General features: G+C 40.8%; 38 protein-coding genes (1 of these 38 running past the window's edge). 34 read left to right on the top strand and 4 right to left on the bottom strand.

Going from position 1 to position 57671, the window contains the following annotated elements:
• Positions 1-401 precede the first annotated feature (401 nt).
• Entirely contained in the window at positions 402-1619 is a 1218-nt protein-coding gene (locus I2I13_RS19930; RefSeq protein WP_195650306.1) for a site-specific integrase, read from the top strand.
• A 222-nt stretch (positions 1620-1841) separates the two neighbouring features.
• Here I2I13_RS19930 and I2I13_RS19935 read toward each other — a convergent pair whose 3' ends face one another.
• A complete protein-coding gene (locus tag I2I13_RS19935; protein ID WP_148366763.1) occupies positions 1842-2726 on the bottom strand; it encodes an AraC family transcriptional regulator in 885 nt (294 codons plus the stop codon).
• A 266-nt stretch (positions 2727-2992) separates the two neighbouring features.
• On the opposite strand from I2I13_RS19935, the gene I2I13_RS19940 reads away from it, so the two are divergent.
• From I2I13_RS19940 to I2I13_RS19990, 11 genes are all read left to right on the top strand, one after another.
• A complete protein-coding gene (locus I2I13_RS19940; RefSeq protein ID WP_148366762.1) occupies positions 2993-3562 on the top strand; it encodes a DUF3575 domain-containing protein in 570 nt (189 codons plus the stop codon).
• Between the two features lie 7 nt (positions 3563-3569).
• Positions 3570-4853, top strand: coding sequence for a DUF3868 domain-containing protein (locus tag I2I13_RS19945; protein WP_148366761.1), 1284 nt, complete (start codon positions 3570-3572; stop codon positions 4851-4853).
• A 43-nt stretch (positions 4854-4896) separates the two neighbouring features.
• Entirely contained in the window at positions 4897-6462 is a 1566-nt protein-coding gene (locus tag I2I13_RS19950) for an Mfa1 family fimbria major subunit (RefSeq protein WP_195650307.1), read from the top strand.
• A gap of 262 nt (positions 6463-6724) precedes the next feature.
• Positions 6725-7699 (top strand): FimB/Mfa2 family fimbrial subunit, encoded by a 975-nt coding sequence (locus I2I13_RS19955; RefSeq protein ID WP_148366759.1) that lies wholly within the window; start codon positions 6725-6727, stop codon positions 7697-7699.
• A gap of 26 nt (positions 7700-7725) precedes the next feature.
• Complete coding sequence (locus I2I13_RS19960) at positions 7726-9795, top strand: hypothetical protein (RefSeq protein WP_148366758.1); 2070 nt, start codon at positions 7726-7728, stop codon at positions 9793-9795.
• A gap of 19 nt (positions 9796-9814) precedes the next feature.
• Complete coding sequence (locus I2I13_RS19965) at positions 9815-12328, top strand: hypothetical protein (protein ID WP_148366757.1); 2514 nt, start codon at positions 9815-9817, stop codon at positions 12326-12328.
• Between the two features lie 31 nt (positions 12329-12359).
• Positions 12360-15197, top strand: a complete 2838-nt coding sequence (locus I2I13_RS19970) for a hypothetical protein (RefSeq protein WP_148366756.1) — start codon at positions 12360-12362, stop codon at positions 15195-15197.
• A gap of 31 nt (positions 15198-15228) precedes the next feature.
• Positions 15229-15495, top strand: coding sequence for an HU family DNA-binding protein (locus I2I13_RS19975; protein WP_148366755.1), 267 nt, complete (start codon positions 15229-15231; stop codon positions 15493-15495).
• A 29-nt stretch (positions 15496-15524) separates the two neighbouring features.
• Positions 15525-16694 carry an OmpA family protein gene (locus I2I13_RS19980; RefSeq protein ID WP_148366754.1) on the top strand — a complete coding sequence of 390 codons (1170 nt, stop codon included), beginning with the start codon at positions 15525-15527 and terminating at the stop codon, positions 16692-16694.
• Positions 16695-16851: 157 nt separating this feature from the next.
• Positions 16852-17253 (top strand): hypothetical protein, encoded by a 402-nt coding sequence (locus I2I13_RS19985; protein WP_148366753.1) that lies wholly within the window; start codon positions 16852-16854, stop codon positions 17251-17253.
• A 52-nt stretch (positions 17254-17305) separates the two neighbouring features.
• The gene (locus I2I13_RS19990) at positions 17306-17965 is read left to right on the top strand and encodes an MIP family channel protein (RefSeq protein WP_148366752.1); all 660 of its coding nucleotides are present in this window, start codon (positions 17306-17308) and stop codon (positions 17963-17965) included.
• A 282-nt stretch (positions 17966-18247) separates the two neighbouring features.
• Here the strand turns inward: I2I13_RS19990 and I2I13_RS19995 are convergent, their stop codons facing one another.
• Positions 18248-18958 carry an RloB family protein gene (locus I2I13_RS19995; RefSeq protein WP_148366751.1) on the bottom strand — a complete coding sequence of 237 codons (711 nt, stop codon included), beginning with the start codon at positions 18956-18958 and terminating at the stop codon, positions 18248-18250.
• A 14-nt stretch (positions 18959-18972) separates the two neighbouring features.
• The gene (locus tag I2I13_RS20000) at positions 18973-20148 is read right to left on the bottom strand and encodes an ATP-binding protein (protein ID WP_308167078.1); all 1176 of its coding nucleotides are present in this window, start codon (positions 20146-20148) and stop codon (positions 18973-18975) included.
• 480 nt (positions 20149-20628) lie between these two features.
• On the opposite strand from I2I13_RS20000, the gene I2I13_RS20005 reads away from it, so the two are divergent.
• The 20 genes from I2I13_RS20005 to I2I13_RS20100 all read left to right on the top strand — a co-directional run bounded on the left by I2I13_RS20005 (position 20629) and on the right by I2I13_RS20100 (position 48880).
• A complete protein-coding gene (locus tag I2I13_RS20005) occupies positions 20629-21147 on the top strand; it encodes an HU family DNA-binding protein (RefSeq protein ID WP_195650308.1) in 519 nt (172 codons plus the stop codon).
• 83 nt (positions 21148-21230) lie between these two features.
• The gene (locus I2I13_RS20010) at positions 21231-21581 is read left to right on the top strand and encodes a hypothetical protein (protein WP_195650309.1); all 351 of its coding nucleotides are present in this window, start codon (positions 21231-21233) and stop codon (positions 21579-21581) included.
• 28 nt (positions 21582-21609) lie between these two features.
• Positions 21610-22548, top strand: a complete 939-nt coding sequence (locus tag I2I13_RS20015; RefSeq protein ID WP_195650310.1) for an N-acetylmuramoyl-L-alanine amidase — start codon at positions 21610-21612, stop codon at positions 22546-22548.
• A gap of 727 nt (positions 22549-23275) precedes the next feature.
• A complete protein-coding gene (locus tag I2I13_RS20020) occupies positions 23276-24025 on the top strand; it encodes a DUF5131 family protein (RefSeq protein ID WP_148366746.1) in 750 nt (249 codons plus the stop codon).
• Positions 24026-24152: 127 nt separating this feature from the next.
• Positions 24153-26249: a glycoside hydrolase family 127 protein gene (locus I2I13_RS20025; RefSeq protein ID WP_195650311.1), complete on the top strand. Its 2097-nt coding sequence runs from the start codon at positions 24153-24155 to the stop codon at positions 26247-26249.
• Positions 26250-26277: 28 nt separating this feature from the next.
• A complete protein-coding gene (locus I2I13_RS20030) occupies positions 26278-28137 on the top strand; it encodes a right-handed parallel beta-helix repeat-containing protein (RefSeq protein ID WP_195650312.1) in 1860 nt (619 codons plus the stop codon).
• Between the two features lie 118 nt (positions 28138-28255).
• Positions 28256-30460, top strand: coding sequence for an alpha-L-rhamnosidase C-terminal domain-containing protein (locus I2I13_RS20035; protein WP_195650313.1), 2205 nt, complete (start codon positions 28256-28258; stop codon positions 30458-30460).
• A gap of 193 nt (positions 30461-30653) precedes the next feature.
• Positions 30654-31274, top strand: a complete 621-nt coding sequence (locus tag I2I13_RS20040; protein WP_195650314.1) for an RNA polymerase sigma factor — start codon at positions 30654-30656, stop codon at positions 31272-31274.
• A gap of 5 nt (positions 31275-31279) precedes the next feature.
• Entirely contained in the window at positions 31280-32272 is a 993-nt protein-coding gene (locus tag I2I13_RS20045; RefSeq protein WP_195650315.1) for a FecR family protein, read from the top strand.
• Positions 32273-32299: 27 nt separating this feature from the next.
• The gene (locus I2I13_RS20050; RefSeq protein ID WP_195650316.1) at positions 32300-33055 is read left to right on the top strand and encodes a creatininase family protein; all 756 of its coding nucleotides are present in this window, start codon (positions 32300-32302) and stop codon (positions 33053-33055) included.
• Positions 33056-33411: 356 nt separating this feature from the next.
• Positions 33412-36660, top strand: a complete 3249-nt coding sequence (locus tag I2I13_RS20055) for a TonB-dependent receptor (protein WP_195650317.1) — start codon at positions 33412-33414, stop codon at positions 36658-36660.
• Between the two features lie 20 nt (positions 36661-36680).
• Positions 36681-38429 (top strand): RagB/SusD family nutrient uptake outer membrane protein, encoded by a 1749-nt coding sequence (locus I2I13_RS20060; RefSeq protein ID WP_195650318.1) that lies wholly within the window; start codon positions 36681-36683, stop codon positions 38427-38429.
• A gap of 16 nt (positions 38430-38445) precedes the next feature.
• On the top strand, positions 38446-40128 hold the full coding sequence (locus I2I13_RS20065; protein ID WP_195650319.1) for a hypothetical protein: 1683 nt from the start codon (positions 38446-38448) through the stop codon (positions 40126-40128).
• Between the two features lie 13 nt (positions 40129-40141).
• Complete coding sequence (locus I2I13_RS20070) at positions 40142-41854, top strand: hypothetical protein (protein ID WP_195650320.1); 1713 nt, start codon at positions 40142-40144, stop codon at positions 41852-41854.
• A 12-nt stretch (positions 41855-41866) separates the two neighbouring features.
• The gene (locus tag I2I13_RS20075) at positions 41867-43429 is read left to right on the top strand and encodes a PQQ-binding-like beta-propeller repeat protein (RefSeq protein WP_195650321.1); all 1563 of its coding nucleotides are present in this window, start codon (positions 41867-41869) and stop codon (positions 43427-43429) included.
• A 22-nt stretch (positions 43430-43451) separates the two neighbouring features.
• Positions 43452-44990, top strand: a complete 1539-nt coding sequence (locus I2I13_RS20080) for a hypothetical protein (RefSeq protein WP_195650322.1) — start codon at positions 43452-43454, stop codon at positions 44988-44990.
• Positions 44991-45032: 42 nt separating this feature from the next.
• The gene (locus tag I2I13_RS20085) at positions 45033-45950 is read left to right on the top strand and encodes a dihydrodipicolinate synthase family protein (protein ID WP_195650323.1); all 918 of its coding nucleotides are present in this window, start codon (positions 45033-45035) and stop codon (positions 45948-45950) included.
• A 12-nt stretch (positions 45951-45962) separates the two neighbouring features.
• Positions 45963-47165 (top strand): AGE family epimerase/isomerase, encoded by a 1203-nt coding sequence (locus tag I2I13_RS20090; protein WP_195650324.1) that lies wholly within the window; start codon positions 45963-45965, stop codon positions 47163-47165.
• The gene (locus I2I13_RS20095; protein ID WP_007760210.1) at positions 47162-47608 is read left to right on the top strand and encodes a YhcH/YjgK/YiaL family protein; all 447 of its coding nucleotides are present in this window, start codon (positions 47162-47164) and stop codon (positions 47606-47608) included. The genes I2I13_RS20090 and I2I13_RS20095 overlap by 4 nt, the downstream gene beginning before the upstream one ends.
• Positions 47609-47644: 36 nt before the next feature.
• Positions 47645-48880, top strand: a complete 1236-nt coding sequence (locus tag I2I13_RS20100) for an MFS transporter (RefSeq protein ID WP_195650325.1) — start codon at positions 47645-47647, stop codon at positions 48878-48880.
• A gap of 400 nt (positions 48881-49280) precedes the next feature.
• On the opposite strand, the gene I2I13_RS20105 is transcribed toward I2I13_RS20100, so the two are convergent.
• Positions 49281-51713 carry an ATP-binding protein gene (locus I2I13_RS20105; protein ID WP_195650326.1) on the bottom strand — a complete coding sequence of 811 codons (2433 nt, stop codon included), beginning with the start codon at positions 51711-51713 and terminating at the stop codon, positions 49281-49283.
• Positions 51714-51933: 220 nt separating this feature from the next.
• Between I2I13_RS20105 and I2I13_RS20110 the strand changes: the two genes are divergently transcribed.
• Both I2I13_RS20110 and I2I13_RS20115 read left to right on the top strand, forming a co-directional pair.
• Positions 51934-54633: a hypothetical protein gene (locus I2I13_RS20110; RefSeq protein WP_195650327.1), complete on the top strand. Its 2700-nt coding sequence runs from the start codon at positions 51934-51936 to the stop codon at positions 54631-54633.
• Between the two features lie 174 nt (positions 54634-54807).
• Positions 54808-57671: the 5' portion of a malectin domain-containing carbohydrate-binding protein gene (locus tag I2I13_RS20115; protein ID WP_195650328.1), read on the top strand. Its footprint extends 1336 nt past the window's final position; the window shows 2864 of its 4200 coding nt (coding positions 1-2864); its start codon is at positions 54808-54810; the stop codon falls past the right edge of the window.

The raw sequence follows: 57671 nt of genomic DNA on the forward strand, positions 1-57671 counted from the left end.
GTAACCCCCATAAAAAATAGAAAACGTACAACAAAGGCTCCATATGCCCTAAGGGGCACACGAAGCCCTATTTCGTTGCACACCGAGGAACGACCTGTTCCTTTTAAAGAAACTGGCAGCTCCTTAAAATCCATGAGACAAAGCTATGCCTAATATTCTGATTTTTCAAAATTATATATTCCCTCATTCATGTATATATGTAATAATATATGACTGATAGCGTACATCTTAATTTTATGCGTATACACATAAATTATATGTAATGAATATGGAGTATATTTTAGAGAATATAATTTAACTATATTTATTACATAACGATTCTTAATGCAGCAAAACATTTCACTATACGAGTTGTTTTGCGTGTGAACTCTGTAATTTTACCATAACAAAAAAATAAGAATATGATAACATCGGTTAGACTTATGCTAAATAAGAGCAGGAGATTGAATAATGGCAGTTACCCTTTAGTGTTCCAAGTGATACATGAGAGGAGGAAGAAGTTGATGTATACGGGTTTCCGGATCAAAGAAGAATCATTTGATGAATCGGAAGAGAAGATTATTGATGGCGTAGATTCTACATTTACCACTGCAGACGTTGCCAGGATGAATCGTGAACTACGGAAAATAAAGAATAGGATCCGCACACAAATACGCTACCTTGAGCGATCAACTGAATCTTTTACAGTGGAAGATGTATTGGCGCAGTACATTCGTAAAAAAGTCAGACAACAATTTTATCTGCTGCGATATATTGATACACAAATTGACCGGAAAAAGACATTGAAAAAGGAGGGGACGGCTGCGGCATATAGAAGCACACGCTTATCCTTGGCCAAATTTCTGAATGGGTCAGATGTTCGTATGTCAGCAATTGACTTACGTTTTATCCGGCAATATGAAGATTTTCTGTATAACAGCGGGGTTACAGGAAATACTGTGAGCTATTACTTGCGCAATTTGCGGACACTTTATAATCAGGCTGTTACAGATGGCTATCATCCTCATGGAGAATATCCTTTTGCAAAAGCACAAACCCGTTCCGCCAAAACGGTGAAACGTGCTTTGACTCGGAAAGATCTTCAAGCTCTGGCAAACCTGGGATTAGAAGAGATGCCGGAGCTGAAGTTTGCCCGTGATTTGTATTTGTTTAGCTTCTATGCCCAAGGAATGGCTTTTGTCGATATTGTACTATTGAAGAAATCAGATATTTGCAATGGAGTGCTGACCTATTCTCGTCACAAGTCAAAGCAATTAATTCGTATTACCGTGACACCTCAAATGCAGGAATTAATGGACAAATATGAAACTGAGGGAGAATATGTGTTTCCGATTATTAGCGAAAAATCTCTTTCAGAATATAAGCAGTATCGCCTATCCTTGGGGCGTATTAATCGATATCTGAAGAAAATTGCTGTCATGATTGACATCGCAGTGCCTTTGACCACATATACCGCCCGCCATACTTGGGCCACTCTTGCGCGTGACTATGGTGCACCGGTTTCTGTGATTAGTGCTGGTCTGGGGCATACTTCAGAAGAAATGACACGTATTTATTTGAAGGAATTCGATGTGTCACAGCTTGATAAAGTAAATAGTCTGGTGACTAATTTGTCTTGATGGAGTAAATTTTTGTATTATAATTCATTGAAAAAAATAGCAGGTATTAATAATTTATATATATTTGCAGTATTGTAATCTATTCCGCAATAGAGATTATAAATAATAACTTCCTATTATTCTAATGAATTTCACGCTGCAAAGTAAACTTATTTTTTTATAATATGATTTATCATAAAGTCCAATAAATTGTCCATTTTGTACAAACTGGAATAATACTTGTCAATCAGTGCTATAATCAGTTTGACAGCGCTTTATTAATTGACTTGGAGTGCAACCGAAATGCTGTTTGCAATAACGGCTAAAATAAACTTGTGAGTCAAATCCAAGTTCTTCAATGATATCTTTTATACAGATACCCGGTTTGGTCATCTTTTCCAAAATAAGTTGGTTCTTTTGTTTCAGCATCCATTGTTTGGCTGTCATTCCAAATACTTCATTGAATCTTGCAAAAAAACAGCTTCTTCCCAAATTGGATAATGAAATAAGTTGTTCGATGTTACTCACTTTGGTATAGTTGTGCATGACAAAATCTTTAAAATCAATTCTTTTTCCAATAATGGGATAAAACAGCATTGCGATTTCTTCTTTCTCATAAAATCCGCGTAGCAGGAAAAATAATTCCCGTTGCATCAGGTCATGCAGGTGCGAGCAGTTCATGCTATTTCGGATGCAGTAGGTAAGTATTTCCAAAAAGGGAGTTAACGGATAACGTATCTTAATAGGTTCGAATTTGTACTCTTTCTCTTTGCAAATTTCTGATAATGATTGCAATACTAGTTTGTCACAACTGCTTTCAGGTACATCGAAAAACATGGAAAGTAAATTTCCTCCTTTTTTGGCAACTCCCTTAAATGATGAAGAACGCGGAATCAGTATCATGTCTCCTGCCTGAAAAGTCCTGTTGTGAAATTGGTTGTAGCTTACTGTAAAATCACCTTTGAGAAAGAATAACAGATAGTTCTTACTTGTATCATCCTCTCCCAGCTCTGTGTCTTCAGTAAACTCAATAAACTTGAATCCGGTTTCGATAGTAGTCATATAGTTCTGACATGACATGTGTTCTTCGATGTATAGCAACTTGTTTTCCATAAGCTTCGTTTTTATATATAGAATTATTTTAGTTGTTTGTTTTATTACAAGTTTCTTTGTTTCATAATTGTTTCAGTATGTCTTTTCTTAATAACTTGTTCATCAGATTTTTATTTTGCAATATTCTAATTTTATTCATAATCTAATAATACTGAAACAAATATTTGTTCTATTTTATATTTAACATATTGATAATAAATTATTTATATGAATAAATTTTGTTTTAATCTCTATTGCGGAATAGAGATTAAAAAACGAACAATAATAAATAATGAGATAGTATGAAGAAATATGTATGTTTTATCGGGCTATTAGGAGCATTACTTTGCAACACCGCTACCTCTTATGCTCAAAAGATTGCTGTAAAGAGCAATTTACTTTACGACGCTACCACTACAATGAATCTAGGTCTTGAAATCGGTTTGGCAAAGAAATGGTCACTTGACTTGTCAGGCAATTATAATCCGTGGAAGTTTAATGATGAGATACGTATGCGTCATTGGGGTGTACAGCCGGAATTACGCTATTGGCTCTGTGAAAGGTTCAACGGTCATTTCATTGGGTTGCATGGACATTATGCCAAATATAACGTAGGGGGAATTTCCTTTTTAAGCGACAATATGAAGCAAAGTCGTTACCAAGGTCATCTATGGGGTGGTGGAATTTCCTATGGATACCAGTTGTTGTTAGGCAACCGCTGGAGCATGGAAGCTGTAATAGGAGTGGGGTACGCACGGTTAGAACACTCTAAATATCCTTGTACCACCTGTGGGACAGTACAGAAAAGTGAGAAGAAAAACTATCTCGGCCCTACAAAGGCAGCGATTAATATAATATACATTATAAAATAGGCGAACGATGAAAAGAATCTGTTTATATATGACTGTAGGACTACTGGGAATGACGTCCGGTCATGCCCAAGAGATAAGTATCAAAAATACTACTGCTCGGAAAATAAGTGATGACAAAGTGGAAGTAGCTTTCAATATCGACTGTAATACGTTGAAATTTTCTTCGAGACAACAGTTAACAATTACTCCCGTAATCATAAGTAAATCGGAGAATGACAGCCTTTTTCTTCCGTCCGTTAGCATTGCAGGTAGAAATCGCTACCGTATAAATAAACGACAGGAGAAACTTTATGGCAAGACTAAAGGACAGAAAACAACCTGCTATAAAAAGAAGTATGACACTGTGGTTGAATATAATGAAACAGCTCCTGCACAGGAGTGGATGTCAGGTGCGCGTGTTGAGATACTTCGTGAATTGCAGGGATGTGCCGAATGTGGTGAAGTCTTGGGCAACAGCCCTATTGCTGGTATTCCTTTATTTAAAGAAATTGTAGAACGCCCAGACTTAGAAATCAGAATACCAGAAGCAGCGGAAAAACGTCGTTCTTTTACCCGCACTGCCACCCTGAATTTTAAAGTGAACCAGTTTGTACTGTTGGCGGACTATATGAATAACCCGGTAGAATTGTCTAAAATATATTCATCCATTGACTCTATCCGGGAGGATGTAAACTACCGTATTGACAAGATCGGAATTGTTGGCTATTCCTCTCCGGAAGGTAACTATGCGGCTAATGCCCGCCTTTCAGAACAACGTGCGAAAGCACTGGAAAGAAATCTGGAACAGGCTTATAAACTAGATAAAGGTATAATCGTATCCAGTTCAGTACCTGAAAACTGGGAAGGATTAAGCACCTGGCTGCGGAAATATCGTCCTTCTTATATGCAGAAAGTCCTTGATATCATAGAGCAAACTCCTGTACCGGATGAACGTGATGCAAAAATAAAGACTATTGACGGTGGGAAAATTTACAATGCCTTGTTGAAGGAAGTATACCCTCAATTACGATTGGTGGAATATACGGTCAGTTATACAGTTGTGCCCTTTTCGGTAGAGCAAGGGCGAGAGATTATCCATACATGTCCCGATAAAATGAATCACTATGAAATGTTTCAGGTGGCAGACAGCTATGGCAAAGGCTCGGATGAATACAATAAAATCATTCGGATGATTGCAGACCGTTTCCCTGACGACAGGATAGCCAATAATAATGCCGCCATTGTAGCATGGGAAATGGAAAATTATGACGCAATGAATGTATACCTGAAAAGATTGAATGAGGAAAGATAAATTCATTTTAGTATAAACATGAGTATTAATTAAATTTTAGTTTATGAAATTGGACAAAATTTTCGTAACGCTGTTTGTCGGACTGGCGATGACAGCATGTAGTAATGATGAAGAAATGATAACAGGTGGCAATCAGCTTCCTGTTGATGGAAAGGCGGCTTATATGTCTTTGTCTCTGGCAATGCCTAAAAGTTCGGGAACACGTGCTCCGGGAGAGAATCATGGAACAGCAAACGAACAAAAGGTGAATGAGTTATATCTTGTATTGTTTGATGCATCGGATATATGCTTGGAAACAAAAATTTTGAGTGCAACTGATTATATTTTGAATGTGGGTGGTGCTGATGTTACAGGATATAATGGTAAGGCTTTCAAAGTACCTTCTGCTACAGCCAAAGTACTGGCTGTTGTCAATCCGAGTGACAAGTTTAAGGCTGCTTGTGCAGTTTCTGCCTCTTGGTCAGTAATCAATAGTGTTGTAGAACAGACTGTTAAGGAGGTGATTGGAGCGGCTAAAGACAACTTCATGATGATTAATGCCGGTAATAATGTAAGTCCGGCAGATGGTGCCCTGGTCGCAGCTAATGTGAAAGTGGTTGATGGAACGACCTATGTTGACGCTACTGCCGCAATAGCAGCTGCCGAAGGAGACCGTTCGGTGATTCACGTAGACCGTGTAGTTGCCAAAGTTTCTTTGGGAGTGAACGCAAGCGGTGTTACAGTTCCCGCAGGAGTGACCTGTACGTTCGGCAACTGGGCATTGAATGTCACAAACAAGAGCATGTTCCCTTATTCAGAAATCATTATGCCTGCCGGTGGTTCTTCCGGAGCAGATTACAGAATAGACCTGAACTATGCGTTGGCGGGATTCAATGTATTACAATTCAATTATTTGGAAATTGCCGCAGACGGCAGTTTGCCAACCGATTTTTCTGCTATGACAGACAGTAAATATTGTCTTGAAAACACAATGGAGGCCAATGCGCAGACTCAAGCTCAAACTACTGCTGCCGTAGTGAGTGCAGTATATACTCCAAACTCTTTTACTATTGGTGAAAGCTGGTTCCGCCTTTTGGGTGTCACTTATAAAACTTTGGCTGATTTACAGACCGTATATACTGCTGCAAAAAGCGCAACAACACCGGATGCTGCACAACAACAGGTTCTTGATCTTTGCGATCAGTTCTACGCCCGTATGTCAGCTGCCGCTACTGCACAAAGCAAGACTATTGGAGCTGATTTTGCAGCTATCACTATTGCTGAACTGGATGCTATCACCAATGGAGGTGAATATTCGAAACCGGCTGCAGGTGAAACTGTGGGAGTTGAATATTTCCAAAAAGGAGTTTGCTATTATAATATCCTGATTCGCCACGATGATGCAATCACTGCAACAATGGCACATGGCAAATATGGTGTTGTACGTAACAACTGGTACACTTTGACTATCAACAGCGTGAAACAGCCGGGTACCGCTTGGGTTCCTGATAAGACCGATCCTACTGATCCTGAAAATCCGGGCGAAGATAACGATGACGAAGAAGCATATCTTTCTGTGAATATTACTATTAATCCATGGACAACATGGAGTCAGGGAGTAGACCTTTGATATATAACAGTGGGCTAGCATAATATTAAAACTAAACCTTTGTGAGGAAGGCGCCGCTGGGCGTAAGTTTCCGGTAGTGTGCCTTCCTAACTTTTTTCTTATTTCCATTCAAATTGAAGCTGGCGGAAGCTTATTCCGTGAATCCTGAAAGGATATGCTGACAAGCTTCGACTTGTCCACCAAAACAGATTATTCAGAGAAAAACACCCGTTGTTTTTCCATACTATATATAAAATTAGAAAAAGAAATAGAATCATTTATTATGGGACAGAACATTAAAACTAAGAGTATCATCCGGCGGATGAGCTTAGGGAGTTGCCTACTATTATTATTAGTACATTTCTCCTGTGAATCTATCCATGAAACGCTTCCCGAATGTCGGTTGTATATTGACTTCAGGTATGACTACAACATGGATTTCACCGATGCTTTTGCTGCACAAGTGAATCGTGTCGATGTATTTATTTTTGATAAGGAAGGCACATTTATCATGAAAAAAAGTGAACAGGGGGAAAGACTGGGTACGGGTACTTACAAGATGCCGATTGAACTTCCCGTCGGAGAATATCAGGTCGCAGCATGGGCGGGTATAAGTGATGCTTTTGAAATGCCGGAATTATATGCCGGACAATCAAAGCTAAATGACTTGACTGTGAAAATGAAGCGAGAAGGGACATTGATACATAACACTGAATTGGAGCCGCTTTGGTATGGTGAAGTAAAGACAGTACACTTTACAGGAGAGCAAGAACAGACAGAAACTATCCGATTGGTTAAGGATACAAATAAGTTCCGTTTTATCCTGCAAAAGTCAGGTCCGGGTGAGGAGTTGGATATAAACGACTGCCTGTTTGAAATCCGTGCGGACAATAGTAGACTTTCCTGGAACAATAGCCTGCTGGAAGATGATATAATCAGTTTTCAACCCTATCATTTGGAGAAAGTGGAAAATGTAGGGATCGTTGTTGAAATGAACACGATGCGTCTGCTCGAAAATAAGAAAGTCTATCTGATGCTTACACGCAGATCGGATGGAAAAGAACTGATGAAAGTCGATCTGATTCCTTATTTGCTGCTGACCAAGATGGAAGGCCATCATATCCCTGCACAGGAATATTTAGATCGCCAAAGTGAATATGCTATTGTTTTTTTCTATAATCCTGAATTACTGAATTTTCTGGCTGATAAAATTGTGATAAATGGCTGGACTATTTGGTTAAAAGGTGAAGACCTTTAAATAATATAATAACGATGATAAAAGGGATGAAAAATAGATGTAATAATTGGTGGATATGCCTTTTACTGCTTTGCATTTCCTGTACGGAAAACGAAGTAGGGCAGGATGTATCGGTAAATCCCGGAGAAGTACGGATGACAATGAATATCAGTACACGTGCGACAAATGACCCTGAAGTGTTGAATGTGAATGAGACACGTATCAGCCGCATACGTGTGTATGTCTTTGATGGCACGACACTGGATAAGATGTATTACTGGACGCTGACGGCAACCAATGGAACTTACACAACTCCTGTTTTCACAGTAAAAGCCGCTATCGGAAAAAGCTTATATGCAGTAGTAAATGAACCGACTGATATGAATACTCGTGCCATACTGGAGTCTGTGGACCATCCGAATGATTTGATAGATGTGCAGTATCAGATGGCAGACTACCTGACTACCAAGACTAATGTGCCGGAATACACAAAAGATTATTGCCTGCCGATGTATGGAGAACTGAATGGTATAGATGCGGCGGAAGGAACGACGCAGACGATAAATATGAAAGTAGACCGTGCCGTAGCGCGAGTAGATGTGTACATGCGGAAAGAAGCGGGAAATAGCGGAGAAATTCTCACTCCAAATGTGCTGGTAGTGACAGGAGTGTCTAAAACCGGATATATTGCTCCTGCAAAAGTGGGTAATTATGCGTCTTCTACCATCAATATAATAACTCGGAAAACGGTTAAAAATATCCCGGAAGAAACTTCGGCTGAAGATAAGGGAATGTTGGTATATTCGTTCTATCTCCCTGAAATGGAATGTAAAGATCGGAAACTGAATCTGGGATTTGATGATTATGAAACGATTGATTTGGGAGGGGATTCGGATAATTCTGGTGGAGCGATATTGGAAAAATTGGAACGTAATCATGTATATCAATTATTGTGTCGCTTTACAGCGAAAACGTCGACTTTGGATGTGAATTTAACAGTATGTCCATGGATAGCATTAGAACCTAATATTGATGAAATATATGGGAATATACATATTACTAATTGCTTTATTGTACCTCCTGGTGGGAGAGTTCATATTCCTACGGATGGAGTTTATAAAGCATGGGCACAACTTGATGAATTCGAACATACACCTATACCGGACGGAGAAGTAATGGCAGAGGTTCTTTGGCAAGATGAAATAGGAGTGATGACTGATCATAGTATAAAAGTGATGAATGCATCGTTGCGTGATAAGGCTTCTGTCATAGTCGAAACAGGTGAGAAAGCGGGTAATGCAGTGATAGTAATGAAGGTAAATGGAGAAATTTATTGGAGTTGGCATATTTGGTGTACTGATTATAATCCGAATCTAAAGAATGGTCAACAAGAGCTTAACGGTTATGTATGGATGGATCGTAATATAGGTGCGACATATAATTCTTATAATGAAGAGGGAGGAATCAGGTCTAAAGGTTTTCTTTATCAGTGGGGACGGAAAGATTTGTTTCCTCCTGCTAAAGGATGGGAAAAAACAGAAGCCGATGAGGAATTATATGGGATTACTGGTGAACTAAAATTATTTAGTAGAACTCCGGTAACAGTGCTTAATAATATTTCAAATTCAGTGCATAATCCTATGACTTTTTATACATCATCTGACCCATGGTATACAGTAAATGAAAAACTGGCAGATTATGCACTGCGTTATTTATGGAATACAAAGTTAGGAAAGAAAACATTATTTGATCCATGTCCTGCAGGATGGAGGGTACCTGCGCCTAAAGATGTGGAGGATTCTCCTTGGCCTCCTACTGATTGTGTCGTCTTTTATAAAGAAATTAAAGGGTCTGGATTCAATGCAAGTGATGTTTATTATCCTGCTGCAGGATATAGATTAAACTCTACAGGCGACATGATGATGGATATAAATTCAGATATGCCGTATAGCTATTGGGGAAGATATTGGTCTGGAAATCTTAGACGATCATTTACTATGACTTTAACTTTTGCAGTTGGATGGGGAGAAGGACCAGGGTATGTAGGAGAATTGCATGGGGTATATGCTAAATTGGAGAGAGCATCTGCTGTCTCTGTACGTTGCGTGAAAGAATAACGACTTAGAGATTATAATTATGATAAGTAATATGATGAATGTGCTTACAGCTCTTTTTGTAACATTCTTACTATTCTCGTGTGTTGAGGAAAAGAATAGTTGTGATGATGGTAGGACAAATAACGTACCTGATGGGAAAGAACGACTGGAAATTCGCTTAATCGTGCCTGTTGGCAATATAATGACAACTCGTGGAGTAGAAAATGCATTATTGGAAGAAAACAGAATTGATAAACTGTTCATGGACATAATGGATGGGGAGAACGTTGTGACATCTTGCTCTACAGAAGATGGAAGGTTAATACTATCATCTGTATCTGATAGCATTTATATAGCCTCTGCAATGTTTGATATCGGAATTCTAAAAACAGGATATACTGTATGTATACGTGCTAATGATGATTTCCCTAAAGTCATATCGGAACAACCCGTTACTCCACTTTATATGTCCGGATTTGGATTTATAGAAAAAAATACAGAACGGAATTTTAGCACTTCTCTACACCTGCTTCGGGGAGTAGCTAAATTACGAACTGCGGTTCGGAAAACTGCATTAAGTGTACCACAGCAGGAATTAAAGATAGGTGATGTGAAAGTGCAGGTAATTCATGCAGTTGATAAAATTCGCAAGTATGCTCCATTCAATTCACATGATTCGGATGAATATATTTATGAAAGTAGCCCTAGCTCTTATTTTAGTTATTTTGATTATCCAGAAATAAGTCTTACTGATATCCTCTTAAAAGATAGAGTAGAACTTGACGGTGAAATGGTTACATTCTATTCCCAATATATTTATGAAAATTATTTGGAAGTCAGTAGAGACTATGAACTGGATAAAAATGTGACACTTCTAAAACTCACAATCCCTGTAACAGATGGAGTGACCAGTCGCATCTTTGAGCGTGCAATACGTGTTGATAATGGTGATTATCGAATAAAACGTAATCATATTTATTCGATAGATGTGCAGGTACTAAGTATTGATGAAGTGAAAATCTACACAGATATGCTTGATTGGACTGATGTTGACGTCACAGGAGATATTGTAGGTACTGATTTTGATGTGAACAGAAAAGAAATATCTTTAGTGCACGGTATTGCGGATCCTATTAAATTGATTCAGGTTTATTGTAATACTCCTGGACGTTTTCAAATAAAAGTACTTCAATCGAATCAGATAGATTTAATATCTACAAATGATTTACAACTTTATTGTGATGGAATATCTGCTGACCATAGAGTAATGGAAAATAATGGAATATATGATGTATCTACCGCCCAAACGATAAATTTCTATTGTACGACAGGTAATGTTCCAGCAAATATTAATGGAGGATTTATAGAAATAACAGCCGATAATGTGCGGAAAGAACTTATTCCTGTCAGTTCATTAATCAATTTTACGGCGTTGGATACAGAGGGAACGGCCAATTGCTATATAGGCGATAAAGGAGCCGGTTCTTATTCATTTATAGCTACAGTGATGGGAAATGGAGTGAATGGTATAATAGATGAGGGAGAGTTTGAAGATGCACAAGGCAATAAACTCACAAAATCGATTGGTGCCGGTATTCATCCTTTGTCAGCCAAACTATTGTGGCAGGATACAGATGAATTGGTAGAACAAGTCGGATTGGATACTTCTTCAAACAGGGTTTTGATAAAGATGGGGAGAAGTCGCGGAAATGCATTGATTGCTGTTTATGATAATATAGATCCTAATGCAGAAAGTGCGAAAGTGCTTTGGAGCTGGCATCTCTGGTGTACTTCTGCACCGAAAGTAATAGAGTATTCGGCTTCCCGATGTACTGGCAACGAATATAAAGTAATGGATCGTAATATTGGAGCTACGACTTCCACTCCCAATTTAGGAACTACACAAGGACTTACTTATCAATGGGGACGTAAAGATCCGTACTCCGGTTCTTTATCTTATGATGGCAAACGAACGGTATTATATGATATAAGAAGTGTGACCTCTGACATGAAATATTCACTAAATGAACCCGTCACAGTCGGACAAGCGATCAATACTCCACATATTTGTCATATGAGCAGCTACGATGGACGTTCCTGGTGCAAAGGAAATAATATTAAGTATTTATGGGGGAATCCGGAAGGATCGAGAGATCTTTTTCCACAATTAACATCTAAAACGATTTATGATCCTTGTCCCATAGGGTATAAAGTTGCTCCGGGAGATGTCTTTCAGGTTTTAGCTAAGAAAGATTTTGCGTGGGAATCAACAGATATAGAGTCTCATTTCTATATTAAGGACAGGAGTTCTTGTGGTACCACCTTTTATTGTGATGGTATAGGAAAAGATGAGACAAAGGTGATTTTTCTGCCCGAAGCTTATATTCCTAGTTGGGCAGCTGGAGATTTACGTTCATCGGGAAGATATTGGTCTTCTTCGCTTTTTGGTACAGATTTGGCTTTTGCATTCACTTTTTATTGGCAAGGCAGTTATATGGTACCCAATAGTTTTGGCGTTGCAAATGTAGGGTCTATACGTTGTGTTAAGGAATAAATACATTAATAATTTTCAAAATTTTAATGACATGAAAAAGTGGCAAATATCACTATTCTCTCCTATAAGAGGCTCGATAATCTTCGGCATTTTAGGCATTTTAATGTTGGGTAGTTGTAGTGATGATAATAAAATAGAAACACTGAATACCTTCCGGGCAAATGAGATTCAATTAGCCATACCGGATGCAGAGTTGGTGCAAGTGCGTAGTGTGGCTTCGGAAAAGGAATGTATGATAAACAGTTTACAGGTTTTTATCTACAATGACACTTATATATCTGCTCCGATATATTACCAAGAAGGAAAAAGTGGACAGCTATCTTTTCTGTTCGGAAATGGTACAGCATCTCCGACTATAACATTGAAGGACTATATTCCCCAAAATGGAGATCGTGTCTATGTACTTTGTAATATGACCGACCGTAATTTAATTTCCGATAAGGGGGATTATCTTCTGAATGAAACAACAAGTGAAGAACAACTCAAAAATTACAGTAGCCAAGAACTGATGAAAGGATTTTCTAGCTCACAAAAGGAAGAACAATCAATCCCAATGTATGGTTGGATAGAATGGAACGAGACGGCTACTTCAAATGTATGTTTGTTAACTCGTTGTTTAGCGAAAATTACTGTAAATGCAAATTGGGAGCAATTGTTTCCTGATAAAAAGGTTTATTGGGAATGGAAAAATCTAAATTATTCAGATTTTGTATTGGATAGCGACTATCAAGGAGATATTTATAAAGGGAACATCAACGAGAATGGCATATCAGAAAAGCATGACTTGTTATCAGCTACAACACCCTTGGATGAGTCTAAAGGATTGGTGACTAGTTATTATCCTTTGGAATACAAGCATTCTACGTATGCTTTAGGAAAGGAAGTGGATAAGAATAGATTCTATAGAGATCGGGCAATGCTACTGTTGACAGTACAGAATCTAGATGAATCGGGTAAGGAATATTATCGTTTGGACTTTTGGGATAAGAACACGGGAGCATATTGGGATATATTACGCAATCATTCCTATCTTTTCAATATTACGAAATTGAAAAGTAAAGGATATACTACAGTGTTGGAAGCCGTTCAGAACCCGGGAAGTAATATTGAATATACAATAACGGTTTCTGATAATTGGTCGCAAGGGTTTGCTTCGAATGGGCAATATTTATTGAAAACAGATAGAGAAAGTATCGAATTATTAAAAGGAATAAGAGATCCTGTAGTAATGGTGAAAATGGAATTACAGACTGATGAAGCAGGTAATGTGAATTTTGATAATGTAACAACACGCAGAGTTCGTGCTTTAGAGATGGATAAAAAGACACTTTTCCCTTACTACTTGATGCAAATGTATTATAGTACTGATAACAAAACTCTGATACCTATCAAAAAGACAACGGAAAGTGGTCTTCCGGATAGTGATGTGGAGCTTCCTGCTAATAGTGATAAATACTGGATATACGCTTGTGTAAGCAATACAAATCTTAAATTTCAAGGATATTTAGAGATCACTATCGGTAATATGACTAAATATATTCCTATTAAAGCTATAGAACATTCGGAGGCAAATCCAATTGACGAGAGTGGACCGGCAAATAGTTTTATCACTCCGATTACTTATGGTATTTATTCATTTGATGCTACAGTAATAGGAAATGGAGTGGATGGGATTGTGGCTGAAACAAAAAATAAGCCAATAGGGAGTAATCAGCTAGGTAAAGATGTTGAAATATATCATTTTAAGAATTCATGGGGAGAGGATATTTCTGTTTCCAAAAATGTAATGATTAGTCCTAAATCATCTAAGTTAATCTGGCAAGATAAAGAAAGTCTAATATCGCAAGTTACATTTAATTCAGAAACTAATAAGGTTGAGTTTTTGAGTAAAGGAGCAGGAAATGGAGTTATTGCTGTTTATGACAATTATGATCCAAATGCGGCAGATGCTAATGTACTTTGGAGTTGGCATATTTGGTGTACAGAACAACCTGATATTATCGAATTAGGGTTACCAACTAATGGCGAAGTTTATAGTGGAATTAATTATAGGATAATGGATCGGGATTTGGGAGCAACTACTTGTATCCCAGACGAATTAACAACACGTGGCTTAGGATACCAATGGGGACGTAAAGACCCTTTTATTGGTTCGTCTTCCTTTGAGGGTACAGAAAATGCCCCAATATACAATGTGCGTGGAACTGATTTAGATTTTGAAGAGATAGACAAAAATGAAAAAATAGGAACGATTGAATATGCAATAAAGCATCCTAATGTTTTCATTTTAAGTGATGGTTCCAATAGTCCATATGATTGGTTATATTATTCTTTAGGCAATAACATACTAGTGGGAAATCAATATTTATGGGGAAATAATCCTTATTCATTGTATAAAATGGTCAATATAGAAACAATGAAAACGCTCTATGACCCATGTCCAGCTGGATTTAAAGTACCTCCAGCAGATGTTTATGGAGCATTTTTGAAGAAAAAGATAATGGGAAATCTCATATCAACTGATCATTATTATGGAATGATGGACAACGAGAAATTTTATACTCCATCATTTACCAAACATGGAGCTTATTTTTATTATGGTGGAGAAAATAGTATGCGAAAGGTATACTTTACTCCTACTCCTATTCGTGATGGCAGACCTGATTTCACGGGATTTCTTACAAATGATTTTTATATGGGGCATCTTGCCGCTACTGGTCTTTATAATGATGGAGGCGGATCTAATTCTGTAGTTACATTTGGCTTTTCTATATCTGATTTTAGTGTTGGCTGTGGTTGGGGTGGGGGCGATAATTATTGGATAGATCGTGTTGCAGCAGCTTCCATCCGTTGTGTTCGTGATGAATAAACATTTTGATAAATATAAAATATATAAACTTATGAACAAATCAGAATTAATCAAAGAAGTTGCTCTCAAAAGTAAATTAAGTATTCGAGAAGCTACTGATGCAGTGGATGCAATGATGGAAACAATTGCGGAAACAATGCAAAAAGGAGAGAACGTAACTTTAGTGGGTTTTGGAAGTTTCGTTGTATTGGAACGGAAAGCACGAAATGGACATAATCCGTCGACTGGTGGGAAGATGGTAATTCCGGCTAAGCGACAAGCCAAGTTTCGTCCGGGAAGTAAAATGAAGTTAGAATAAAACATTAAGTTGAATATAAAAATTGAAGTATGAAAAAGAAATTTATTGCAGTAGCATTGATACTGTCATCAGTTTGTGCAATGGCACAACAAAAGGAAAATCGTAACGAAAGCGGACAGAGGTTTCGTGGTCCATATGAAACGAACAGTTTTTGGAGCAACTGGTATATTGGTGTAGGCGGTGGAATCAATGTTTACGAAGGTGAATATGATAACAAAACATCAGTCGGAAATCGTATTGCTCCTGCACTGGACGTTTCATTGGGTAAGTGGATAACACCTTCATATGGTATCCGATTACAATATGCGGGTTTGAAAGCCAAAGGACTGACGGGTGAAAGCGGAATGTATGCCAAAGGTATGCATCGTGGTTATTACAAAGAAGAATTCAATGTATCGAACCTTCATGCGGACTTTATGTGGAACTGGTCTAACGGCTTCATCGGTTTCAATGAGAAGCGTGTGTGGAATGTTATCCCTTATGTCGGTTTCGGTTGGGCGCGTTCATGGGGAAATAGTACCCATGATAATGAGATTGCTGCTAATATCGGTATTCTGAATACTTTTCGCTTGGGTAAGCGTGTTGATCTGACATTGGAAGGCCGCCAAATGATTGTCAAAGAATGTTTTGATGGTACAATGGGCGGTAGTAAAGGAGAAGGTATGAGTTCCGTCACACTGGGACTGAACGTGAAACTGGGAAAAACTCGATTTGAACGTGTGAAGAAAGTTGCCCCGGCTGATTATTCCTCTTATAATGAACGTATCAATGCACTTCGTGCTAAGAATCACGCATTGAATACGGAAGCTCAACGTCTGGCAGCAGAGTTGGAAGCTGCGAAGAATCGCAAGCTGGAAGTGGTCAGCGAATCGAAGGTTTCCGCTTCTCCAGTAGCGCTGTTCTTTAAGATTGGTAAAGCTACTTTGGATCAGAAAGAACTAACAAATTTGGATTTCTATGTGAAGAATGCTATTAATGCGGACAAAAATAAGATCTTCACTTTGGTCGGCTCTGCTGATAAAGCTACGGGTAGCAAGGATGTGAACCAACATTTGAGTGAACAGCGTATGGAATATGTGTACAATCTATTAGTCAACAAATATGGAATTACCCCAAAACGTCTTGTGAAAAAAGCGGAAGGTGACACGAACAACCGTTTCAGCGAACCTGAATTGAACCGGGTTGTAATCGTGGAATAATAGTTTTATTTCATTTCAAGGTTATTTTAGGCAACGTTGCGGGGCTGCCTGTTTTTCCTCCTACGTTGGAGCTGAAGTTACTTTGTCGTTACAAGGTGAACGTAAGCCGGTAGTAGCAGGTAGCCCTTTGCAAGGTTGTTATTTGAAAAGAAAAAATATGATTTTATATAATAGTTTGTTTGCGAAGGTTTTCCGGAGTAAGAAGAAGCATTATTTCATGATTTTCGGTTGCTGTTTCACTCGGTACAAGTATTTGGAGGTGTGGGAGGATATGGAACTTCGGATTCACGAACGGCAGTATCTTGAGTGTTTCTTATTGGCATTAGTACCTGCAATAATACTTTCACTATTACTTTCATGGTGGTTTATGTTACTGGCATTATTCAATTATCACTTGCTTTATTGGGGTGAGAGATGGTTCGGGCATCATTCCACATTTGATTGGGAGGCATTGGAACATTGTGGTGATACACTTTACTTGAGAAAACGGAAATCTTGTGCTTGGAAGAAGTGGTATGGAAAGAAAACGTTACCACCTTCGGAATGGGATGATGATTAAAAAATTAGTAGAGAATCTTAGAGAGATTGGAATTCAAAAAAAATAATTTTTAATGAAAACAAAATTTATAGCTGAAATGGTAGGCACTATGGTGCTTGTTTTGATGGGATGTGGTGCAGCTGTGTTGAATGGTGGTGCGACTTCTGTTTCCGCAGTATTGGCCATTGCCTTTGCCTTTGGATTATCGGTTGTTGCGATGGCATATACAATAGGTCCTATATCGGGTTGTCACATAAATCCGGCTATTACTATCGGTGTTTGGTTGAACGGTGGATTGTCGGTAATGGAAGCTGCAGTATATATATGCGCACAGGTATTGGGCGGAATATTAGGTTCTGCTTTGCTATGGATTATCAGTGATGCAATGGGTATTACGGGTACAGGAGCTAATGGATTTGAAGAACCGTATCTGTTGTCAGCCTTCGTTGCTGAAGTTGTATTTACTTTTATCTTTATATTGACAGTACTTGGTTCGACAGATCGTGGCAACAAAAATCCCCCTTTTGCAGGATTAGCTATCGGATTTACTTTAGTATTAGTACATATTGTATGTATTCCTATCACAGGCACATCTGTAAATCCTGCCCGCAGCATTGGTCCGGCATTATTCGCCGGTATGGAAGCTATCAGTCAGTTATGGCTGTTTATTGTGGCTCCGGTTATAGGTGCTGTAATAGCTGTTCCTGTTTGGAGAGCAATAAAAGGAGGTTGATTATTTCATTTCGTGGTTTTGTGAGAATAGAATAAGATATAGGTCCCCATATACATATAAATGAATTTAGTGTCTGACTTATATCCTAAATGTCGCTGTGAAGCGCCTTATTTCCCAAAGAATCCATTTCCCCTTACCATTTTATGTGTAGTAGCGAAAAATGGCCTTGATGGATTCATCTGCCTGTGAAGGTAGACTATTGTTTGTTTTGTTTGTGTGGTGCATCTTCTTTCCAGTGGGGGAGAAGGTGCACTTTTTTTATATTTCAGAAAGGACAGATGGTTATTCGTCAATCTTGCGGATTATTTCATTATTCAGTTCTTCATCAGTTCCCGTCAGTTGACGTACCAGTCTATAAACTGTAGTGCAAGGGTTGTGCATCGCATATCTTTCATCTGTATACTCATCATGTTTTGTCTCTGCCCAGCGTATAGCGTTATCCTGCGAACCAAAAGTGGTGACTATATCAAAACTGCTTTTGTCATTTTTAGCATATTGGTAAGGCGTTTTCTTTTTATATAAAGGAGATGCGTTGACAGCTTTGGTAATGGCGGCGGCATATTTATCTCTTGTCATTCCTGTAATTCGGTTATGAAAATGATACAAATACCATAATTCGAAAGCTTCGTTACTCCAGGCACATTCTATATGATTCTGGTTAGCTTTAGCAATTGCTGTGTTAAAGTTCTTGGCAGGAAAGCCATCTTTATCAAATACAGCCCAAACTCTGTCATAAGGAATATTGGCTTTGTCTCGTAAACTAATGGCTTTATCAACTACACCAACTGTATTCATACGTCCGCCATCTAAAGTAAGTTCATAAACGACATTACCTTTTCTATACCGGTCAAAGGAACGGAAGTAGTTGGGTTCGGTCTTTTCTCCTTCACAAACGATTAGTATACGACAAATGACCGTTCTTGCTTTTCGTTTGTTCTTTTTATACTCATGCCGCTTTTGTAAAGCATTGTCTATCTTAATTACTCGTGCCATTATTTCTTATGGTTCTAATCGTTCATAATAAATGGAATTGCCCCGTATCTTCCATTGATATAATTTTTCTCATAGTTCGTGTCATTACGGGGCTTGGAACCATCAGGCAAAATAATGTCCATCATTGAATATAGGTCTGTTTGCTCCAAAGTGTCTTTCTCTGTGAACCATATCTGATCTCTACGCAACAAACGTGCAGAAAGCAAGTGAGTGTCATGCGTGGAGAATATCAATTGAGCATTCTTTGGGTTCGTCTCCGCATTATTAAATAGCTTGATAATGTATTGGGAAATAAGAGGGTGCATTTTTGCATCCAATTCATCGACAACTAAAATAGAACCTTTCAGTAAAGTGTCAAAGATGGGACCGGATAACTCTACTAACTTTAATGTTCCTGCCGATTCCTGGTTTTCGAGGTTGAATACCTCTTCACCAATCACTTGCCCTTTATCATTATATTTGTTGTGAACTGTACTAAGTTTTATGTTTTTTTCAGGAACCATGCTTTTTCCCGATATAAAAATAACTCCAGTTGTGCTTTCTTCTTCTGAAAGTAAATCTTGAAAGCCCAATTGTAGAGTTTTGAAAAAGGCTAGAGCTTCTTGATAGCCCTCTTTCTTTTCATGAAACATTTGTTTTGAAAGTGTTTTGTAACCTATACTCTGCAAACCGGAAATTATTCTGTACCCATTATTAAACCAATTAATGATTTTTTTAGAAATAGTTCCTCCTAATTGTGCACACAAAGAAAGGAATAGCCGATTTTCATTTGTTTTAGATTCATATCCTATGCCCTCGGAAAAGTCTTTTTCTGAAACGCCAATACCTTCTTCTGTACGGATAAATAGAGTCTTTTCTTTTTTTGTTCCTACCTTGGAAAACAGCCATTCGCCAACAATAGAAGTATAGGTATAATCAAATCCATATCTGTATCGAATTCCGTCCATCAAAAAGAGTATTTCATAATGAGTCGGTTCGTATGTGTCGTCTGAAGTCTCTGATAGAAGAAACGGATCATACGGAAGCATTTCGTTATCGTTTAGTCGCACAGAGTTGATAACGCAATTTCTCATATTATCCAACGCGCTTATCAAATTGGATTTTCCGCTGGAGTTGGGACCATAAACAGCGGCAGTTTTTACAATTTTGTATCCATCCAACGAAACAACATTAGTTTTAGGTTCTTCCACAATATTCTGCGCTTCGAGCGAGAAAGTACATTCTTTATGGAATGAGCGATAGTTTTTAACTGTAAATTCAAGTAACATGGTTATCTGTTTTTTTAGCTATGCAACAATGAATATATGAGCCTAAATCTCAATATAGACTGCAAATATAGTATAAAACAGATGAAAAATGCAATTTGTTGAGCAAAAAGCTCAAATATTATCTATTCATGATCTACTATGAAATAATAGATACCCTTTGGAGGCCAAGTTATTCTTCTCTCCCTGTTTGGCATTCTTGTCGCCTTTTTCTGGTTTTTATTTATCTTCTTGTCGTTTTTTGTATTTTCTAAACTGTCTGTGAGTCTGTAATACGTCCTTGAAGAGCTTGTGAGTATTATAAATTTGTGTCGTTTCACTTTTCTGGAGAATACCGCACTTTTGCATCGTTAACGTTAGCGAAGTAATAATTAAACAGTATTCATTTAAAAAAAGAAAAGTATTATGGCAATTAGATTTAAAAGGGTTCAACGTCTGTGTGATCCAACAAACAAAGAGGCAGGAAAGAAAGTGTATCCGGTAATTTCTTATCAATACGATACGAGTGCTACACTGGATGAGTTTGCGAAAGAAATATCTTCTGCTTCCGGTGTAAGTGAAGGTGAAACCATTAGTGTATTGAAGGATTTTCGTACACTTCTGCGTAAGACATTACTTTCTGGACGTTCGGTAAATATCGCAGGACTGGGGTATTTCTATTTGGCTGCTCAAAGCAAAGGAACAGAAAAGGCAGAAGACTTTACTGTATCTGACATCAGCGGCCTGCGGGTTTGTTTTCGTGCTAATTCGGATATCCGTCTCTTTACGGGAACTTCGACGCGTTCGGATGGATTGAAGTTTAAGGATTTGGATCATATCAACGACTCAAATATCATTGATGGTGGGGCAGGTGAAGGAGAGGAAGCACCGAATCCTGACGGTGGTTCGGGAGATAATGGTGAAGCACCTGATCCGGCAGCTTGATAAGCGGGAAATGAAAATTAGCGACTTTGTATGGAATGGGGCTTCGGCCTCATTCTTTCTTTAAACTACATAAATAGATCAATATGCAAATAACTACAATCCTTGCTTTCATTACTGCTATGGGCGGTTTGGAAGCGGTGAAATGGATGGTGAGATATATCACTTGCCGGAAAACGGATGCACGGAAAGAAGAGGCAGACGTGAGTAGTCTGGAAGAAGAAAATCGTCGTAAAAAAGTGGATTGGCTGGAAGATCGCCTGACACAGCGGGACGAGAAAATAGACGGGCTTTACATCGAGCTTCGCAAGGAGCAGGAAGAGAAGATCGACTGGATACATAAATGCCATGAGGTGGAGTTGGCACAGAAAGAGTCGGAGGTGAAAAAGTGTGATATCAGAGGGTGTGTGAAACGCATTCCTCCTTCGGAATATTAATGAGGTTAGTTGATAAAAATAAAATGTTATGAGAAAGATAGATTCTATTATAGTACATTGTTCGGCTACAAAAGCTGGACAGGATTTTACCGCCGCAGATATTGACCGTTGGCACCGGGAACGTGGGTTCAACGGTATCGGTTACCATTATGTTATCCGCCTGGATGGAAAACTGGAGAAAGGAAGGGAGATTGATTTGGCAGGAGCGCATTGCAAAGGTTGGAATGAGCGAAGTGTCGGGATCTGTTATATCGGGGGATTGGATGAGAACGGACATCCGGCAGATACCCGGACAAATGCGCAAAAACGGGTGCTTTATCAAGTAATAATGGATTTGCAACGGGAATATACTATTCTTCAGGTATTGGGACACCGGGATACTTCGCCGGATTTGAATGGAGACGGGGTGATCGAACCTTATGAATATGTGAAAGTGTGTCCTTGTTTTGATATGAGAGAGTTTATGAAGAGTGGGAGGGAGTTGCTGTTTGCTTTATTATTGGGTCTCGTTCTTCCGGGGGTGCTTTCGGGATGCAGGACTAAGAAGGAAGTTATCAGTAGGAGCAGTGAGGTGCAGATGGATTCAAGTTCTTCCGGGCATTCTTCCCATGTGGCTTCGTATGATGTTAATCAGGAAAGGAAGATGCTGGAACGGATGGAGGAGTCTACCGAACAAATATTGGTAGTATTGGGGAAAGATACTGCGACAGGGGATTTCTCTTCCACCTGTTTTATTTCAGGTAGCAGAAAGACGGTGAATAAGGTTTTTGAAAAGAAAGAGAGGATAGATGAGAAAGAAGATACTCAAATATCATCCTTTATCGACACGAATCGTCATAAAGTGGTTGGTGAGGAGGAAGAGAATAGCTTATATTATAGGAAAAATATAAGTTGGATGCTAATAATTAGTATATCGGCATTGATGTTACTTTACTTTATTTATAAAAAGAGGAGAATTCTTTTTTGAGGATTTGCATAGAAATATATAGAATAATACTATCTTTGTAGAGGTATATCGGGCTTAATGGAGTGATTGTTCAATAATATTCATATTCATATCGGGATATACAATGAGAATGAGGGCGAAATTTTTAATTGTGATAATTGATTGTGTAGCCCTAAATGTGTGAATAACGTAAAAGTGGTAGCTTTTGAGTTTGAATTTTGCATATATCGAAACAGGCTATTTAAAATATTTGCTATTAGTCTTGTTTGTAAACAGATATTGTTCTCTTAGACATGAATACAATTTGCCATATTCGTGATTATGCGGACTTTTGCAGAAGGTAACTAACAAACAATATTAGGGATTAATGATTATATATAATAGTCGATTAGCAAAATGGCTTCTCGATAAAAAGAAACATTCTTTTATGATTTTTGGGTGCTACTTTACCCGTTATAAGCAATTAGAATTTTGGGAGGAAATGGAAAACCGGATTCATGTAAGGCAATACACGGAATGCTTTTTGCCTACACTTGTGCCGGCAGTAGGAGTATCGTTGTAAAAGAAAGCTGCCATCGTCAAGATGGGCTGACTAAGATAAAGATCCCTCGTGGATCGGCTGCCTGTGAAGGTCGCTCTATTGTTTGTTTTGTTTGTGTTTTGGTGCACCTTTATTCTGTTGAAGAATAAGGTGCACTCTTTTTATGGTTATATAATAGATTAAATATATCTTTGAAGAAAAAAGAAGATGGGTGAAAAAGCTTCAATGTGGAATCTCTGGCACGGCTGTCACAAATTGAGTGAGGGCTGCCGCCATTGTTATGTATATCGGACGGATGGTAAATATGGAAAAGACAGTTCGGTGGTGACAAAGACGGAGAAGTTTGATTTACCTTTGCTTCGAAAAAAGAATGGTACGTATAAGATACCTTCGGGAAATCTGGTATATACTTGTTTTACTTCGGATTTTCTGATAGAAGATGCCGACGAATGGCGTGCCGAAGCATGGGAGATGATGCGGATACGGCAGGACTTGCATTTCCTTTTTATCACCAAACGAATCGATCGATTACAACAGTGTCTGCCTCCGGATTGGGGTGATGGGTATGAGAACGTAACAATCTGCTGCACAATGGAGAATCAGGATAGGGTGGATTATCGTCTGCCTATTTATAAAGAAAGTCCTATTAAACATAAAATCATTATCTGCGAGCCGCTTCTTAGCCGGATTGATTTCAGAGGCGAGTTGGGAGATTGGGTGGAACAGGTGGTTGCCGGAGGGGAGTCGGGGAAGGAAGCCCGGATGTGTGACTATGAGTGGGTGCTGGATATCCGGCAGCAATGTATAGATGCGAATGTCGGCTTTTGGTTCAAGCAGACTGGGAGTTATTTACTGAAAGAGGGACATGAATACAAGATTGCCCGACAGTTTCAACATTCGCAGGCGAGGAAGGCAGGATTGAATTATATGCCTGATAAACAAGAAATAAAAGGTTAGTTTAGATATTTTTTACTGAAAGCGAGGGTTGCTTGGCAATCTTCGCTTTTTGTTTTATTGAGTACAAAATACGGATAATCACGTCTTTTTATAAAGATATTGTGTAAATTTTAAATTATCCATATTAATGAAACAGATAAAACTGTTACTTCTTTTAGCTTCCGCCTCCGTTACGGGAGCACTTGCGCAAAGCAATGGATTGACGGATATGAGTCAGAGCCGTTTTGCGAAGATGGCGAATACCGGAATCGGTGCAGTACATTGGACGGATGGATTCTGGGGAGATCGCTTTCAGGTATTTAGCCGGACTTCCCTGCAAAGTATGTGGAACACTTGGAATACGCCGGAAATCTCTCACGGTTTCCGTAATTTTGAGATTGCTGCCGGGGTGTGCAAAGGAGAGCATTGGGGACCTCCATTTCATGACGGAGATATGTATAAATGGATGGAAGGTGTGGCTTCTGTCTATGCAGTTAATAAAGATCCGGAGCTGGACAAATTAATGGATAACTTTATTACTTGTGTTGTAAAAGCCCAGCGTGCAGACGGTTATATACATACGCCTGTTGTTATTGAAGAACTGAATAAAGGGATTGACTCTCATGCATTGGGAGATCAGCATAAACAAACGGTCATTGGAACGAAAGTAGGTGACGAGAATGAAAAAGGAGCTTTTGCCAATCGGCTGAACTTTGAGACTTATAATCTGGGACACTTGATGATGGCGGGTATTGTGCATCGTCGTGCCACTGGAAAGACTACTCTTTTCGATGCTGCTGTGAAAGCGACGGATTTCCTCTGTCATTTTTATGAAACGGCTTCTGCCGAACTGGCTCGCAATGCTATTTGTCCCTCTCATTATATGGGGGTAGTTGAAATGTACCGGGCTACTGGAAATCCCCGTTATCTGGAACTTTCAAAGAATCTGATTGATATCCGTGGTATGGTGGAGAACGGTACAGACGATAATCAGGACCGTATTCCTTTCCGCGATCAATATCGTGCGATGGGACATGCCGTACGCGCCAACTATCTGTATGCCGGAGTAGCGGATGTATATGCAGAAACCGGTGAGCAGCAATTAATGAAGAATCTGACTAGTATCTGGAATGATATCGTGACCCGGAAAATGTATGTGACCGGTGCTTGCGGTGCTCTTTATGATGGTACATCGCCTGATGGTACGTGTTATGAGCCGGATAGTATTCAGAAAGTGCATCAGAGTTATGGACGTCCCTATCAGTTGCCGAATAGCACTGCTCACAATGAAACGTGTGCCAATATCGGTAATATGCTGTTCAACTGGCGGATGCTGGAGGTGACAGGGGATGCGAAATATGCCGATCTTGTGGAGACTTGTCTTTATAATAGTGTATTGAGCGGTATTAGTCTGGATGGAAAGAAGTATTTCTACACGAATCCGCTTCGTATCAGTGCCGATCTTCCTTACACGCTTCGTTGGCCGAAGGAACGGACGGAATATATCAGTTGTTTCTGCTGTCCTCCGAACACATTGCGTACACTGTGCCAGGCACAAAACTATGCATATACATTGAGTCCGGAAGGGATTTATTGTAATCTGTATGGAGCAAATACATTGACAACGACTTGGAAAGAGAAGGGAGAAGTAGCTCTGACGCAGGAGACGGATTATCCCTGGGATGGAAATGTACGTGTAACGTTGAATAAAGTTCCTCGTAAGGCGGGTAGTTTCTCGCTTTTCTTACGTATCCCTGAATGGTGCGAAAAGGCTACGCTTACGGTGAATGGGCAACCGCTGCAAATCAATGCGAGGGCAAATTCGTATGCGGAAGTAAATCGTGCATGGAAGAAGGGAGATGTAGTGGAACTGGCAATGGATATGCCTGTGCGCTTGCTTGAAGCTCATCCGTTGGCAGAGGAGATTCGTAATCAGGTGGTCATAAAGCGCGGACCGTTGGTTTATTGTCTGGAAAATATGGACATAGCGAATGGAGAGAAGATTGATAATGTATTGATCCCTGCTGATATAAAATTGACTCCGAAGAAGATTACGATTGAAGGCAGTCCGGTTGTAGCGCTCGAAGGTAAAGCGCGTCTGGCATCTGCAACTTCTTGGGAAGGAGTACTTTATCGTCCGGTAGTTCAGGCTGAAAAGACGGTGGATATTCGTTTGATTCCTTATTATGCCTGGGGAAATAGAGGAAAAGGAGAAATGACCGTATGGATGCCTCTTGCCAGATAAATCATGATACAGAAATGAAGAAATGAGGATGAGAAAGTTATTTTTAACGGCTATATGTATTTTGTGCAGTCATTGGTTATGGTCCGGTGAGATATGGGTTTCTTCCAAAGGTAATGACTTGAATGATGGAACCCGCCAGTCTCCCAAAGCAACACTGACTGCTGCTTTACGGCAGGCACGTGAGTGGCGGAGGACAGGAGATGACCGTGTGCAGGGAGGAATCACTGTTTATATGGAGGGTGGAATGTATGCTCTGTATGAGCCGGTTTTTATCCGTCCGGAAGATAGTGGGACAAAGGAATCACCGACGGTAATCCGTTCGGTAGCCGATGAAAAGGTGATATTGAGTGGAGGAGTCCGTATCAAGGACTGGAAGAAACAGGGAAAGCTTTGGGTGACAGATGTACCGGCATTTAATGGGCGTCCATTGGATTTCCGTCAGTTGTGGGTGAATGGAGAAAAGGCTGTCCGTGCCCGTGATGTAGAGGATTTCGAAAAGATGAACCGTATTTGCAGCGTGGATGAAAAGAATGAAATTCTTTATGTTCCTGCAGTTGCGGTGCACAGACTTATGGATCATAAGGGAAAAATGAAGACTGAATATGCCGAGATGGTAATCCATCAGATGTGGTGTGTGGCCAATCTTCGGATTCGGTCTATTGAGGTGCAGGGAGATAGTGCGGCAGTACGTTTCCATCAGCCGGAAAGCCGGATTCAGTTTGAACATCCTTGGCCGCGTCCAATGGTGACGACGGACGGACATAATTCTGCTTTCTATCTGACGAATGCCCGTGAGCTATTGGATGTACCGGGTGAATGGTATCACGATATGGATGCCCGCAAAGTGTATTATTATCCACGGGAAGGAGAGAAGATGCAGGAGGCGGAAGTGATGGTACCCGCCGTTGAGACGTTAGTGCAGGTAGAAGGTACTTTGGATCGTCCTGTGTGTCATATTCGTTTTGAGAAAATTACTTTTTCTTATACTACATGGCTGCGTCCGTCAGAGAAAGGACATGTGCCTCTTCAGGCAGGTATGTATCTGACGGATGGGTACCGGATTGATCCGAAGATGCAACGGGATTATCTGAATCATCCGTTGGATAATCAAGGATGGTTGGGTCGTCCTGCGGCTGCTGTCCGGATAGCTGCTGCCAGGCAGATTGATTTTGAGCGTTGCCAATTTGAACATTTGGGTTCTACCGGACTGGATTATGAAGAAGCGGTGCAGGGCGGTATTGTTCGTGGTTGTCTCTTTCGCGATATTGCAGGAAATGGTTTGCTGGTCGGTAGTTTTTCTCCGTCTGCTCACGAAACGCATTTGCCTTATGATCCTGCTGACCGCCGGGAAGTATGCACACACCAGCAAATCAATAATTGCTATTTCACGGAAGTTGGGATTGAGGACTGGGGATGTCTCGCCATTGCTGCGGGGTATGTGAGTGATATTAATATCGAGCATAATGAAATCAGTGAAGTTCCTTATAGTGGCATCAGTCTTGGTTGGGGATGGACACAAACTGTGAATTGTATGCGTAATAACAGAGTTCATGCAAATCTGATTCATCATTATGCGAAACACATGTATGATGTAGCGGGTGTTTACACGCTCGGTTCACAGCCTAAAAGCTATGTAACGGAGAATTGTGTGCATAGTATCTATAAACCGGGTTACGTGCACGATCCTAATCATTGGTTCTATCTTTATACGGATGAGGGTTCTTCTTTCATCACTGTTCGTGACAATTGGACGGAGGGAGAGAAGTATCTGCAAAATGCCAATGGTCCCGGAAATGTATGGGAGAATAATGGTCCGAAAGTGGATGATGCTATTCGTGAACGTGCAGGATTGGAAGCAGAATACAAGGATTTGCTGAATATTCGATAGTGATTGGTAAATCATTTAACTGCAATATGCGGTTCGTTCCACAGATGTGGAACTAAACATCAACTATTGTAGAACGAATTGTTTCTTATAACACAGTCAGTTAATAATAGTAAGAATAATGAAAAAGAAATATATGATATTGCTTAGTGCCTTGTCTTTGGCAAGCAGCACATTTGCCCAGACCTGGATCTGGTATCCGGGAGATTATGAAATCTGGCTGGGAAATCAAATGAACAACCGTCGTACGGAACGGGGGGCATTTTTCCCTCCTTTCTGGAAAACGGACAGTCATTATGTAGTCGTAGAGTTCAGCAAGCAACTGAATCTTTCCGAGCCGGAAGAGATCTTTATTGCTGCGGAAGGAAAGTATAATGTCAAGCTGGATGGAAAACTTCAATTCGGTATGCCGGAGACGATGCCTCTTCCTGCCGGTAAACATAGCTTGAACATCAAAGTCTGGAATCAGGCTACTCCTCCCACTATTTATGTGAAAGGGAAGACGGTGAATTCTGATTCCTCCTGGCGAGTGACATACGAAGATAAAGAATGGATTGACGAGAGCGGAAAAGCCAGTGATACATCTGCTACGATCTATATGGATGCCGGATGCTGGAACTTTGACGGGGCTACCCAACTTCCTTCCCAATTCAGTCTGATGCGTGAACCGAAGCAACCTGTTGCGAAGACAGCACAGGCTGAAGGAGGTATTCTTTATGATTTTGGAAAAGAGACATTCGGATTCATCACATTGAAGAATCTTTCCGGAAAAGGAAAAATAGAGATTTATTATGGTGAAAGTCCGGAAGAAGCAAAAGATAAAGCATATTGTGAAACTTTGGACAAACTGTTGTTAGAGCCGGGACAAGTGACTGACCTCGCCATCCGCAGCACTTCTCCTTTAAATAGTTCTGATAACGAATATACGTTGGAGAACAGTAAAGCTTTTCGATATGTCTATGTTACCCACGAACCGGGTGTACAAATAGGAGAAGTATCCATGCAATATGAATATCTTCCTGAAGAGTATCGTGGAAGTTTCCGTTGCAATGATGAAGAATTGAACCGTATCTGGGAAGTGGGGGCTTATACTATGCATCTCACTACGCGCGAGTTCTTTATTGACGGTATCAAACGTGACCGCTGGGTATGGAGTGGTGATGCTATCCAAAGTTATCTGATGAATTATTATCTTTTCTTCGATAGTGAATCCGTGAAACGTACGATCTGGCTGCTTCGTGGCAAAGATCCTGTGACCAGCCACAGCAATACGATCATGGACTATACTTTCTATTGGTTCCTTAGCGTATATGATTATTATATGTATAGTGGCGACCGCCACTTTGTCAACCAACTGTATCCACGTATGCAAACGATGATGGATTATGTATTGGGACGTACAAATAAAAATGGCATGGTGGAAGGTATGACCGGTGACTGGGTATTTGTGGACTGGGCGGACGGCTATCTGGATAAAAAAGGAGAACTTTCTTTTGAGCAAGTTTTATTTTGCAGAAGTCTGGAAACAATGGCTTTGTGTGCTGATTTAGTCGGGGATGAGATTGGGAAGCAGAAGTATGAGAAGCTGGCTGCTGCTCTGAAAGCAAAGTTAGAACCTACTTTCTGGAACAATCAAAAACAGGCATTTGTACATAATCGTGTGAATGGTCAGCAAAGTGATGCTGTGACGCGTTATGCCAATATGTTTTCTGTATTCTTCCAGTATCTGAACGCAGATAAGCAGCAAGCCATCAAGAACTCTGTTCTTCTGAATGACAGCATTCTGAAAATCACAACGCCTTATATGCGTTTTTATGAATTGGAAGCTCTTTGTGCTCTGGGTGAACAGGAGGCTGTCATGAAGGAAATGAAAGCTTATTGGGGCGGTATGTTGAAGGAGGGTGCTACCTCTTTCTGGGAAAAATACAACCCTGAAGAAACTGGAACGCAACATCTTGCCATGTACGGCCGTCCTTATGGCAAGAGTCTGTGTCATGCCTGGGGAGCAAGTCCTATCTATCTGCTCGGCAAATATTATTTGGGTGTGAAACCAGTGAAAGAAGGATATAAGGAGTTTACTATCGCTCCTGTATTGGGAGGACTGAAATGGATGGAGGGTACTGTACCCACTCCGAATGGCGATATCCATATCTATATGAATGGCAAAATGATGAAAGTGAAAGCAACAGAAGGAAAAGGCTATCTGACAATCAATAGTCGTCGTCCGCCCAAAGCAAATATCGGAACACCGGAGAAAGTATCGGAAGGAGTGTGGCGTCTCTGGATTGATTCACCCGAAGAAAGAATTGTTACCTATCATTTATAATTCATTGTTAATTAGTTAGTGGAGTAGTCCTTGATTAACGGATCCTCTTTTATAGTGGAGATTGTTAATCAGGGACTTTTTTCGTAAATACATTTAGGTTTTCTAAGTTATTTGCTACATTTGCTCTTTATAAAGATAGCAGCAAGTAATACACTTTTTGTTCTTTTGGAAACAAATAAACAAAATCCGAAGAATGCAAAACAAGATTGTTCCATATACTAATACAGATGATGAAAAACTCTTTGCCTTGATCGAACAAGGCGATAAAAGAGCTTTCACCCAAGCTTATGAAAGATACCATAAACTATTGTATGTATTGGCTTACCGTTATTTAATGAGTTCCGATATGGCAGAAGATGCTGTACAGCATGTCTTCACCCGTTTGTGGGAATTCCGTTCAGAACTGCGTGTTGGAATCAGCCTGAAGAATTACCTATTCACTATGACAAAAAATTATGTCTTAAACTTGATTCGTAATGAAAACAGTGCGATTGCAAAGAACTATGAGATGGCACAAGCTGCTTCACCTTACGAAGATAATCTGATAGAGAATTTAGAGAAGAAAGAATTGATGTCCAGCTTTTATAAGGCAGTAGATATGCTTCCTGCACAGAAGCGGGAAATCTGTTTAATGAAAGTTCAGGAGGAACTGACGAATCAGGAGATAGCGGAACGGATGAACTTATCCATAAATACCATCAAAACGCATTATTCGGAAGCCTTGAAACTTCTCCGTATTCATTTAAGTAAGATGTTAATAATTGTTGTATTTACCACTCTGATGACTGTTTTGAGTGTCCATTTAATAAAGTGATAAAGATGAATAGACCTACAGATAAACAAATAGAAGAAGTACTGGCAGGAATTGCTACCCCGGAAGATGCAAAGTTAGTAGCCGAATGGTTTACCACCGAAGAAGGCAGTGACTATCTGGAAGCTGCAATGACACGGGATTCGGAATTGATAAAAAATGAAGTAGCAGATTTGTATGTGAATCATGATATTCCTTCCAGGCAGATGTTAGAACAGATACGAAAGAATATTCGGGTGAAAAAACTGAAACGCATTTGCTTCAGAGTGGCGGCAGTGTTGATACCCGTACTATTTATTATCGGATTCTATATACAACTGAACTCTAAAGTTGACCTGTTCGGAACTTCTGAATATGAAGAAGTCGTTGTAGGCAAAGGAGAACGGATACAAATCATGTTCCAGGATGGAACAAGGGTGTATATCAATTCTGATTCGAAGCTGAAATATCCAAAGAAATTTGCTTTGAACACCCGCGAAGTTTTTCTTGAAGGAGAAGCCTATTTTGTGGTAGCCAAGAATAAAAACCGTCCTTTCATTGTCAATCTGAATGGTCCTGCGATTCAGGTAGTGGGAACCTCTTTCAACGTACAGGATTATCCGGAAAACAAAGACATTGTGGTATGTCTGGATGAAGGAAACATAAATCTGGCTCTTCCTACTGAAAAGAAATATCCGGTGCGTCCCGGCGAAAGATTGATCTATAATAAGGAGAGCAATGAATGCACTATTTCCAGAATGGATGATATGCGCCGTTTGTCAATGTGGAAACAGAATGTGATCGTATTTAAAGACACCCCGCTGCCGGAAGTAATCAAAGTGTTGAACCGCTGGTATGACGTGGATTTTAAGATAGAAGATGAACGTGCCTTGACCTATGTGTATACTTTGACATCCGACAATACTTTACTGGAAAAAGTACTGATGGATCTGGAAAAGATTGCTCCGGTGAAATTCGATTATAATGAAGATAAAAAAGAAGTCATCGTGAAAATGAAATAGTATAAGCACTTAAATAAAAAGTATAATATGAATAAAGAAGTTGATTTGTCTGTATCTTGTTATGGAAAAGTAAAAGATAGGAGATATGACATCGTGGTATTGCCATGGGGAGCTACTGAACCTCATAACTTACATCTGCCTTATATGACGGATTGTATTCTTTCTCATGATGTAGCAGTAGATGCCGCCTTGATAGCTCAAAATAAATATAATGTAAATTGTATGGTAATGCCACCTGTGGGGATGGGTTCCCAGAATCCGGGACAACGGGAACTGCCATTCTGTATTCATACCCGTTATGAAACGCAAAAGGCTATACTGGCTGATATTGTGTCTTCTCTTTACGCCCAAGGTATTCGGAAATTAGTGATTATCAATGGCCATGGCGGGAATACATTCAAGAGCATGATTCGTGACCTGTCCGTAGACTATCCCGATTTCCTGATTGCATCGAGTGAATGGTACACTGTATTGAAAGCAAAAGATTATTTTGAGAATCCGGGCGACCATGCGGACGAACTAGAAACGTCGGTAATGATGCATTATCATCCCGAATTGGTGAATTTGGAAGAAGCCGGACCAGGTGAATATAAAACATTTGCCATACAGTCTTTGAACGAAAAAGTTGCATGGATTCCCAGAAACTGGAAAAAGATATCTGAAGATACTGGTGTAGGCGACCCAAGAGGAGCTTCTGCCGAGAGAGGAAAGATATTCGCTGAAGCGGTTGCAGAAAAGTATGCAAAGCTTTTTGACGAGTTGGTACATAAGGAAATTTATTAGATTTCCGAGAAAAAACATAGTGACGCTATCCTGTTGTCATAGTGTCGGTATTGCCGACTGATAGCGTCACTATATCATCGGGATAGTGACATCATCCCAAGTGATAATAATTAATAATTATAAAAAGTCCTTCCGAATGAAAACCGGAAGGACTTTTTTGTTTCTATTTCTTTTTTTCTTATCCATAAATAATGAATAGTATCTCATTGTAAATAAGGGAACTAGCTGGATTAACTTTTTGATAAACAAAAAAACTTCGAAAAAAAACGTATATTGCCTCACCCGCTTCTTAATCTCGTGTGTCCACTAAATACAAAGAGATTAAGAATCAATTTATAACTTTAAACAAACTAAGTATGAAGAACAGAGTATTGCTTGTATTGTTATTGAGCTTTGCTGTAAGCCTTGCGGCATCAGCTCAAAAAATAACAATGAATCTTCAGCAAGTCAAGTTGGAGAAAGTATTTTCGCTCATTACCAAACAAACAGGACTTACGGTGGCTTACAGTCGTACGATTGTCAATCCCGAACGAATTGTCTCCGTCCAGGCAAAAGACAAAGACCTTTCTAAAGTCTTAGATGAGTTATTTGCGGGTACAAATGTGGCTTATGAAATTGGGGAAAAGAAGATATACCTGAAAGCAAAAGAAGCCTCCATTGCATCAGTGGGAAATCTGAAAAATAAGAAGATAACAGGAACAGTGACAGACGCCAAAGGAGAACCAGTGATTGGTGCCAGTGTTTTGATAAAAGGAATGGGGACAGGTACTGTGACAGATGTGGACGGTAACTTTACACTGGATGCCCCGGCAGATGCACTTTTAGCTGTTAGTTATATTGGTTATAAAACACAGGAAGTAAGGGTAGGAAGTAAGAATTCATATTCTATTCAGTTGCAAGACGATACGGAAGTGCTGGATGAAGTGGTGGTAGTTGGTTACGGTGTGCAGAAGAAATCGAGCCTGACAGGTGCCGTCGCTTCCATCTCTTCCCAGGAAATCAGCAAACAGGTATCTTCCAATGTTGCTTCGACCTTGCAAGGACGTACTCCGGGTGTGGACATCGTACAGCAAGCTGGTGTGGCAGGAGCAGATGTAAATATAGTGATTCGTGGTGCTGCTTCTTTTGGTGCTACCGAACCGTTGTATGTGATTGACGGTGCATTCAGTAATGCCGGATTAAGCTCATTAAATCCCAATGACATTGAATCCATCGAAGTTCTGAAAGATGGTGCGGCAGCTGCCATCTACGGCTCACGTGCGGCCAATGGTGTTGTTTTGATTACTACAAAGAAAGGAAAATCCGGTAAACCCGTTATTCAGATAGACGGTTCGTTTGCATTCCAAACGCCTACCAACATCCCGGATTTTCTGAATGCAGCAGAATGGAGAAATTTTGCGAATATGGTAGCGGATAATAGCGGTTTGCCCCATGCACCGGAAAATGACAATCCGACGAATCCGAACCTGAATACTGACTGGTCAAAAGAATGGATTCAATTTGCTCCGGTATGGAACTTGAATGCCAGTATTGCAGGCGGTGGTGATAATTCAACTTTCAGCACAAGCTTGGGATATCTTGACCAAACAGGTATGACAATCTATTCGGATTACAAACGTTATAACTTCCGCTTGAATACCTCTTATAAAAAAGGTCGGTTCTCATTTACCGAAACTCTCGGATTAACCCATAAGGACAAGACCCCTACAACGGCTTTCAACATCGCATTGCCGACGCTACCTATTTACGACGAGCAGGGACGATTTACTTCCGGTGGCCCCGATTATTACATCAATCCTGAAGATGGCAAGGCGCAGAATAAAATAGCTCCATTGCATTATACGGATCAATTTAATAAAGTAACGGATTTGATCGGTTCTTTGAATGCCCAACTGGATATTTGGGGAGGATTAAAATATAAATTATCATTAAGTGGAAATTATAGTAATAAGCATAATTACACGCATACTCCTGAATACTACACCAAATGGAATTCAGATGGAACTCCTGATAAAGATTATGGAAACACACGTAATAGCGTATCCGAAACAAGAGGTGAAGAATTCACTTACACGATTGACAACTTACTGACTTTCAATAAAACATTCGCTCTTCATTCCATAGACGCTTTACTGGGTACAAGTTGGATGAGAGAATATTATCGCTACATGACTAACTCCACGATTAACGATTTGGGAGGAACGGATATTACCGGATTCCAGAATGAGGATGGTAAAATTTCGGCAGGTGACAGTAATGCGGCATTGCTTTCTTTCTTCGCCCGTGTGAACTATGACTATGACAATAAGTATCTGTTGTCTCTAAGCGTTCGTCGCGATGAGTCTTCTAAGTTCCACAAAGATAATAGAGTAGGTTACTTCCCCTCTGTTTCTGCCGGATGGAATGTGCATCAGGAAAAGTGGTTCCAAAATCCCGTAATGAGTAAATTAAAGATTAGAGCCAGTTATGGTGAATTGGGAGCTAATTTTCTCAACCCTTATAATTTCGATGCCATAGCTTATGGACCTATTCCTTACACTGTGGGTGGAGAACGCTATGTGACAGGACGCGCTGCCTATCTGAAATCGAAAGATCTGAAATGGGAAACTGCAAAGACTACGGATATTGGTATCGAACTGGGTTTCTTCAATAATGACCTGACTTTATCTCTGGACTATTTCGTGAAGAAAAATGTGGATTTGCTGGCACAAATCGACTTGAACCTGTCTTCCGGACAAATCTTTGAAATTAACAGTTCCCGTGAGAAACCGTATGTAAACACAGCTTCCGTAAAGAATACAGGTTGGGAGTTTATGATGAATTACAGGAAACAGTTGACGAAAGACTTTCATATAGACGCAACATTCAACATCGCAACGTTGAAAAATAAGGTGTTGTCATTGGGAGAAAACGTACAGCCGATTACTTCCGGTGCAATGTCCAGTTACTTCAGCGATGCACCTTCCATTACCATGCCGGGAGAAGCTATCGGTTCGTTTTATGGCTACAAGATAGAAGGCTTTGATGCGGAAGGAAACTTCATCTTTGCGGATACGGACAAGAATGGAGTAGTCAATGCCAATGACAAAGTGATTTTGGGTAATCCTATCCCTGATTTCACATACGGTCTGAATATCAATATGGAGTACAAAGACTTTGACTTGACCGTCTTTTTCCAGGGAGTACAAGGAAATGATATATTCAATCAGAAAAAGTATACCTATTACTTCGACTACTCTAACAACGTAGTCAAGGATGCCTTGAATGGATGGACAAAGACAAATAAGAATACAGGTATACCTATCATGAAAACTCAAAATACAAGTGGCGGAAATTCATTGCCCAGTGAATTTTATGTGGAAGACGGTTCCTATTTACGCTTGAAGAACCTTCAGTTGGGTTATTCATTACCTAAAAAGTGGTTGGAAGCGATTCGATTCAACAAACTGCGCGTGTATGCAGGCGTACAGAATCTGTTTACGCTTACCAAATATTCAGGTTACGACCCCGAAGTTAGTTCGAACGTATTGTTTTCACGTGGTATTGACATCAGTTCATATCCCAATGCCCGAACATTTACCTTTGGTTTTAACGCATCATTCTGATAACTAAAAATATGATTTATATGAAAAACTATAAGAAAGTATATGCCGCATTAATCTTGGCAGGCGGCTTGATATTACACGGATGTAATGGCATCTTCGATGATTTGGCAATTAATCCGAATCAGCCGAGTATGGGAGCTTATTTCACCAGTCCGTCTGCTGTAAATGACGCAGTGATGACTATGTACGGGTATATGTCTACGCAGCGTTGCCTGGGAGCTTCCGGTTCCAAAACAACGATTATCCGTTCTGATGAAGCATCATCCAACTCGGATTATGGGAAACCGGGTATGTTCGGGGCAGACCTCAATGCCAGTTACTACACTATCGAACAGCCTTATACATTGATGTACACTACTGCATCTCAAGCGTCATATATCATTGAAACAGCTCCGTCTGTTGACTTCAGTGGTAATGAGGAACTACGGAATGCATACATGGGGGAAGCCTATTTTTGGAGAGCATTTGCGCACTATTACTTATTGATTAATTTCCGGAATATATCTCCGATCAGACAGATGCCGCGAAATGGTGATGACTATGTACGTCCGTTGGAGAAACCTGCCGCTGTATGGAATTTTATTCAGGAAGACCTGTCACATGCCAAAGAATTGCTACCCGCAAAAGGATACTGGGACAGCAAAAATGCAGGTCGTGTAACAAAAGCTTCTGCAGCCGCTTTATTGGGAAAAGCCTACCTCTATCGTAGTGGAATCGAATCATATTATGGTGAAGATAAGACTACATTTTACAGTGAAGCCGCCAAAGAATTTGCCGATATTATAGATGGAAAGTATGGAGCTTATGACCTGACCAATAATTATGCAGATAATTTCGATGTTGCCCACGAGAATAACGAAGAATCCATTCTTGAATTCCAGTTCCTGGGCGATGTGGACAATGCGGGATTCAATCCGGGACTTGCCACTTCCGGTCTGGCATTCGATTCACGTGGTTTGATGCTGCCGGGAGCAGGAGTAGGTTATGAAGGAGTAGTGCATAATTGGCTTTACAATGCATTTGTAAATTCCATAGATAAGGACGGTAACACTGATATCCGTATGTTCTCTACAATGATATTCAATGACTTGGACGCGAATATACATTTGAGAAAAGATGCCGGCGGACAGTCGGTACGTCTGAAAGGTCCCGGCGGCTACAAATGGGAAGAACTTTACCCGGCAAAGAACGGAAAAGAAGGGTTTGCCACCGTATCCAATCCATTGGCACATCCATTTAAAGCAGGTATAAAGAAAGGTATTGATTGTTCCATGCCTACACAGACAGAAGCGGATGGTACTCCCAAACTGATAGGGGTAGGTGCGGGTGTCAAAGAATATGTCTATAATCAGCCTCGCGCGCACGGTGTGAACTGGCGGTATATCCGTTATGCAGATGTATTGATGATGTATGCGGAAGCCGTCGTAAGCGGTGGCGCACAAGCGTCGGACATGACTCCCTTGCAGGCAGTGAATAAAGTACGCGGACGTGCCAACCTTAGCGATTTGCCTTCTGTAACCATGACTGATATTGAGAATGAAAGAATCCTTGAATTTGCTTTAGAAGGACATCGCTTCTATGATTTACTCCGTTGGGGCAAACTATCCCGCCGCTTTGCAGAGTTGCAGGAATCCGATCCTAACTTCAAGAAATTCGTATCTGCAGATGATTTCAAAGGATTTGTCACCAACAAACATGAATGGTTGCCGATTCCTATTAATGAAGTGAATTCTAACCCTTATATCACAGAAAATAATCCGGGATATTAAATAAGAAAGAACTAGCATGATAAATATAAAAAATATGGCGGTACTACTCTTCAGTTTGTTAGTACCGGGCCTGACTATTGCCCAAACAGAAGTACTTTACAATGGTATACACTTGCCTGAACAGTGGCCTCCCCGTTATGGGGAGCCACAAAAGGCACAAGATATGCCAGTGCCTTATCTAAAGCAGAAACCTGAAGTTATCTCTGTAAATGTAGGTAGACAGTTATTTGTTGACTCATTTCTGATTGCAGAAACCAACCTGGAAAGGATTATCCATACTCCCCGGTTCTACGAAGGAAACCCGGTACTCGGACCAGACAAAGAATGGGAGAAGACAACCGAAGGGGGACTCTATGCAGCTCCCTTCAGTGACGGGATATGGTATGATGAAAAAGACCAGAAGTTCAAAATGTGGTATCTGGCAGGTGCGGGTGTTCTCCATAAAGGAGACAATCAGACATTCTATACAGGATATGCCGAATCTAAAGACGGTAAACACTGGACAAAACCAACACTGGATATTTGGGACCAAACCAATATCGTAGACACCTGTAATCGTGATGCAGCCACTATTTGGTTGGATAAACGGGAAAGAGATCCGTCTAAACGATATAAAATGTTCAATGTAGAACGCCGTCCCACTGACCGTCGGTGGCAGTTTGTCCTGAAATATTCGTCCGATGGAATTCATTGGGGAGAAGGAGTGGCGCAATCCGGTGATTTATACGACCGTTCATCCGTATTCTACAATCCTTTCCGTGATGTCTGGGCATTAAGTATGCGTTATGGAACCAACGTATCTTCCCGCTCGCGTAGCTATCTGGAAAACAAAAACCCTGAAGAAGCAATAAGTTTTGCACATCGTATCCGAAAAGGAGTACCCGATAAAAATATAGTCTATTGGTTTACTCCAAGTGATAAGGAGCCACGCCACCCGGAGTTTCCGGAAGTAGATCCGGGCATCTATAATTTCGATGCCATCGCTTATGAAAGCGTTATGCTGGGACTGTACAGTGTATGGCAAGGCCCGGAAAATGGAGTTTGTGCCAAACTGGGTATCCAGAAGAAGAACGAAATCTTCCTGGGGTACAGTCGTGACGGTTTCCATTTCTACCGTCCCTCTTTCAAGCCTTTCATGGCAGTGAATGAGACGGATGGAGCGTGGAACTGGGGCAATATGCAGTCTATCAACGGTGTGCCTTTAGTAGTGGGGGATTCACTCTATTTCTATTCCAGTGGACGACAAAAAAACGAGATTATGTGGGACAGCTATACTTCTACGGGACTGGCAACTTTGCGCAGGGATGGTTTTGTCTCCATGCATGGAGACAAAGGCGGATACCTGCTGACCGAGAATCTTAGTTTTGATGGCAAGTACCTCTTTGTCAATGCAGACGTAAAAGGGAGTATGTTCGTCGAAGTCTTGGATGCAGATGGAAATCCATTGGAAGGATTTACCCGGAAAGACTGCGTCCCCGTGAAGAAGACAGATAAAACCAAACAACTGATTACATGGAAGAAACACCAGGATATAGCATCGCTCATCGGGAAACCCATCCGATTGAAGTTCTACTTGGATAACGCTGATATTTACGCATTTTGGATTTCTCCATGGCAAACAGGTGAAAGTCGTGGATATACAAGCGGTGGCGGACCCGGACTGTCTGCCAGTGGTATAGATGTCCCTGCGAATCAATAAAGGATAAAGGACTATGAAATATTTATTTTATACATTACTCTTTTGGCTACCCTGTATGCTGATAGCCTGTGGTGATAGCGATGATACTTCGGGTGGAGGTGACAATCCACCGGTAGTAGTTCCGCCCGACGAAGAGCCGGCCGACCCACGGTTACTATACAATGGAATTCGTTTACCCGAGCAATGGCCTCCGGTACGTTCCTCTTCGTCCGAATTGGAAAAAGGGATGTCTCCTTTTTATCTGTCGGACAAACCTTCTGTCATCCATATTTCGATAGGACGCCAGTTGTTCGTAGATAATTTCCTGATAGAATCCACCAATCTGAAACGTACTTTCTATTATCCTGAATATTATTCGGGCAATCCGATATTGACACCGGATCAGGAATGGGAGAAAACCGGAACAAAAGGTGCCGCCTTTGCCGCTCCATTCAGCGATGGAGTGTGGTATGACGAAAAGGAGGGAAAATACAAGATATGGTATATGGCAGGTGGTGGTTCTTATGCAACCAGCGGAGCAGGAGTGACTTGTTATGCCGAATCGACGGATGGTATTAACTGGACAAAACCGGTTCTTTCGGTCGTGCCCGGAACCAATATTGTTGATTATAACTCCGAACGTGATGCATCTGTTGTTTGGGTAGACAAACAGGAAAGTAATGCTTCGAAAAGATACAAAATGTTTTTAGTGGCGAGGGAAGCCGGAAAATGGAGATATAATTATAAAACTTCTTCAGATGGTAAAGTGTGGCGTGCTGCAACCCAATCGGAACCGATTGCCGACCGTTCCACAGTCTATAAAAATCCGTTCAGAAACGTATGGGTATATAGTATGCGGCACAATGTCCGGGTAGATGCAAACAAATTAGTACGTGCCAGAGATTATAATGAAAATATCGATCCACAGGCTGGTACAAAGAAAGCAGAAGCCCTATTGAGTGCGTTTTGGTTCGGTCCATGGGCCAATGAACAACGTCATCCTGACTATCCAGACATCGCTCCTGCAATATACAATCAGGATGCCATTCCTTATGAAAGTATTATGCTGGGATTCTTCTCCGTTTGGCAAGGTCCGGAAAATGATGTCTGTGCATCTGATAATGTGATTAAGAGAAACCAGATAATGGTAGGGTATAGCCGGGATGGATATAGTTGGTTTCGTGAAGACATGAATCCTTTCCATGCAGTGAACACGACCTCATCGGATGCCTGGAATCAGGGTAATTTACAATCTGTGGCCGGAACTCCGTTGATTGTGGGCGATAAGCTCTATTTCTACTTGAGTGGCCGACGTTTGAGAGGAACACAAGAAATCACCACCACCGGACTGGCTATGCTTCGCCGGGATGGATTTACATCTATGAAAGGAACAGGGGAGTTGCAAACCTCCTTACTGAAATTTGATGGTTCTTACTTCTTTGTGAATGCCAACGTTGCAGGAGAAATGAAAGTTGAACTTTTAGACTCCGATAATAAAGTAATCGAAGGCTTCTCCAAAGACGACTGCAAAGTCTTTAAAGGTGATAATGTAAAAGCCAGGATCGAATGGACCGGCAATACTTCGTTAGCCTCTCTTAAAGACAAACAAATAAAAGTGAGATTCTATATTGACAATGGTGAAATTTTCGCTTTTTGGATTTCTCCTTCCATGAATGGGGAAAGTATGGGCTATACTGCGGGTGGAGGTCCAGGACTGAATATTTCCGGAATAGATAAAACCAATTAAAAAGTAAATGCTATGAATAAAGTAACTTATTTAGTATCATTGATTTGTATTCTTCTGTTTTCTTCATGTGAAGAAGATAAAGTATATTATAACACTGCGGCAAAAGCAGACTTCACCATCGGTGAAGATATGTACGAATTGGGACAGACTGCTGTCTTTAAAGATGCTTCCATTCCCGATGAGGGAAATCAGATTGTGTCTTGGCTATGGGAATTCGGAGATGCGGCAAAGTCTGTTTCAATGGAACAGAATCCTACCTTTATCTATCAGTCGGATGGCACATTTACCATCAAACTGACCGTTACTGACAATAACGGATTACGTGCCAGTGCAAAGAAAGATCTCACGATTCTGGACCCCGCAAAAGCAATTAATGTGATGTGGCAAAAGGAGATGGGTGGCCCGATTGAAAACACCGTTTCACCTGCATTATCAGCAGATGGCAAGACTGTTTACATGATAACCGATCAGACTTCTACCGGAGCTTTTGATGTGAAACTGTTCGCTTATGATACTTCCAATGGGGCTCAAAGATGGGCATTCGATGTGACCGCCAAGATGAACGAACTGAATCCCGGCGGCGGAGCCAGTATGGTATATGCAAGTCCGACCGTAGGACCCAATGGAGATATATACATAACAGTCCGTGACTTGAAACCGGCGGGTGCGGAACATCCCCGCGCATTATTCCTGTTTGCCGTAGGAAGTGATGGTAGTATGAAATGGGCATATAAAGCCGCAGATTCTAACTTATACGCAGTGACTCCGGCTATTGATGCTTCAGGTAATATCTATTTCGGACATAGAGGTAAGAAATTGATTGTCTTGAGCCCGGCAGGTAATGTTATCAAAGAAATAGCTTTGGATATGGAAGTATTGTCCGGTGTATCCTTATCTAAGAATGGAACGATTTATTTCGGTTCTTCCGGTAAAAACGGATATTTCGGTTATGACTTCGCTACGGGTGCTCAACAGTTTGTGTACCAGAAAGATTTGGGCGGTACAGCATTAAAGGGAAACTCCTATACGGTAGGAGCGGACGGAACAATCTATACCGTAGCCGAACTGACTACAGGTGGTGCCATAGTAGCTTTGAATCCTGATGGAACAGAAAAATGGGTATATAAAACTCCGGGAGCTATAATCAACGGTGGTGTTGCAATCGGTGCAGATGGAACAATTTATGCCAATGGCGGAAAAACGGTTGCCGATGAAGTTTCGGCAGGTGTTGTCGCTCTGAATACAGACGGTTCTCTGAAATGGCATTACGCTACGACAGATGATGTAAACAACTGCGTTCCGGTGATTGATAACAGAGGATATATCCACATTATTTCGGATAAAGCCGTTTACTATATTGTGAAGCAGGATGGTAGCTTGCTAGCTTCCGCCGAATTGGGAGTCAAATGTTTCTCCAGCCCGGTGATGGACTCAAAAGGATATTTATATGTGGGAATCGAAGCTGTGGCAGGTGCATCGGATATGGTATGTATCTCGTCAGGAGCAACTTCCTATGCTGACTCTGCATGGCCTATGAAAGGACAGAATCCCCAACGTACCGGTTTACAAAAGTGACAATCCTGCTAACCGGAAAATTATGAAGAGATATTTATCATTGGTCATTCTCTTATCCTTCGTATATGCAGGGTTGATAAAAGGACAACCTGGCCGCATACTTTTTGTAGATACGATAGAAATTGAGAAAACAGATCTCCAACGAATACATCATCTTCCTCTTTATTATTCAGGTAATCCTGTTCTGAAAGCCGATAAGAAATGGGAACTGAATATAAACGGAGACCCCTATGCCGCTCCTTTCAGCGGCGGGGTATGGTATGATGAAACGGATCGGAAGTTTAAGATGTGGTATTCTGCCGGTGGTGGCAAGTTATTAGGACTTGTCACCTGCTACGCAGAGTCTTCGGACGGAAAGAACTGGATAAAGCCGGAACTTACTATTGTTCCGGGCACAAATATAGTGGATACGCTGGAACATGATTGCGTTTCGGTATTGCTAGACAAATTTGAGAAAGATTCTGCCAAACGTTATAAAATGTTTGTTGTAGAATTTAATAATCGCTCCACTGTCAGTATGAAACTCAAATATTCTTCCGATGGGATTCACTGGAGTGCTCCCCAAGCACTTTCAGGTGAACTGTACGACCGCTGTGCGGCTTATTATGATCCGTTCCGCGGCAAGTATATTTTATCGTTGAAAACAATAAATGACATTTACCGTCGTTCACGTAATTATTTGGAACACGAAGACCCGGAAATGTTGGTTAGTCTGGCACACAGGGTATATGATAACCAAAGTGACAAATTTATCCGGTATTGGTTTCATGCCGACGACGATGACCCGCGTCATCCTCAATTTTCGGAATTGCGTCCACAGATATATAACCATGAAGCAATGCCCTATGAAGGATATATGCTGGGATATTTTACAGTTTGGCAAGGACCGGAGAATAATATTTGCGACAGTTTGAATATTCAAAAAAGAAATGAAGTATTGATAGGCTGGAGCAAAGACGGTTTCCATTGGAACCGGGAGAACAAAACTGCTTTCCTTCCGGTAAGTGAAGATTTTCATGCATGGAATGCTGGTAATGTGCAATCCACTGCGGGCAATCCTCTCATTGTGGGAGACTCTCTTTATTTCTATGTCAGTGGACGCTATAATAGCAAACCCAAGCATGATTCGAACTTTGCCACCGGATTGGCAACACTCCGTCGGGATGGCTTTGTCTCTATGAGATCGGAAAAGAAAGAAGGCTATGTGATAGTAAGAACTCTGATTCCGAAAGATGGAAAATACCTGTTTGTCAATGCAGATGTGAAAGGAACTTTAGCAGTGGAAGTCTTAGAAGAAAACGGGCAACCTCTGGAAGGATTCACAAAAAAGGATTGCATACAGATAAAAAATACGGATAAGACAAAACTAATGATTTCATGGAAGAAGCATTCGGAACTGGAATCTTTAAAGGAAAGAATGATTCGGTTAAAGTTTTATCTGAATAAAGCCGATTTATATTCATTTTGGATTTCCGCATGGCAAACAGGTGAAAGTTGTGGTTACACAAGCGGTGGCGGACCGGGCTTATCGGACAAGGGGATAGATGTCCCCGTGAATTAAATAGAGAAATAACTAAATATATTGAACTTAAAAAATTATATGATGGAAAAGATTATAGGATTAATCAATGCCCCTTTTACTCCGTTTTATGAAAATGGAGAAGTAAATTATGAACCTATCGAGGCATATGCAAAATTGCTTATAAAAAATGGTTTGAAAGGTGTTTTTATCAATGGCTCCTCCGGAGAAGGCTATATGCTGACCGATGAAGAACGGATGAAACTGGCGGAACGCTGGATGGAAGTTGCACCGAGAGATTTTAAAGTGATTGTGCACGTGGGTAGTTGCTGTGTAAAGTCGAGTCGGATGTTGGCGGAACACGCACAGAAAATCGGAGCTTGGGGAATTGGTGCTATGGCACCTCCTTTCCCTAAAATCGGACGGATAGAAGAATTGGTAAAGTACTGCGAAGAAATTGCCGCCGGAGCACCGGAACTTCCATTCTACTATTATCATATTCCTGCATTTAACGGAGCATTTCTGCCGATGCTTGCTTTCCTGAAAGCTGTTGAGAACCGTATTCCTAATTTTGCAGGCATTAAATATACTTTCGAAAGTCTGTATGAATACAATCAATGCCGCTTATATAAAGATGGTAAGTTTGATATGCTTCATGGACAGGATGAAACGATTCTTCCTTGCTTGGCAATGGGAGGTGCACAAGGGGGAATTGGGGGGACAACCAATTATAATGGCATAAACCTGGTAGGAATTATTGATGCCTGGAAAGCTGGCGAACTGGAGAAAGCCCGTGAACTGCAAAACTTCTCGCAGGAAGTGATTAACGTTATCTGTCATTTCCGTGGAAATATTGTTGGCGGCAAACGCATTATGAAGTTGATTGGCCTTGATTTGGGCGGTAACCGTACTCCTTTCCAAAATATGACTGTTGAGGAAGAAAAACAGATGAAAGCGGAACTGGAAGAAATACATTTCTTCGATCGTTGTAATAAATTCTAATAGGAAGAAAGTATGAAGAATATAATTGAATATATACAGCATTGGGCGGATACCTACAAGAATGATATGCAGAATAATATCATGCCCTTTTGGATGGAACATGGACTGGATGCAGTGAATGGCGGCCTATATACTTGTGTAGACCGTGAAGGCACATTGATGGATTCCACAAAATCCGTTTGGTTTCAGGGACGTTTTGCTTTTACTTGTTCTTATGCCTATAATCATATCGAAAAGAACCCGGCATGGCTGCATGCAGCCAAAAGCACGCTTGACTTTATAGAGAAGCATTGCTTTGATACGAACGGGCACATGTACTTTGAGGTAACAGCAGACGGACGACCTTTACGCAAGCGGCGTTACATCTTTTCCGAATCATTTGCAGCCATAGCGATGTCCGAATACTCCATTGCATCAGGAGATAGAACTTATGCAGTAAAAGCGCTCGAACTGTTCAAACGTATGCAGTATTTTCTGCAAACTCCCGGATTGTTAGCACCTAAATATCTGGATACACTTCCCATGAAAGGACATTCCATCACCATGATACTGATAAATGTAGCTTCCCGGATTCGGGAAGCTATTCAGGACGAATGTCTGACACTGCAGATTGATGAATCTATCGCTCAATTAAAAAATGATTTCTTGCATCCCGAATTTAAAGCCTTATTGGAAACAGTAGGACCGAACGGTGAGTTTATAGATACTAATATGGGGCGTACCATCAATCCCGGACATTGTATTGAAACAGCCTGGTTCCTATTGGAGGAAGCAAAATTGCGAGGTGAAGATAAAGAGATAGAAAAACTGGGATTGCAGATTTTAGACTGGTCATGGGAGTGGGGCTGGGATAAAGAATTTGGTGGCATTATTAATTTCAAAGATTGCAAAAATCTTCCCTCGCAAGATTATGCTCAAGACATGAAATTTTGGTGGCCGCAAACAGAAGCAATTATCGCTACTCTCTATGCCTATCTGATAACGAAAGAAGATAAGTACTTGGAAATGCATCAGCAAATCAGTGAATGGACCTATACCCATTTCCCGGATAAAGAATATGGAGAGTGGTATGGTTATCTTCACCGGGATGGTACGGTAGCCCAACCGGCAAAGGGAAATTTATTTAAAGGTCCTTTCCATATTCCCCGCATGATGACAAAAGGATATATGCTTTGTGAGGAAATAATGTCTGAAACAAAAAAAGAAATAAAATGATTGTATCCAATTTACAACATAGCCAACGGGTGGAGAAACTTCACCCGTTGTTCAAGCAACTTTTCGATTATGTGAAATCACATGACCTGCTACACGAAGAACTGGGAACTATCAGACTGGATGGTGATAACCTGATTGTCAATAACATCTATCCTGAATGTATTGCTGAAGGGAAACGTTTGTTAGAACTGCATCATGATTATATAGACGTGCACATCTTACTTGAAGGTACAGAAACCATTGGTTGGAAAGCCCTTGAAGAATTAAAAGTGGAAAGGCAAGCTTATGATAAAAAGAGCGATTGTGCTCTCTATGGTGATGTTCCCACTACTTTCATCAATCTCTTACCCGGACAATTCGTCATTGTATACCCGGAAGACCCCCACGCTCCGGCTATCGGTAAAGGCTGGATACGCAAACTGATAGCCAAAGTAAGAGTTTAAAAAAACAGTCTCAAAAATCTTTTAAATACAACTACCATGAAAAATAAAAATATTTATCCATGGGTAGTAGTTGCGTTGCTTTGGGTAGTAGCGTTGCTCAACTACATGGATAGACAAATGCTTTCTACAATGCAGGAAGCAATGAAAATAGATATTGTAGAACTGACAAAAGCAGAAGCTTTCGGCGCGTTGATGGCTGTATTTCTTTGGATATATGGCTTTATGAGTCCGGTTGCCGGTATCATAGCAGACAGGATCAGTCGTAAATGGCTAATCGTCGGGAGTTTATTTGTTTGGTCTGCCGTGACTTTCCTGATGGGATATGCAACGTCATTCGAACAATTATATGGTTTGCGTGCTGTGATGGGGGTTAGTGAAGCATTGTATATTCCTTCCGCTTTATCGCTGATTGCCGATTGGCATCAGGATAAATCACGCTCGTTAGCTATTGGAGTACATATGACCGGACTATATGTCGGTCAGGCTATTGGCGGGTTTGGTGCTACAGCTGCGGCTGCTTTTTCCTGGCAGAGCACTTTCCATTGGTTTGGAATCGTCGGTATTGCTTATTCTGTAGTCCTTATCTTCTTCTTGCATGAGAATCCTATTCGGATGAAAATAGAAAAAGTGGTTGTAAGTGGTGTTAGCAAAGGCGATTCGATAGGGAAAGGGTTATTACTGCTATTTTCTAATATTTCTTTTTGGGTGATATTGTTTTATTTTGCGGCTCCGAGTTTACCCGGCTGGGCCACAAAGAACTGGTTGCCGACTCTATTTGCCGAGAACCTGGATATTCCGATGTCGCAGGCAGGACCTATATCAACGATTACCATTGCTTTGTCTTCATTTGTCGGAGTGATACTTGGTGGATTTTTGTCAGATAGATGGGTGCTGAAGAATATTCGTGGACGTGTGTATACGGGAGCCATCGGACTGGGGATGACAATTCCCGCCTTATTGTTGCTAGGTTTCGGACATGGGTTTGTCAGTGTCATAGGTGCGGGATTGCTGTTTGGCGTTGGTTTTGGTATTTTCGATGCTAATAATATGCCTATTCTATGCCAGTTTGTTTCTGCTAAATATAGAGGAACAGCGTATGGAATTATGAATATGACAGGAGTCTTTGCAGGAGCAGCCGTAACTCAATTACTGGGAAAATGGACAGATGGAGGAAGTTTAGGTGAAGGATTTGCCATGCTAAGTATTGTAGTTGCGCTCGCACTAGGGTTACAATTGTACCTTTTAAGACCTAAAACAGATAATATGGAATGAAGATTTATGGGTATTACTTTTGTAAATTGCAGATTAATAAGAAACTAAACTGATTTTAGGTTTCTTTAAAACGTGGCGGGAAATTTGAAAAAGACGATTGTGTTTTTCAAGTTTCCCGCTGTCTTTTGAAAAGAACCGATGAAGAAGTGACAGGTGTGACAGAGGATTTATAACATTCGCGATTTTTTTTATTAGAAAATATAGATAGAAAAATAAAAAAGTAATAAGTTGCAATTCCTCTGTCACACCTGTCACTTTTTGTTTTAATTTTAGGTATACCAAAAAAGAAAGTGGTAAAAGAGAATCGGCTACAGGATCCTGCAGCCGATTCTTGTTGGAGGCCATTCATTATTAGTACTAACCATCATTCATAGAATACCCCCTTTCATATATAGTCAGTCTAGTCAGCAGCGTGGTACGGGTGTGTAAACCAGAAGCAGGAACCTACTCCTTCAGTCGAATCCACGCCAATTTCTCCTCCCATCTGGGAAACAATGCTCTTACAAATAGAAAGTCCGAGTCCTGTACCTTGGGCAAAAGTATTCAGTTTCACAAAACGTTCAAATACGCTCTTTTGCTTTTCTTCCGGTATTCCCATTCCTGTGTCGTGCACATAGAATTTTATTTTCTGATGGGATATTTGTTCGTAGCCAAGGGTGATAGTGCCTTGCCGGGTGAACTTTAATGCATTATTTATAAAGTTACTGATTACTTGGGTGAATCTATTCTTATCTGTGTAGATATAACATTCCGGCAGTATCTCCTCAAAAATCAGTTCAACGCCTTTACCCACTTTCATACCCATTGATTTGATGATTTCAGAACAAGTCTCGTTTACATCTACATTGGTATATACAAAATTAAATGTTCCAGCTTCAATTTTCGAAAGATCGAGAATGTCCGATATCAGTTGCAAAAGAAGTTCATTATTCTCTTGTACGATTTTGATATATTCCTGCCGTTCGCTTCTGCTGTCCGTTTCTGCCAGAAGGCTGGAAAAGCCAACAATAGCATTGAGAGGAGTACGAATCTCATGACTCATATTGGCCAGAAAAGCCGACTTCAGGCGATCCAGTTCTTCTGCTTTATCGCGGGCAATAATCAATTTCTGTTCAGTCTCTTTCAAAGGCGTGATGTCGTAATTGATACATAGCATCTCAATAACGCCGTCTTGGGGACGATAATCTCTAACCATTACATTAATGCTGGTCCATGTATATTTGCCATTTTCCCTGCAGACACGAACTTCTTTGCGCAAACTGGTTGCTTTTCCTTCTTTCACTTCGCGCACAAAGTTCTTCAGAACCGCCTGATCTTCAGGAACCACATGAGCATATACTCCGATAACCTGTGGCATGGGAATACCTTCCTTTTCTCCCAAATTCCTGTACCATGTATCCTGGGCATACCCGTCTCTTGTCAGTACATTGAAATGGGCAAACCCTACCTTGGCATAATCACCGATCAGAAGAAACAGATTCTCAAATTCCTGTATCTTGGTGTATGCATTGGTTGTCTCTGTCGTATCTATATTGATAAACAGATAGTTGATAAATCGGTTTTGAGAATCATAGAGAGCGGTAACTTTAGTGGTAAGATTGATAATCCCTTCCCTATGAGTGTCTACATATCGATTTATTTTTGAGAAATCATAATTGATGGAGAAATTTACATCTTCTTTAGCTTTCAATTTTTCTTTTATCTCTGAAGGAATATTAGGATTGTTGAACAAGTTGACTCCTAAGGCCTCATTTTTGTCAGATAAACCAAATATTTCAAGTTCTTTATCATTGATGTCTACCAGATAACCGTCTTTATCGTAAAGTTCGACACCTGCTGGAAGATTCTTGTAGATGTTTCTCAATATCTTTTCGCTGTTGTCCAAAGCAATACGATCTTCTTTGGCCTGCAACTCCGATTTCCGTAATCCGATGCAAATACTGATAATATTTGCGAGGGAGGAGAAGCATTGATAATCCACATTGCTCCAGCTTCGTTGTGTTCTTACCATATCGATTCCCATGTAGCCCCATACTTCTTCTTTGGATATTAAAGGGACTACCATCAGTGATTTAATATCCTGCATTTCTAATGTACGGCGATATTCTTCTGCTTCTTTTGGCATGTCATCCAGAGTGTTCAGGATAATTGCCCTTCTTTCGGCTATCTGATGATTCCACCAAGTAGACGGGTCCCAAGGGATATTACTTAAGAAATCCTGTTCTTTGGAGATGCCTTCGGCTGTGGCTTCATAAGTACAGTCCTGGCGTTGTTTTTTTCTGTTTATTTCGAAGATATAAATACGATCACCCTGAAACTGTTTGAGGAGATCTCCTAATGTCTCGTTAATCACTTGAGTCACATCATCACATTGCAGAAACGCAAGCAATGAATATGAAATATTATTCTGCTGATAGAGCAAACTGCTGACTTGAAGGAAATCAATGTTTCCATTTGAATTATCGATAGGTCTGTCAATATATTGTAGAAAGCCGGTCATATTCCTGTATCCCTCTTTATCAGGCTTCTGGAAACTGATTTTGGAGTACACCCAAATTTCCCCGTCTTTTGCCCGGATAGGAAACATTTGTTCGTAAGTCTGTAAATTGGATAAGGACAGGTATTCGTTTTTAAGACGTAGCCGATGGTCTTCACGTATTCTTTGATGGAATTCGGTGAAACTGATACGGTTACTTTTAAGACCGAGTAAGACTACAATAAAGTCAGAGCAGATATATTCTTGATTCTTCAAATCTGACTCCCACCATCCCATTTTGGCCATTTGTGCTATCTGAACGTATTTTTCATAGTCATAATTTGTTTGTTCTTTCATATTGTCTGCTCTTGTTTTCTGTTTTTATATTCTAAGACACTAGCTGGCAAAGATAAGTATAACTTTTAAATAATGAGGCGTTTGTGTATCATCGCGGGAGGAAAATGGAAGTCTGGTGCCGAAAAGTGGAAAAAGAGACAAATGAGTACAAACAGGGGATTATTTCGTCTTCTTCTTAGTTAGGAAGTGAATTATATAATCTATAATATATATCAGAAGAATGAAAAATACCAGATTATTCATGTTTGCGGCATGCACACTTTTTTTAGCAGCGTGTGGCAGGCAAACCGTGAAGATTATGACTCCGCCGGATGCGTCAAATCGTGTTTTGTTTGGTGCGGAGCAGTTACAGGCTACCTTGGATAAAGCCGGTTATCAGGTAATGATGCAACAGGGAGACACAACATTCTCCGACGCCGAAATCAAAACAATCTTGCTGACGGAAGTGAATGACACGACACTCAAGAAAGAAGGTTTTCATATTTCGACGACCGGTAACCTGACCAGAGTGTCCGGCAGGGATGGGAGTGGCGTCATTTACGGATGTCGCGAACTGATAGACCGTGTGAATGACTCGGATGGTCGGTTGAATTTCCCGGAGGAATTGAAAGACGCTCCTGAAATGGTATTGCGTGGGGCTTGTGTAGGATTACAGAAGATGACCTACCTGCCGGGACATGGTGTATATGAATATCCGTATACTCCGGAAAGTTTCCCTTGGTTTTATGATAAAGAACAGTGGATTAAATACTTGGATATGCTGGTTGCCAATCGCATGAATTCACTGTATCTCTGGAATGGACATCCGTTTGCTTCATTGGTGAAACTGGAAGATTATCCGTTTGCACTGGAAGTAGATGAAGAAACATTCAAAAAGAATGAAGAAATGTTCTCTTTCCTCACAGAAGAAGCGGACAAACGCGGTATCTTTGTGATACAGATGTTTTATAATATTATTCTTTCCAAACCTTTTGCTGAACATTACGGGCTGAAAACACAGGATCGTAATCGTCCTATTACTCCTTTGATTGCCGATTATACACGCAAGAGTATTGCCGCGTTTATAGAAAAATATCCCAATGTAGGACTACTTGTTTGTCTGGGTGAAGCGATGTGTACGGTAGAAGATGATGTGGAATGGTTTACAAAAACAATTATTCCGGGAGTGAAAGACGGATTACAGGCATTGGGACGTACGGATGAACCGCCTCTTTTGTTGCGTGCACACGACACGGACTGTAAACTGGTGATGGATGCTGCATTGCCGCATTATAAGAATCTTTATACGATGCATAAATATAATGGTGAATCGTTGACAACTTACGAACCTCGTGGCCCCTGGTCGAAAATACATACGGATTTGAGCTCATTGGGTTCCATTCATATCAGTAACGTACATATCCTGGCCAATCTGGAACCGTTTCGTTGGGGCTCTCCGGATTTCGTACAGAAAGCGGTAACTGCCATGCATAATGTACACGGTGCCAATGCACTGCATCTTTATCCGCAGGCTTCTTATTGGGATTGGCCCTATACGGCTGATAAATTGCCGAACAACGAACGTGAGTTCCAATTGGATCGTGACTGGATTTGGTATCAGACATGGGGACGTTATGCATGGAACTGCCACCGAGATCGTACTGATGAAATGGGGTACTGGAATCATCAGTTAGGCAAATTCTACGGAACATCTGACGAAAATGCAAGCAATATCCGCGTAGCTTATGAAGAAAGTGGTGAGATTGCTCCGAAGCTATTACGTCGTTTCGGTATCACAGAGGGAAATCGCCAGACATTATTGCTGGGTATGTTTATGAGCCAACTTGTCAATCCATATAAATATACCATCTATCCGGGATTCTATGAAAGTTGCGGACCGGAAGGGGAGAAGCTGATAGAATATGTAGAGAAAGAATGGAAAAAGCAACCTCATGTAGGTGAAATGCCTTTGGATATTGTTGCTCAAGTAATAGAACACGGGGATAAGGCAGTAGCGGCTATTGATAAGGCGGCCACCTCCGTATCTTCAAATAAGGACGAATTTGCCCGTTTACAAAATGATATGCATTGTTATCGTGAATTTGCGTATGCGTTCAACCTGAAAGTGAAAGCCGCCAAGCTGGTATTGGATTATCAATGGGGCAAAGACATCAAAAACCTTGAAGAAGCTATTCCTTTGATGGAACAAAGCCTGGAGCATTATCGTAAATTGGTGGAATTGACAGACGAACATTACTTGTATGCCAACAGTATGCAGACAGCTCAACGTCGTATTCCTATCGGTGGAGATGATGGAAAGAATAAGACTTGGAAAGAATTGCTGGTACACTACGAAAAAGAATTGGAGAACTTCAAAGCTAATCTCGCCCTGTTGAAAGAAAAACAGAATGGAAATGCGGTGACTGAAACTGTAGAGATTGCTGCCTGGGCTTCTGCAAACGTAAAACTGATCTCTAATTATCCGGCAGTGAAAGTGGAGGAGGGTACTTCTTTATTTGTCGATCTTCCGGGTAAGATAGAAGCAGTAGCTCCTGAATTGAAAGGAATGAAAGCGCTTCGTTTCAATGGAAACGAGCAGAGAGAGAAAGGTACGAGTATCACTTTTGAAACAGATGCTCCGGTGAGATTATTAGTAGCCTATTTCAAAGATGACCAGAAAAAGTATGCAAAGGCTCCGAAACTGGAAATCGATGCATCAGCCAATGATTACGGTCAGGCGGAACCTGTGTTGACGAATGCTGTCCGTATCAACGGAATGCCTTTGGCAAATGTACATGCATATAGTTTTCCGGCCGGAAAGCATACGCTGATGTTACCCAAAGGTTATCTGCAAGTACTAGGATTTACTGCTGCGGATATGAAGGTGCGTAATGCCGGACTTGCCGGGGATGAAGAAACAATGGATTGGTTATTTTACTAAGTCCTTACCACTAATCAATTGCTATCTTTTTAGGCACGGATTACACGGATTAACGCAGTTGTTTTGCAATAATGACAACACTAAAGACAGTGAATTCCGTGTAATCCGTGCCTAAATTATCATATAAACTAATTATGAACATCATTATATGAATGATTATAGATGAAAAATATCATGAAGAAGTTATTGCTGGCTGTTTTTAGTATAACCACAACTTTCTCTCTGTATGCGCAACGCGAAGTTCCGCAGGAACGGATGGAGCAGATTTATGAGGAAGTGAAGACACCGTATAAGTACGGTCTTGCCATCGCACCGGCAGACAATCATCATAAGATCGATTGCCCTACCGTTTTCCGTCAGGGAGACAAGTGGTTGATGACCTACGTCGTCTATAACGGTAAAAGTGGAACGGACGGACGCGGATACGAGACATGGATAGCGGAAAGCGACAATTTGCTTGAATGGCGTACTTTGGGACGAATTCTTTCTTACCGGGATGGGAAATGGGATTGTAACCAGCGTGGCGGCTTTCCTGCATTACCGGATATGGAATGGGGTGGAAGCTATGAACTTCAAACTTATAAAGGCCGCCATTGGATGACGTATATCGGTGGCGAAGGCACCGGCTACGAAGCAGTGAAAGCTCCGCTTTACATCGGACTGGCATCAACAAAAGAAGATATTTCCACTGCCCACGAATGGGAATCTCTGGACAAACCGATCTTAAGCATCCATGATAAAGATGCCCAATGGTGGGAGAAACTGACTCAATATAAGAGTACCGTTTATTGGGATAAGGATAAAACATTGGGTACCCCGTTTGTGATGTATTATAATGCAGGCGGTCGTCATCCGGAAACGGATTTAAAAGGAGAACGTGTCGGCATCGCTCTTTCCAAGGATATGAAGACTTGGAAACGTTATCCGGGAAATCCAGTCTTTGCGCATGAAGCGGATGGAACAATTACAGGAGATGCACATATCCAGAAGATGGGTGATGTGTATGTGATGTTCTATTTCTCTGCTTTTGAGCCTTCGCGTAAATATAAGGCATTCAATACGTTTGCCGCCAGCTATGATTTGGTGAACTGGACTGACTGGAAAGGAGCCGATCTGGTCATCCCTTCCAAGAACTACGATGAATTGTTTGCTCATAAGAGTTATGTGGTAAAGCATGATGGAGTGGTTTATCATTTTTATTGTGCAGTAAACAACGCAGAGCAACGTGGCATTGCCATCGCTACTAGTAAGCCGATGGGACGTTCGGCGGTTCGCTTTCCGAAACCGGAAATTAAAAATCGTCGGTTAATCACTACATTGAATGAGGGTTGGAAGACCTGGATTACAGAGGCTACTCATTTGAAAGGTAATTTCAGGATGCCTGCAAAGACGGTGAATATCCCTCATAATTGGGATGATTATTATGGATATCGCCAGTTGACACATGGAAATATGCATGGAACTGCCATGTATGTAAAAGACTTCACCACCGATATAAAATCCGGGAAACGATATTTCCTTCGTTTTGATGGAGTGGGTACATACGCTACCATTAAAGTAAACGGAACGGACTTCGGACGTCATCCTGTTGGACGTACTACATTAACCTTGGACGTTACAGATGCAATGAAGCAGGGAACAAATCGCCTGGAAGTAAAAGCCGAGCATCCGGAAATGATTGCCGATATGCCTTGGGTATGTGGTGGATGTTCATCGGAATGGGGATTCAGTGAGGGGTCACAGCCCTTCGGTATTTTCCGTCCTGTGGTGCTGGAGGTGACCGATGAAATTCGTATAGAACCTTTTGGTGTACACATCTGGAATGATGAAAAGGCTGCTAACGTATTTATTGAAACGGAGGTTAAGAATTATGGTAAGGCAACAGAAACGATAGAGTTGGTCAATAAACTAAGCAATGCCGATGGAAAACAAGTTTTCCGTTTGGTGGAGAAAGTAACTTTGGCTCCGGGAGAAATGAAAGTCGTTCGCCAGCAAGCTCCTGTCGAGAAACCTGTTTTGTGGGATACAGAAAATCCATATCTCTATAAACTTGCCAGTATGATTAAACGTGATGCAAAAACTACGGATGAGATTTCAACACCGTTTGGTATCCGTACCATTAGCTGGCCGGTCAAACGGAATGATGGAGACGGACGTTTTTACCTGAACGGAAAACCGGTGTTTATTAATGGGGTATGCGAGTACGAACATCAGTTCGGACAGAGCCATGCATTCAGCAATGAACAGGTGGCTGCAAGAGTAAAACAGATACGTGCGGCCGGGTTCAATGCATTCCGGGATGCTCACCAGCCCCATCATCTCGACTATCAGAAGTATTGGGATGAAGAGGGAGTCCTCTTCTGGACACAATTATCTGCTCATGTATGGTATGATACTCCGGAGTTTCGCGAGAACTTCAAGAAGTTACTTCGTCAATGGGTGAAAGAACGTCGCAATTCTCCTTCAGTGGTAATGTGGGGATTACAGAATGAAAGTACTTTACCTCGTGAATTTGCGCAGGAATGCAGTGATATTATTCGTGAGATGGATCCGACTGCAAAGACAATGCGTGTCATTACAACTTGTAATGGCGGCGAAGGTACAGACTGGAATGTGATTCAGAATTGGAGCGGTACGTATGGGGGAGATGTGACTAAATATGGTCGGGAACTTTCTCAAGTTAACCAATTATTGAATGGGGAATATGGAGCATGGAGAAGCATCGGTTTGCATACGGAACCGGAAGATTTCCAAGTGAATGGAGTGTGGAGTGAAGACCGTATGTGTCAGCTGATGGAAACCAAAATCCGCTTGGCGGAGCAGGTTAAAGACAGTGTTTGCGGACAGTTTCAGTGGATATACAGCAGCCATGACAATCCCGGACGCCGCCAACCGGATGAAGCATATCGCAGAATAGATAAAGTCGGTCCGTTCAATTACAAAGGATTGGTTACTCCATGGGAAGAACCGTTGGATGTGTATTATATGTATCGTGCCAACTATGTTTCCGCAGCCAAAGATCCGATGGTCTATCTCGT

The organism is Bacteroides sp. D55t1_190419_B8 (assembly GCF_015558905.1).
Classification (GTDB): domain Bacteria; phylum Bacteroidota; class Bacteroidia; order Bacteroidales; family Bacteroidaceae; genus Bacteroides; species Bacteroides vicugnae.

What these genes read in the sequence shown, in the direction of transcription:
- I2I13_RS19955 (WP_148366759.1), top strand. Translation starts at nt 6,725, where the DNA reads ATGGGACAGAACATTAAAACTAAGAGTATCATCCGGCGGATGAGCTTA.
- I2I13_RS19990 (WP_148366752.1), top strand. Translation starts at nt 17,306, where the DNA reads ATGAAAACAAAATTTATAGCTGAAATGGTAGGCACTATGGTGCTTGTT.
- I2I13_RS19960 (WP_148366758.1), top strand. Translation starts at nt 7,726, where the DNA reads ATGAAAAATAGATGTAATAATTGGTGGATATGCCTTTTACTGCTTTGC.
- I2I13_RS20100 (WP_195650325.1), top strand. Translation starts at nt 47,645, where the DNA reads ATGAAAAATAAAAATATTTATCCATGGGTAGTAGTTGCGTTGCTTTGG.
- I2I13_RS20020 (WP_148366746.1), top strand. Translation starts at nt 23,276, where the DNA reads ATGGGTGAAAAAGCTTCAATGTGGAATCTCTGGCACGGCTGTCACAAA.
- I2I13_RS19945 (WP_148366761.1), top strand. Translation starts at nt 3,570, where the DNA reads ATGAAAAGAATCTGTTTATATATGACTGTAGGACTACTGGGAATGACG.
- I2I13_RS20045 (WP_195650315.1), top strand. Translation starts at nt 31,280, where the DNA reads ATGAATAGACCTACAGATAAACAAATAGAAGAAGTACTGGCAGGAATT.
- I2I13_RS20065 (WP_195650319.1), top strand. Translation starts at nt 38,446, where the DNA reads ATGATAAATATAAAAAATATGGCGGTACTACTCTTCAGTTTGTTAGTA.
- I2I13_RS19970 (WP_148366756.1), top strand. Translation starts at nt 12,360, where the DNA reads ATGAAAAAGTGGCAAATATCACTATTCTCTCCTATAAGAGGCTCGATA.
- I2I13_RS20010 (WP_195650309.1), top strand. Translation starts at nt 21,231, where the DNA reads ATGCAAATAACTACAATCCTTGCTTTCATTACTGCTATGGGCGGTTTG.
- I2I13_RS20030 (WP_195650312.1), top strand. Translation starts at nt 26,278, where the DNA reads ATGAGAAAGTTATTTTTAACGGCTATATGTATTTTGTGCAGTCATTGG.
- I2I13_RS19975 (WP_148366755.1), top strand. Translation starts at nt 15,229, where the DNA reads ATGAACAAATCAGAATTAATCAAAGAAGTTGCTCTCAAAAGTAAATTA.
- I2I13_RS20060 (WP_195650318.1), top strand. Translation starts at nt 36,681, where the DNA reads ATGAAAAACTATAAGAAAGTATATGCCGCATTAATCTTGGCAGGCGGC.
- I2I13_RS19980 (WP_148366754.1), top strand. Translation starts at nt 15,525, where the DNA reads ATGAAAAAGAAATTTATTGCAGTAGCATTGATACTGTCATCAGTTTGT.
- I2I13_RS20055 (WP_195650317.1), top strand. Translation starts at nt 33,412, where the DNA reads ATGAAGAACAGAGTATTGCTTGTATTGTTATTGAGCTTTGCTGTAAGC.
- I2I13_RS20070 (WP_195650320.1), top strand. Translation starts at nt 40,142, where the DNA reads ATGAAATATTTATTTTATACATTACTCTTTTGGCTACCCTGTATGCTG.
- I2I13_RS20090 (WP_195650324.1), top strand. Translation starts at nt 45,963, where the DNA reads ATGAAGAATATAATTGAATATATACAGCATTGGGCGGATACCTACAAG.
- I2I13_RS20080 (WP_195650322.1), top strand. Translation starts at nt 43,452, where the DNA reads ATGAAGAGATATTTATCATTGGTCATTCTCTTATCCTTCGTATATGCA.
- I2I13_RS20040 (WP_195650314.1), top strand. Translation starts at nt 30,654, where the DNA reads ATGCAAAACAAGATTGTTCCATATACTAATACAGATGATGAAAAACTC.
- I2I13_RS20105 (WP_195650326.1), bottom strand. Translation starts at nt 51,713, where the DNA reads ATGAAAGAACAAACAAATTATGACTATGAAAAATACGTTCAGATAGCA.
- I2I13_RS19950 (WP_195650307.1), top strand. Translation starts at nt 4,897, where the DNA reads ATGAAATTGGACAAAATTTTCGTAACGCTGTTTGTCGGACTGGCGATG.
- I2I13_RS20025 (WP_195650311.1), top strand. Translation starts at nt 24,153, where the DNA reads ATGAAACAGATAAAACTGTTACTTCTTTTAGCTTCCGCCTCCGTTACG.
- I2I13_RS20005 (WP_195650308.1), top strand. Translation starts at nt 20,629, where the DNA reads ATGGCAATTAGATTTAAAAGGGTTCAACGTCTGTGTGATCCAACAAAC.
- I2I13_RS20015 (WP_195650310.1), top strand. Translation starts at nt 21,610, where the DNA reads ATGAGAAAGATAGATTCTATTATAGTACATTGTTCGGCTACAAAAGCT.
- I2I13_RS20075 (WP_195650321.1), top strand. Translation starts at nt 41,867, where the DNA reads ATGAATAAAGTAACTTATTTAGTATCATTGATTTGTATTCTTCTGTTT.
- I2I13_RS19940 (WP_148366762.1), top strand. Translation starts at nt 2,993, where the DNA reads ATGAAGAAATATGTATGTTTTATCGGGCTATTAGGAGCATTACTTTGC.
- I2I13_RS19985 (WP_148366753.1), top strand. Translation starts at nt 16,852, where the DNA reads ATGATTTTATATAATAGTTTGTTTGCGAAGGTTTTCCGGAGTAAGAAG.
- I2I13_RS19930 (WP_195650306.1), top strand. Translation starts at nt 402, where the DNA reads ATGATAACATCGGTTAGACTTATGCTAAATAAGAGCAGGAGATTGAAT.
- I2I13_RS20035 (WP_195650313.1), top strand. Translation starts at nt 28,256, where the DNA reads ATGAAAAAGAAATATATGATATTGCTTAGTGCCTTGTCTTTGGCAAGC.
- I2I13_RS19965 (WP_148366757.1), top strand. Translation starts at nt 9,815, where the DNA reads ATGATAAGTAATATGATGAATGTGCTTACAGCTCTTTTTGTAACATTC.
- I2I13_RS20085 (WP_195650323.1), top strand. Translation starts at nt 45,033, where the DNA reads ATGGAAAAGATTATAGGATTAATCAATGCCCCTTTTACTCCGTTTTAT.
- I2I13_RS19995 (WP_148366751.1), bottom strand. Translation starts at nt 18,958, where the DNA reads ATGGCACGAGTAATTAAGATAGACAATGCTTTACAAAAGCGGCATGAG.
- I2I13_RS20110 (WP_195650327.1), top strand. Translation starts at nt 51,934, where the DNA reads ATGAAAAATACCAGATTATTCATGTTTGCGGCATGCACACTTTTTTTA.
- I2I13_RS20050 (WP_195650316.1), top strand. Translation starts at nt 32,300, where the DNA reads ATGAATAAAGAAGTTGATTTGTCTGTATCTTGTTATGGAAAAGTAAAA.
- I2I13_RS20095 (WP_007760210.1), top strand. Translation starts at nt 47,162, where the DNA reads ATGATTGTATCCAATTTACAACATAGCCAACGGGTGGAGAAACTTCAC.